Source organism: Pseudomonas sp. NPDC012596 (genome assembly GCF_042902325.1).
Taxonomy (GTDB): Bacteria; Pseudomonadota; Gammaproteobacteria; order Pseudomonadales; family Pseudomonadaceae; genus Aquipseudomonas.
This window is the reverse complement of the sequence record NZ_JBIBEB010000002.1, coordinates 1-56,778: the sequence shown is the minus strand read 5'-3', so window position 1 is coordinate 56,778 and position 56,778 is coordinate 1. Positions and strand designations below refer to the sequence as shown.

Sequence of the window (56,778 nt, the reverse complement as noted above, 5' to 3'; positions counted from 1 at the left end):
CTCCCATTGCCTTTGCTTGCCGTGATCAGCCGCAATGAAAGCGATGCAGTGATCGCCCACGAACTGGCGCACTTCTCGGGCGAGGACACCGAGTACAGCATGCGCTTCATGCCCATCTACCAGGGTGCCGGGCGCAATATCGGCGTTGTCGGCGAACACATGGAGGCGGGTGTTCTCCAGGGCCTGCTGACACTGCCGGCGTATGCATTGGCGGTGCATTTCATGCAACGTTTCGACGGTGCTGTCAGCCACTGGAGCCGTCAACGCGAGCTGCTGGCCGATGCTGCAGGTGCGCGGATCGCCGGCCCTCAGGCCGTGGTGGACTCATTGGTGCGCATCAGCGCGCTGGAGGTGCTGATCGACCAGCACCAGACCGAGCTATGCAGGGTGCCCGAGGCGTGGCCCGAGGACTTGCTCGTCGCCACGCTTGATTACCTCGCTACACAGGCTATCTGCCTGCCAGACGACGAGCTGGCCGACGGGCTAGGCCATCCCACCGACAGCCACCCACCTACCCGCGAGCGCATCGAGGCGTTGGGCTTGTCTGTGCAGGACGTACGCGGCAGTGAGGCCTTGCGCCCCGTCGTTGCGGCGCAAGCACTGGCTTGCCTTGCCGAGCTGCTCCCGGATCTGAAGGCATTGTCGCTGGAGTTGAGCGCGGCGATCGGCAGCCGCTTGCTGGAGCAGCGCAACGAGGTGCATGAGTACCTGAGGGCCCGCGCCGAGGCTGTAACGGGGACTTGCGTGCTACACGAAGGTGCGCAGTGGCGCGGCCGCTTGCTGGTTGTCGTGTGCATTGCCTGCCTGGGTGCGGCGCTGTGGGTGCGTTTCGGGCTGCATGTGCAAAGTGCCAAGCCTGGGCTGGTTTCCTTCCTGAACTACTCTGCACTCGCCATCGCTGCCGTGGGCGTGTGGGTGGGCGTAATGGGCTGGCGCATGGTCCGCCGCGCGGCTACACCGGCGATGGTCCTGACACCGCATTGCGTCCAGTTTGCCAACACCCCCGAACCGATCGCCTTGCATCAGTTCGACCAGTATGGGATCAAAGTGACGCCGCAGCTTTCGGTGATGTTGAAGTTGGCAGACGACGCACCCTTGCCGGTGTTTCACAAGCGACGCTTCTGGGAGCCGGATGCCAGGTTCGATGCCAAAACCCGTTGGGTCAGCCTGGCGCTCGGCCGCTGGAGTATGGAGGGGAAAGGCCTGAAGGCAGGGGAGCTGGCCGAGCTGGTCGAGCGCTACCTAGAGGCAGGGGCCGCGCGGCAGGCGCTGGAGGAATTCGAAGCGGCGCCATCGGATGTGTCAGGCGCAGGGGCTTAATTGCAGCGGCGCCTCAATCGCCGGCAAGCCGGCGATTGAGTGCAGCCTACGGCTTAGAACGCCGGTACGACAGCACCTTTGTACTTCTCGGTGATGAACTGCTTCACCTCAGCCGAGTGCAGCGCAGCTGCCAGCTTCTTCATATCTTCCGAGTCCTTGTTGTCGGGGCGGGCAACCAGGATGTTCACGTAAGGCGAGTCGCTGCCTTCGATGGCCAGCGCGTCCTTCTCAGGGTTCAGCTTGGCTTCCAGCGCGTAGTTGGTGTTGATCAGGGCGGCATCGACCTGGGTCAGCACACGCGGGATGGTGGCTGCTTCCAGCTCACGGAACTTGATGTTCTTCGGGTTCTCGGCAACGTCTTTCACGGTCGACAGGATGTTGCTGTTGTCCTTGAGCTTGATCACGCCTGCCTTGTCCAGCAGCAGCAAGGCACGGCCGCCGTTGGTGGCGTCGTTGGGGATGACCACGGTGGCGCCGGACGGCAGCTCGTCGAGCTTCTTGTACTTGTTCGAGTACACGCCCAGCGGCTCGATGTGCACGCCGGCAACGCTGACCAGCTGGGTGCCCTTGGCCTTGTTGAACTCATCCAGGTACGGCTGGTGCTGGAAGAAGTTGGCGTCCAGGCGCTTTTCGGCCACCTGCACGTTTGGCTGGATGTAGTCGGTGAACTCTTTCACCTTGAGGTTCACACCGTCTTTAGCCAACTGCGGTTTGACGAAGTTGAGAATCTCGGCGTGTGGCACTGGGGTAGCGGCGACAGTCAGGTCACCGGCGTGGGCCGAAAAGGCCGCAATGGCGGCAGCGACAGCAAGCAGCTTCTTCATGAATCACTCCTTGTGAGGGCCGCGACGGCCCCCGAACGGGTCGGCCAGGCCGACCCTATTGGGGTTACTTACGGGAAAAATGCACGACCAGTTTGTCGCCCAGGCTCTGCAGCACTTGAACCAGTACCAGCAGCATCACCACGGTGACGACCATCACGTCGGTCTGGAAACGCTGGTAACCGAAGCGGATCGCCAGGTCGCCCAGGCCGCCTGCGCCGACCACACCTGCCATGGCGGTGTACGACACCAGGGTGATGGCGGTGACGGTAATGGCTGCGAAGATGCCCGGGCGGGCTTCTGGCAGCAGCGCATTGGTGATGATCTGGCGCGTAGTGGCGCCCATCGACTGGGTGGCCTCGATGATGCCGCGGTCCACTTCACGCAGGGCGGTTTCCACCAGGCGCGCGAAGAATGGCGTGGCACCCACCACCAGCGGCGGGATGGCGCCGGCGACGCCCAGCGAGGTGCCGGTGATCAGCACGGTGAACGGGATCATCACGATCAACAGGATGATGAACGGCAACGAGCGCAGGATGTTGACGATCAATGACAGCAGCGCATACACGCCCTTCTGCTCGAACATCTGCCGCGGGCCGCAGAGGAACAGCAGCACGCCCAGCGGCAGGCCCAGCAGCACGGTGAAGAACAGCGAGCCGAACAGCATGATCATGGTGTCGATGGTGGCCAGCCAGATTTCGGCCCAGTCGACGTTGGCGAAGAAATTCAGGGCGTCCATCAACGCAGTACCTCCATATGTACGTCAGCTGCGGTGAAGCGGTCGAAGGCCGCTTCCATGTCGCCGCCGGTGACGGCCAGGGTCAACTGCCCATAGGGGACGTCCTTGATGCGGTCGATGCGCCCGGCAAGGATGCTGTAGTCCACACCGGTTTCGCGGGCCACGGTGCCCAGCAGCGGCGCATAGGTGGCGTCGCCCTGGAAGGTCAGGCGCACGATGCGGCCCGGTACGTGGGCGAAGTCGTCACGTTGCTCGCCTTCGTCGACCTGCTCGTCTTCCTGGACGAAGCGCTTGGTGGTTGGGTGCTGCGGGTGCAGGAACACCTCGGCCACCGAGCCTTGCTCGACGATCTGCCCGGCATCCATCACCGCCACGCGGTCGCAGACCCGGCGGATCACGTCCATTTCGTGGGTGATCAGCACGATGGTCAGCTTCAGCTCACGGTTGATTTCGGCCAGTAGTTGCAGCACCGACGCCGTGGTCTGCGGGTCGAGGGCGCTGGTGGCCTCGTCGCACAGCAGAATTTTAGGGTTAGTGGACAGGGCGCGGGCGATGCCGACGCGCTGCTTCTGGCCACCCGACAGCTGCGCCGGGTACTTCCTGGCGTGGTCTTGCAGGCCGACGCGGGCCAGCAGCTCGGTGACGCGCTTGTCGATTTCGCTGCGCGAAAGCTCGCCGGCCAGGGTCAGCGGCAGGGCGACGTTGTCTGCAACGGTCTTGGAGGCCAGCAGGTTGAAGTGCTGGAAGATCATCCCGACCTGTTGGCGGAAGCCGCGCAGCTGGGTGGCATTGAACGCGGTCACGTCTTCACCGTCGACGATGATCTTGCCGCCGGAAGGCTCTTCCAGGCGGTTGATCAGGCGCAGCATGGTGCTTTTGCCTGCGCCAGAATGGCCGATCAGGCCGAATACCTGGCCGTCTTCGATGGTCAGGCTGGTCGGATTCAGAGCGGGGATTTCCCTACCGGCGACGCGGTAGGTCTTGTGTACATGTTGGAACTCGATCACGTAGCGAACCTTGTGGGGCGCATGGAATTTGGGGTCAGCGGTTTGCTGGGGTGGCGCATTTTAGCCTTTTCCAATAGCTGTTCTTAGCATTTATTTCGTAATGGACCAACCCAACCGGCATAACGCGACAACTGGTAAAGCTTATTGAACGTAGCCAAAGGCGCTCCAGTCACTACTAGAACAATGCCCCAAGGGCAACCTGATGACTGATGAGGAGGCCAAGATGCCTAGCAAGAAGACGGACACGTCCAAGCAAAGCCAGCTCGCGGGTACTGACACACCTGACCGCGCCAATACCAACGCCAAGGTGCAAAGCCTTGAGGATGTGCGTAGCGACGCCACGGGCGAGGCGCTGCGCACCAACCAGGGTGTGCGCATTGCTGATAACCAGAACACGCTGAAGGCAGGTGACCGTGGGCCGTCGCTGCTCGAAGACTTCATCATGCGTGAGAAAATCACCCACTTCGACCACGAGCGCATTCCTGAGCGCATCGTTCATGCCCGCGGCACCGGCGCGCATGGCTTCTTCCAGAGCTATGGCAACCATGCGCAGCTGACCAAAGCCGGTTTCCTTCAGGACCCGGAAAAGATCACCCCGGTATTCGTTCGCTTTTCCACCGTACAGGGCCCACGGGGTTCGGGCGACACTGTGCGCGACGTTCGTGGTTTTGCAGTGAAGTTCTACACGGATGAGGGCAATTTCGACCTCGTTGGCAACAACATGCCGGTGTTCTTCATTCAGGATGCGATCAAGTTTCCAGACTTCGTCCACGCCGTGAAGCCTGAACCGCACAATGAGACCCCTACCGGCGGTTCCGCCCATGACACCTTCTGGGACTTCGTTTCGCTGGTGCCGGAGTCCGCGCACATGGTGATGTGGGCGATGTCCGACCGCGCCATCCCGCGCAGCCTGCGCATGATGGAAGGGTTTGGCGTGCACACCTTCCGCCTCATCAACGCCGAGGGTGTATCCAGTTTCGTCAAGTTCCACTGGAAGCCGGCTCAGGGCGTGCACTCGGTGCTGTGGGACGAAGCGCAGAAACTGGCGGGCAAGGACGCCGACTTCCACCGTCGTGACCTGTGGGAGGCCATCGAAACCGGCGATTACCCGGAATGGGAGCTGGGCGTGCAGATCGTACCGGAGGCCGATGAGCATAAATTCGATTTCGACCTGCTCGACCCGACCAAGATCATCCCTGAAGAAACGGTGCCGGTGACCCCGCTGGGCAAGATGGTACTCAACCGCAACCCGGACAACTTCTTCGCCGAGGTCGAGCAGGTTGCCTTCTGCCCAGGGCATATCGTGCCGGGCATCGACTTCAGTAATGACCCGCTGCTGCAAGGCCGACTGTTCTCGTATACCGATACACAGCTAAGCCGCCTGGGCGGGCCGAACTTCCACGAGATCCCGATCAACCGGCCGGTGGCGCCCAACTACAATAACCAGCGCGATGCACTGCACCGGCACACCATCCACAAGGGGCGCGCGTCCTACGAGCCGAACTCGATCGACGGCGGTTGGCCCAAGGAAACCCCTGCCGGCCCGCAGGACGGCGGTTTCGAGAGTTATCACGAGCGTATCGACGCTTACAAGATCCGCCAGCGCAGCGAGTCGTTCGGCGATCACTTCTCGCAGGCGCGCTTGTTCTTCCAGAGCTTGAGTGCAAACGAGCAGCAGCACGTTATCAAGGCCTACAGCTTTGAGCTCGGCAAGGTCGAGCGTGAGCCTATTCGCGCCCGTGAGGTGAATGAAATCCTTGCCAATATCGACTTGAAGCTGGCAGCTGCGGTGGCGGCCAACCTTGGCCTGCCAGCCCCAAAAGCCGGCACGGTCAAAGTCAAAGGCAGCAAGCTGGCGCAATCGCCCGCCTTGAGCCAGATGAACCATCCTGGCACGGTTGGCGTGAAGGGGCGCAAGATCGCCTTGCTGGTGGCCGATGGCGTAGACGGCGCCAGTGTCGATCGCCTGGTGAAAGCCCTTGAAGCCCATAGCACGCGCATCCTGTTGCTGGGGCCGACTTCGGCGCCGGTGAAGACGGCCGATGGCAAAGCGCTGCCGGTGGATGCATCGATGGAGGGCATGCCGTCGATCATGTTCGACGGGATCGTCGTGCCGGCGGGCAAGGCGTCACTGGATGCCCTGGCCGCCAGCGGCCTGGCCAAGCACTTCTTGTTGGAGGGCTACAAGCACCTCAAGGCGATTACCTTGGCCAGTGAAGGCAAGGGCCTGCTCGGGGCGCTGGGGCTCAAGGAAGACAAGGGCCTGGTGCTGGGGGATGACCAGAAGAGCGTGGATGCTTTTGTCAAAGCGGTCGCGGGGCACCGGGTTTGGGAAAGGGAGGCGGCTGCGGAGGGTGTTCCTGCGTAAAGGGGCTGCGTTGCAGCCCATCGCCGGCAAGCCGGCTCCCACGGATGCTCCACAGTTTTCAAGAGCTGTGGGGTGCCTGTGGGAGAGGGCTTGCCTGCGAAGCACTCAATGCTGATGCGGGACCAAGACTACCTGGGCCGGCAATTTGCGTTGAATTTCATGCTTCTGCTTCAGCGTAAAGCTGCTGTCGAGCTTGTGAACGCGCTTCGCCAGCAGGTTTTTCAACCACGGCGCATCCTCGGTGCGTGGCACCTGGAACACCACTTCACACTGGTAATTCACCACGTCTTTGGCAATTTCATCGAGCTGTCGGCGCATGGCCGCGATATCCGTGGTCTTCAGTGCAATGACTGTGCTCGGCGCTGTCGGGTCTATCACCCGTGCCATGGGTTTGGCTTCGGCCGCTTTCAACGCAGCCTCGGCCTTTTCCAGCTCTGCCTTGCGGGCCTGGCTGACGGCGTCACCGCCCGTCACCGCAGGTGCTTGCGGCATCAGCGCACGCGCGCGGGCCAGCGCGGTGGCGGCAGCGTTCACATCGCCCTTTTGCAGGACGATCTGGCTGCGCTTTAGGTATGCCTCGGCCAACTGCCGCTGGAACGGCTCCAGGCGCGCATCGTCAGGCGATTGCGCCTGCAGTGAGGCCAACTGGTCTTCGGCAGTGGCCAATTCATTGCTGGTGATACTTTGCTGCAGCTGCTGCCAGGCATCGGCTTGGGCAGGTGCACTGGCCTGCTCGACCGGCGCGCTGGAACACGCGGCCAGGAACAGGGAAAACGCGGCAACAAGCAGATAACGGGATGCGAACGGCTTCATTCCTGCGACTCTCTATTTGCGCAAAAAGCGAGCAAGTCTACACCCAGGTGCGCACGCTCGAAAACAAGTCTTACAGACCTTTTACCCGCGGAAAGGTTGCAGGGTGCGCCTTGGCACACCCCGGTTTTCAGCGTTTTGGCAGGGCCAGGCTCAGCAAGAATAGCACCGCCGCGCAGACCACGATCGATGGGCCGGCCGGCGTGTCCTTGAACCAAGACATGGCCAGGCCGCCGCATACCGCGGTTACACCCAGCAGGCTGGCGCCCAGGGCCATCTGCTCCGGCGAGCGTGCGTGGCGTTGTGCCGCAGCCGCCGGGATGATCAGCAGTGAGGTGATCAACAGCACACCGACGATTTTCATGGCTACGGCGATTACCACAGCAATCAGCAGCATCAGCGCCATGCGCAGGCCGGCAACTGGCAAGCCTTCGACCATGGCCAGCTCCTCGTGCACGGTGACCGCCAGCAACGGCCGCCACAGGGCTGCAAGCAGCAGCAACACCAGCGCGCTGCCGCCGAGTATCCAGGCGAGGTCCGTGGTGCTGATGGCCAGCAGGTCACCGAACAGGTAGGCCATCAGGTCGATGCGCACGTCGTGCATGAAGCTCAGCACCACCAAACCTAGAGACAGGGTACTGGGCGCGAGGATGCCCAGCAGCGTGTCGGACGCCAGCGGCTGGCGTTGCTGCAGGGTCACCAGCAGGATCGCCAGCAGCAGGCAGCCGACGGTTACCGCCAGCGCGGGGCTGACATCCAGCACGAAGCCCATGGCCACGCCCAGCAGGGCCGCGTGGGACAACGTGTCGCCGAAATAGGCCATGCGCCGCCACACCACGAATGAGCCCAGTGGGCCAGCCACCAGCGCCAGGGAAAGACCCGCGAGCAGGGCGTAGAGAAGAAAATCAGCCATGCTTGCAGTGGTCTCCGTGAACATGGGTGCCAGGGGCGACCACCGAGCCATGCAGGTCGTGGCTGTGGTCGTGGTGGTGGTGGTAGACGGCAAGGCTCGGGGCGTTCTGGCCGAACAGCTCGACGAAGGCCGGGTCGTTGCTGACTTGCTCGGGGTGGCCTGAGCAGCACACATGGCGGTTCAGGCAGACCACCTGGTCGGTGGCGCTCATCACCAGGTGCAGATCGTGCGAAACCATCAGCACGCCGCAGCCGTGGCGGTCGCGCAGGCGGGTGATGAGGTTGTACAGCTCGGTCTGGCCGACCACGTCGACGCCTTGTACCGGCTCATCCAGCACCAGCAGCTGCGGCTCGCGCAGCAGCGCCCGGGCCAATAGCACACGTTGCATCTCGCCGCCGGAGATGGTCTGGATCGGGCTATCGATAACCTGCTCGGCGCCTACTTCCTGCAGTGCCGACAGGGCTGCCGCGCGGTCTACACCGGGCACCAGGCGCAAAAAGCGCAGTACTGACAATGGCAGCGTGGCGTCCACCTGAATTTTTTGCGGCATGTAGCCGATGCGCAGTTTCGGCTTGCGCCAGACCTTGCCGCGATGCGGCTTGAGCAGCCCTAACACGGCACGCACCAGCGTGGTTTTGCCAGCCCCGTTGGGGCCGATCAGGGTCACGATCTGGCCGGGTGCCACCGAGAGGTCGATGCTGTCGAGCACCGCCTCGCCGCCAAACGTGACGCCGACCTGCTCAAGGCGGATCAGTGCGTCGCTCATGCCGCCCCCCGGCAGTTGCCGCACAGGCCGACGATCTCCACCGTCTGCGTTTCGACGCTGAAGCCCACGCCCTTGGCGCTGTCGATGATCGCATCGCTGATGCTGTCCTGCTCCAGCTCAATGGCCACATGGCACTCGCGGCAGATCAGGAACTGGCCCTGGTGCGCATGTTCCGGGTGGCTGCAGCCGATGAAGGCGTTGAGCGACGCGATACGGTGCACAAGGCCATTCTCCAGAAGGAAATCCAGCGCCCGATAGACGGTCGGCGGCGCTGCGCGGCGGCCGTCTTGTTCGCTGAGCACGGCGAGGATGTCGTAGGCGCCCAGCGGTTTGTGGCTCTGCCACACCAGCTCCAGCACACGGCGGCGCAGCGCGGTCAGGCGCAGGCCCTGGCGGGTGCACAGCACCTCGGCCTCGGCCAAGGCGCTGTGCACGCAATGGGAATGATCGTGGGGACGGTGAGCCAGCGGCGTGATGGACATGGGCAGCGACGGTTCTGGATGGAGACGTTATTATGTTACCTGTTTCTGACGACTCGAGTATTCACCGTGTCCCGATTCCTTGTGCTTTTTGTCGCTTTCCTCGCCTGCTCGGCGCAGGCCGATGTACGTGTGCTGACCAGTATCAAACCGCTGCAGCAGATTGCCGCCGCCGTACAGGACGGTGTTGGCACGCCCGAGGTGCTGCTGCCGCCCGGCGCTTCGCCGCACCATTACGCCCTGCGCCCGTCGGACGTTCGCCGCGTCGGCGATGCCGACCTGCTGTACTGGATTGGCCCGGACATGGAGGGCTTCCTGCCGCGGGTGCTGGGCAGCCGCAGCAAGCCGACGGTGGCTGTGCAGTCGCTGGCGGGCATGTCGCTGCGCCACTTTGGCGAGGACAGCCATTCCCACGAAGGCGATGACCACGACGACCATGACCACGATCACCGCCCAGGCAGCCTGGACGCTCACTTGTGGTTATCGTCGGTGAACGCCCGGGTCATTGCCACGAAGATGGCGGCGGACCTGGCGGCGGCGGACCCAGCCAACGCGGCGCGCTACCAGAGCAACCTCAAAGCCTTCACCGAACGCCTGGATGGCCTGGATGCGCGTATCAAGGCGAGGGTGGCGGGCATTGCCGACAAGCCCTACTTCGTGTTCCACGAAGCGTTCGACTACTTTGAGTCGGCTTATGGCCTTAAGCACACCGGCGTGTTCAGCGTGGCTGCCGAAGTGCAGCCGGGCGCGCAGCATGTGGCGGCCATGCGTAAGCGCTTGCAGGAAGTGGGCAAGACCTGTGTGTTCAGCGAACCGCCGCTGCGGCCGCGGTTGGCGGAGACGCTGACGGCCGGGTTGCCGGTGCGGTTGGCGGAGCTGGATGCGCTGGGTGGGAACGATCCGGTGGATGCCAAAGGTTACGAGCGTTTGCTGGATAAGTTGGGCAATGACTTGGTGGGGTGCCTGGAGCAGCTTTGACAACAGTGCCGGCCTCATCGCGGGCAAGTCCGCTCCTACCGGTTGGTCACTGCCCTTGAGGACGGTGGTGTACCTGTAGGAGCGGGCTTGCCCGCGATGAGGCCGCCGCAGTGCCTAGAGCAGCTCTAAACACTTTCCGGCCTCTCGCGGATGAATCCGCTCCTACAGGTTCACAAAGGCCCTTGTAGGAGCGGATTCATCCGCGAAGGGGTTACAAGGCGAACGGCAGGTGCAATGCCACCTGCTGTCGCTGCGCCAAACGCACTTCGAACTCGCTCGGGTCATGGATCATCACATCCATACCCGCGAACGATTCGGCCGCGATCAAGCGCGACAGCCAGAAGCGCACGCACCCTACCCGCAACATTTCTGGCCACAACTCGGCCTCGGCTGCCGTGAACGGCCGCAGCGCCGCGTAGGCCGCCAGCAACGCCTGGGCGCGGGGCACATCGATTGCGCCGTGCTCGTCCAGGCACCAGTCGTTCACGGTGATGGCGATGTCATACAGCATCGGCCCCGAGCAGGCGTTGTAGAAGTCGATCACGCCGGTCAGGTGAGTGCCTTCGAACATCACGTTGTCGCGGAACAGGTCGGCATGCAGATTGGCCCGGGGCAAGGCCAGGATCTGCGCCTTGTGCGCGATGATTTCGTCCAGCGCGGGCTGCAGCAGCGCTGCCTGTTCGGCGGTCAGGCGCGGCATCAGCTCGGCGCCGGACGCCAGCATCCAGTCCAGCCCGCGGTCGGTCTTGCGCTCGATGACATGGTCGCGGGTGGCCAGATGAATGTGCGCCAGCAGCTCGCCGACCTGGGCGCAATGCTGATTGTTCGGGGCCTTGATGTGCTTGCCGGCCAGCCGCGGTTGCAGAAGCGCCGGCTTGCCGCACAGCTCGCGCAGGCCATTGCCGTCGCGGTCACGGATGGCGTAAGGCACCGGCATGTCGGCAGCGTGCAGGGTGTCGAGCAGTTCGATGAAGAACGGCATGTCCTCGCTGGGCCCGCGCTCGATCAGCGTCAGGACGAACTCCCCCTGTTCGAGGCTGACGAAGAAATTGCTGTTTTCGGTGCCGGCGGCAATGCCCTGGAAGTCGAGCAGACGGCCCAGCTGGTACGGCGCCAGAAAAGTTTCCAGCTCAGGCCGGGTCACGGGGGTGAAGACTGACATGATGAAAAAATGCCCATACGGGCACTTCCGCCGGGAAGTGCCGGGTTGATGTGAACGATACGCGTCAGATTACCACTCGAAGATCTTCCAGGACGGGATCAGCATGTCCGGTTGGTCGGAACGAATGAAATTGCCATCAGAGCCATCGGCGCGTACCAGAAAATAAGGCTTGCCGTTTTTCGGTGTGATCTTGATCGCATACAGGAAGCCGTTCTGCCGGTATTCCTGGATGGTTTTATCGCCTTCCGTGCGAATGGTCACCTCGGGATCTGCCGAGGGGGCGTCGTCCGCCGCCAGGGTGACGACTGGCATGGTTGCCATCAGGCCGAGCAGTAACAGGCGATTGAGTGTACGCATGATAACCTTGTCCCTTTGTCGTCATTGATCCGGCTATTCTAGCTCCGGACCCGCCGAAAAGGTTGATTCTGCTCATGAGCCAAGCGCCCCTCGTCCTGGTGGACGGTTCCTCCTACCTTTACCGCGCCTTCCACGCGCTGCCGCCGCTGACCACCTCCAAAGGCATGCCCACCGGCGCGGTCAAAGGTGTGCTGAACATGCTCAAGAGCCTGCGCAAGCAATACCCCGACAGCCTGTTCGCGGTGGTCTTCGACGCCAAAGGCGGCACTTTCCGCGATGCCATGTTCGCCGAGTACAAGGCCAACCGCCCAAGCATGCCGGATGACCTGCGGGTGCAGGTCGAGCCCCTGCATGCCAGCGTCAAGGCTCTGGGTTACCCGCTGCTGTGCGTCGAAGGCGTTGAGGCCGACGACGTGATCGGCACCTTGGCACGCAGCAGCGCAGCCATGGGCCGGCCGGTGATCATTTCGACCGGTGACAAGGACATGGCCCAGTTGGTGGACGACCACGTCACTCTGGTCAACACCATGACCGGCAGCGTCATGGACGTCGCCGGCGTGCACGAGAAGTTCGGCGTCGGCCCGGAACACATCATCGATTTCCTCGCCCTGATGGGCGACAAGGTCGACAACATCCCGGGCGTTCCTGGTGTTGGCGAAAAGACTGCGGTGGGCTTGCTGACCGGTATCGGCGGTGGCCTCAGCGACCTGTATGCCAACCTCGACAAAGTGCCGACGCTGGCAATCCGCGGCGCCAAGACCTTGCCGGCCAAGCTTGAAGAGCACCGCGACGCGGCGTTCATGTCCTACGAACTGGCGACCATCAAGCTCGACGTGCCGCTCGATATCGAAGTGGATGCGCTGGTGTGTGGCGAGCCGGACCGCGAGGCGCTACTGGCGCTATATACCGAAATGGAGTTCAAGAGCTGGATTGCTGACGTGCAGCGTGACGCCGCCAGGGCCGGTACTGAAATTGCGCCGGCCGAGGCGCCTGTGGAAAAGGTCGAGCCGAAGTACGAAACCATCCTCGACCAGGCCCGCTTTGACGCCTGGCTGGAGAAGCTGCGCCAGGCGCCGCTGTTCGCGTTCGATACCGAAACCACCAGCCTGGATGCGCAACAGGCGCAGCTGGTTGGCCTGTCCTTCGCCGTGCAGGCCCACGAAGCGGCGTACGTGCCGCTGGCCCACGACTACGAAGGGGCTCCGGTTCAGCTGGATCGCGAAGCCGTGTTGCTGGCGTTGAAACCGCTGCTGGAAGACCCGGCCAAGGCCAAGGTCGGGCAGAACGCCAAGTACGACATCAATATCCTCGCCAATGGCTCGCCGGCCATCCAGATGCAGGGGGTGGCCTACGACACCATGCTGGAATCGTACGTGCTGAACTCCACCGCCACCCGTCACGACATGGACAGCCTGGCGCAGAAGTACCTCGACCACGCAACCATCTCGTTCGAGGACATCGCCGGCAAGGGCGCCAAGCAGCTGACCTTCAACCAGATCCACCTGGATAAGGCCGGCCCGTACGCGGCGGAAGATGCCGACATCACCCTGCGCCTGCACCAGGCGCTGCAAGCCCGCCTGGCCCAGACGCCGAGCGTGCAGCCCGTGCTGATGGACATCGAAATGCCGCTGGTGCCGGTGCTGGCCAAGATCGAGCGCCAAGGTGCGTTGGTCGATGCCGCCTTGCTGCAGGTACAGAGCGGTGAGCTGGGTGTGAAGATGGCCGACCTTGAACGGCGCGCCTACGAGCTGGCCGGTGAAGAATTCAACCTGGGCTCGCCCAAGCAGCTTGGCTCGATCCTCTACGACAAGCTGGGCATGCCAGTACTGAGCAAGACCGCCAAGGGCCAGCCGTCCACGGCCGAAGCGGTACTCGACGACCTGGCCGTGCAGGGCTACCCGCTGCCCGAGGTACTGATGCAGTACCGCAGCCTGAGCAAGCTCAAGAGCACCTACACCGACAAGCTGCCGGGGCAGATCAACCCGCGCACCGGGCGAATCCATACCTCCTACCAGCAGGCGGTAGCCGCTACCGGTCGTTTGTCGTCAAGCGACCCGAACCTGCAGAACATCCCCATCCGTACGGCCGAAGGCCGGCGCATTCGCCAGGCCTTCGTCGCAAGCCCCGGCTACAAGCTGCTGGCGGCGGACTATTCGCAGATCGAACTGCGCATCATGGCCCACCTGGCCAAGGATGAAGGCCTGCTGCACGCCTTCCGCAACGACCTCGATGTGCACCGTGCCACGGCGGCAGAGGTATTCGGGGTTGCGCTGGAAGCGGTTACGACCGATCAGCGGCGCAGCGCCAAAGCGATCAACTTCGGCCTGATCTACGGCATGAGTGCCTTCGGCCTGGCCAAGCAGATCGGCGTGGACCGTAAGCAGTCGCAGGACTATATCGACCGCTATTTCGCCCGCTACCCCGGCGTACTGGCTTACATGGAGCGCACCCGCGCCCAGGCGGCGGAACAAGGTTTCGTCGAGACCCTGTTCGGGCGTCGCCTGTACCTGCCGGACATCAATGCCAAGAACCCGGCCCTGCGCAAAGGCGCGGAACGCACCGCGATCAACGCCCCGATGCAGGGCACTGCCGCCGATATCATCAAGCGGGCAATGGTCAATGTGGATAACTGGCTGAGCGAAAGCGGGCTGGACGCGCGCGTGATCCTGCAGGTGCACGACGAATTGGTGCTGGAAGTGCGCGAAGACCTGCTGGAGCAGGTGAAGGATGAAATTCGCGGGCACATGAGCCGCGCCGCACAACTGGATGTGCCGCTGCTGGTAGAAGTAGGTGTTGGCTCGAATTGGGATGAAGCTCACTGATTGAGCCGGGAAACCTGTGTAGGATCTGCGTTGTAGCGACGCGGATCCTGGCATGGCTCGATGCCATTAGTTCTACGGTTTCATGAAACTATCGCAAATAGTTTTGCGAGCTTCGGAACTAAACCGGTGAAGCGGAACTCAGAGTAACTGAATGGCTGGTGAAGCCCTTCGATGCTCCTATGTTGTGTTAAGTGTTGGCAGATACCTGGACCCCGCCCTAGCGGTCCAGACTTGAACCCCGAACTTCCCCCTCCCCATACGAAGTCCGGGGTTTTTTTTGCCCGCAATTCCTGGTTTTCGCGGCCCCTTGTGGGAGCGGCCTTGCCGCGATGGGCCGCAAAGCGGCCCCAGCATTCCATTGTCGTCTGTTGCAGGCCTCAGGCTACCGGCTTGTCTTCCAGCTCCATCCAACCCGCCAGCACCCGGTAGGCCTCTTCCAGCCCCAGGCGCTTTGGTGCCGAGAACAGCTGGATGGTCACCCCATCCCCCCAGCCCTTGCGGATTTCCGACTGGACTTTGAGCAGGGTGTTCTTGCCCGCGCCGTGGGTCAGCTTGTCGGCCTTGGTCAGCAGGATGTGCATCGGCATGCCGCTGGCGCGGGCCCAATCGAGCATCATCTTGTCGAAGTCGGTCATCGGGTGGCGCACATCCATCATCAGGATCACGCCGCGCAGGCATTCGCGGCCGCCCAGGTAGGCTTCCAGGTGGCGCTGCCAGTGTTGCTTGAGCGGGATCGGGACTTTTGCATATCCGTAGCCCGGCAGGTCGACCAATCGCCGTTCATCGTCCAGACTGAAGAAATTCAACAGCTGGGTGCGCCCTGGGGTCTTCGAGGTACGCGCCAAGCTGGCATGAGTCAGGGTATTGAGGGCGCTGGATTTGCCGGCGTTGGAACGGCCGGCGAAAGCCACCTCGTAACCCTGGTCGTCCGGGCATTGTTCGACCTTGGCAGCGCTGAGGGCGAATGTGGCTTTCTGGCAGAGGCCGAGGATGGGGTTCTTGACTTGCATGGGATATCCGATGTGGGTGTTGCCAAAGCCTAGGCCGGCAAGCGGTGTCGTTTCCGTTTGGATGGCGGAAGTATATAATGCCCCAGTTTTTGTGTGCTCATTATCCCGGCGAAGGAGAATGGGCATGGGGTGTCGAACAATAGCTCGCGCATCAGAACGCAGCGCGTCCCCCAACCCTGTCAGGTCGTTTCGCTTGGCGAAATGGCTGCTAGCTGTCGGTATGTTCCTGCCGTTTTTCAGCGCACAGGCTACACAGGATCCCGAGGCGTTGTACAACCGCACGTGTGCGGCCTGTCACGCCGGGCAGTTGCCACAGGCGCCCAGGAAGGGTGACCGGGCAGCCTGGGAGCCAAGGCTGGCGCAAGGCATGGAGGTACTCATGACGCATGTTTTTCAGGGTTTCAAGGCTATGCCGCCGCGTGGATTGTGCATGGACTGCAGTGCCGAGGACTACCGTTTGGTCATCCTTTGGATGAGCGGCAGTCCCGATACATAACATTTCACCCTTAGCCGTGTTGGATTAGCTGATGAACAAACTAGTCGTGAGTCTGCTGTTGACCATGGGTGTCGCAGGTGCGGCCACTGCTGCGCAACCTATAAAAGGCGATGCCGCCGCCGGCCAGGCCAAGACGGCCATCTGTGGTGCCTGCCACAACCCGGACGGCAATAGCCTGGCGCCGAACTTCCCGAAACTGGCCGGCCAGGGCCAGCGTTACCTCGAAAAACAACTGCACGAGATCAAGTCCGGCAAGCGTACGGTGCTGGAAATGACCGGCATGCTGACGAATTTCAATGACCAGGACCTGGCCGACATCGCCGCCTACTTCGCCAGCCAGAAAGGCAGCGTCGGCGCCGCCGATCCCAAGCTGGTCGACCGCGGCCGTGAGCTGTTCAACGGCGGCGACCTGGAAAAAGGCCTGCCCGCCTGTACCGGCTGCCACTCGCCCAACGGCGCAGGCATCGCCTTGGCCGGCTTCCCGCACCTCAGCGGCCAGCATACCCAGTACATCACCAAGCAGCTCACCGACTTCCGCGAAGGCAACCGCACCAATGACGGCGACGCGATGACCATGCGCACCATTGCCGGCAAGCTGAGCAACCATGATATCGAAGCGTTGGCCAGCTACATCCAGGGCCTGCATTAACGTTCGGTTAATGCTGTAACGCTAAAGATGAAAGGGCGGCGCGGATCGCCCTTTTTTCAGTCCGCAGCCGTTACACTACAGAACTCGGGCCCTTCCCGACCTGTCTCAACACAGGTCGCGTCGAGGCGACCAATGACTGCTCAGGAGTAAAGCATGCGTAAACTGATTCTCAGCGCTGCGCTGGTCGCCGCCAGCGTATTCGGTATGGCCGCCGTCCAGGCCGCCGAGCCTGCCACGGCCGGCAAGGAATACCTCGAGCTGAGCAACCCTGTCCCGGTATCCGTCCCTGGCAAGATCGAAGTGGTCGAGCTGTTCTGGTACGGCTGCCCTCACTGCTACCACTTCGAGCCGGTAATCAACCCTTGGGTTGAAAAACTGCCCAAGGACGTCAACTTCAAGCGCGTGCCTGCCATGTTCGGCGGCCCCTGGGATGCCCACGGCCAGATGTTCCTGACCCTCGAAGCCATGGGCGTGGAGCACAAAGTACACGCGGCGGTGTTCGATGCCATCCAGAACAAGCGCATGCACCTGACCAAGCCTGACGAAATGGCCGATTTCCTCGCCACCCAGGGCGTCGACAAGGACAAGTTCCTCGCCACCTTCAACTCGTTCGCCATCAAAGGCCAGGTCAACCAGGCCAAGGAGCTTGCGAAGAAGTACGAAATCACCGGTGTACCGAGCATGGTGGTCAACGGCAAGTACCGCTTCGACCTCGGCACCGCTCAAGGCCCGGAAGGCGTGCTGAACGTTGCCGACCAGCTGATCGAGAAGGAGCGCGCCGCTAAGTAAGCGGCGAACCCCATGCGCCGCTTCAGAACCGCGCGTGGCATTGGCCTGCATGAGCCGCAGGTCAACGAGCATCATCTGCAGGCCAACGGCCTGCCGGAAGATGGTCGCCTGCGGCTACTCAGCTTCAATATTCAGGTGGGCATCAGTACCGAGCGCTATCGCCATTACCTGACCCGCAGCTGGCAGCATTTGCTGCCGCATACCGGGCGTGCCAGCAACCTGCAGAAGATCGGCGACCTGCTCAACGACTTCGACTTGGTGGCCCTGCAGGAGGCCGACGGTGGTAGCCTGCGTTCGGGTTACGTCAACCAGGTGGAGCACCTGGCCCACCTGGGGGGCTTCCCCTACTGGTACCAGCAGCTCAACCGCAACCTCGGGCGCTTCGCCCAGCACAGCAACGGCGTGCTCAGCCGCCTCAAACCCCAACTCCTTGAAGACCACCCGCTGCCCGGCCCTGCTGGCCGCGGTGCAATCCTGGTGCGCTTCGGCGAGGGCGAAAACGCGCTGATCGTAGTCATGATGCACTTGGCGCTTGGCGCCAAGACCCGCGCTCGCCAGTTGGCCTACATTCGTGAGCTGATCGGCGGCTACCGCCATCAGGTGCTGATGGGCGACATGAACACCCACGCGAACGACCTGCTCGACCACTCACCCCTGCGCGATCTTGGCCTGATCGCCCCTCAGGTCGAAGCCACCTTCCCCAGTTGGCGTCCGCAGCGTTGCCTGGACCATATCCTGCTCAGCCCAACCCTGACCCTGGAGCGGGTCGAGGTGTTGGCGCAGCCAATTTCCGACCATCTTCCGGTTGCCGTGGAGATCCGATTGCCTGATGCATTGACTGTGGATACGCTGCCGGTCTTGAGTTAGATCAGCATGCGCGTACTTGGGCCCTCAAGTGTTCGGGCCGCGCGCCGACAGCGTGTAACTACAGCCCAATAGATGCATCACCCGTCGCGGATCCAGGCATGACCGAAGAAGCCGAGCGCTGGAAAGAAAAATACCTTCAAAGCATCGAACAGCAGGAAAAACTCGAGCGGCGCTGGGAAGCGCGTCTCGACTTGCTGCGCCGAGGCCTGGTGCGCAGTACCCTGGCCGCCGAAGGCAGTGACAAGGTGGTCGACCAGTGCATGAAGGAGATGCGCGAGGTCATCCGCAGTGACAACATGGACGCAGGCCTCGCCGGGCTGATCCCACGCCTTGAAAAGGCCGTGCTGGACTCCGAGCAGCGCCGCGAAACCCGTATGAACCAGGTCAGCGACGCGCTGACCGCGCTGGTCGCACAGCTTCAGGGCTTACCGCTGCCTGGGGATGTCTCGCGGCCGCTGAAGAAACTGGCGAAGAAGCTCGACGGCGGCGTCAGCCAGTCGCGCGAATTGCCGCCGTTGCTGGGCGAGCTGAGCGGGTTGCAGGGGCGCGCGCTTTCAGCATTGGGCAAGCCGGCTGAAGAAGCCAGGCCAGGGTTGTTGCAGCGATTGTTCGGCCACCGTGACGGTGAGCCGCAGGCTGATGTACCTGCCGACCCGGGGCCTGCGCCGGCAACTGCGCATTCCGAACCGCAGCCGGTGGCGGATGGCCCCGTCCTGGTAGACCTGCCGCCAGCGGATATGGACGAACTACGCCCGGTGCAGGCGCCTGTCGAGGAGCCGCAACAGGCCGCTATCGTCGAGCAGCAAGCTGCAGCCGAACCCGGACCGCAAGCACTGGAGCCCGAGCAGGCCGACGATGCCGAGGTTGCACCGGCACGTGCGCAAGCGCCGCTGCCTGATGCACCCGAACCCGCCGAGCAGGCGAAACAGCCTGACGAGCCGGCAGCCGAACCCGCAGCGCTGCCCCTCGAGGAAACCTTCGGTGAGGACGGCCCCTATTCGCTGCCCGACGCGGTCGAGCCACCCTATAGCCAAGTGGCCGCGCACATCGAACAAACGCTGCTCGGCCTGCTCGACGACCTTAGCCTGCCGGAGCGCCACAAGGCGCAGGCCTTGGAGATGCGCGAGCGGGTGGCGCGTGGGCTGAACTGGTATGAGCTGATTCCGGTGCTCGATGACCTCGCCGTGCTCATGCTGGCGATCACCGACAGCGGGCAACACGAGTTCGAGACTTACCTGCAGCAGCTCAACGAGCGCCTTGAAAGCTTCCAGAGCCATTTGCACGAAGCCAGCACCGGCCATGCCGACAACAGTGAGGCCGCCCGTGAGCTGGACAGCCAGTTGCGCGAACAGGTCGATGGCCTGCAGAGCAGTGTCCAGGGTGCGGCCGACGTGGACAGCCTCAAACACATTCTGGAAAACCGCCTGGAAGGGCTGCTGGGCACGATGGACGAGCATCAGCACGCACGTGATCGCCGCGAACAAGAGCTCGCCGGGCGCCTGCAGGGGCTGGCTGAGCGTGTGGCGAGCATGGAGCAGGAGGCCCTCGGCTATCGCGAGCATCTGGAGGAACAGCGGCAGAAGGCCCTGATCGATCCGCTAACCGGCCTGCCCAATCGCGCCGCTTGGACCGAGCAGGTCGAGCGCGAAATACTCGACTGGCAGGAGAACGGCGGCCACTTGGCGATGGCGATACTCGACCTGGACCATTTCAAGCGTATCAATGACAGCTACGGCCACCTGGCCGGGGACAAAGTGCTGAAGATCGTCGCCGATCAGTTGCACAAGCGCCTGCGCGGGCGTGACTTCATCGCGCGTTTTGGTGGGGAAGAGTTCGTGCTGTTGCTGCCGCAGACTTCACCGGCTGCAGGTGCGCAGGTCGCCGAAGTGCTGCGCGCCGCGATCGAAGCCTGCCCGTTCCACTTCAAGGGTGAGCGGGTGGTGATCACCGCGTCCATCGGCCTGAGCACCTTCCGCTCCGGTGAGCGCGGCGACCAGGTGCTCAAGCGTGCCGATGCAGCCTTGTATCGCGCCAAGGACCTGGGCCGCAATCGAGTGGAGCAAAGCTGAGCAGGTGGGCTGTGTGCGCATACGTTATGCTAATGCGCTACTGGCAATCAGGCTTTTCCCATGAGAGCGTTGTTTTTTGTACTTTTGCTGGGCGTGCTGGCCGGTTGTTCGACCGGCCTGCGCATCGACCGCAGCCACCCTTCGGCCAACCAGGATAACCGTATCCAGTTCGTGGTCCTGCATTACACCAACGCCTCGCTGGAGCGCTCGCTTGCCCTGCTTACCCATGGCGAGGTCAGTGCCCATTACCTGATCGGCGATGGCCCGGCCACCGTTTACCAGTTGGTCGACGAAAACCGCCGGGCCTGGCATGCCGGCGACAGTCAATGGGATGGGCGTACCTGGCTGAACTCGAGCTCGATCGGCATCGAGATCGTCAACCCAGGCTTCGACACCACCCCCAATGGCCGTGTCTGGTACCCCTACAGCGAGGCGCAGATCCAGTCGTTGATCGCCTTGCTCAAGGACATCGTCAAACGCAACAACATCAACCCGCGCTACATCATCGGCCACAGCGACATCGCGCCTTTGCGCAAGCTCGACCCGGGGCCGCTGTTCCCGTGGAAGCGCCTGGCCGATGCGGGGCTGGGGGTGTGGCCAGAGGCCAATGCCGTGGCGCGTCAGCAGGCTTACTTCAACGCCAACCCGCCGACAATCGGCTGGTATCAACAGGAGCTTGCACGCTTCGGCTACGCTATCGAGCAGACTGGCCAGCTGGATGTCGCTACCCGTCATGTCATTGCGGCCTTCCAGATGCGTTTCCGGCCACAGCGCTTCGACGGCACGCCAGATGCGCAGACGGCTGCCATGTTGCAGGTAGTCAACCGGATGCGCTGACGCCCATCACACACTCGCCCTCCGCCAAACGGCCAAGCTAATCCGGCATTCCGTTGCTATACCTTGTATATCAACTGGATGCTGCCCATGTCGGCTCTGATAACTGCTCTGCGCCAATTTTTTTACCGCCCCTGGATGCTGGCCTCCTTGGCAGCAATGGCCAGCGCTGCGGTATTGCTGACGGCCAGCATCGCCATTGCCCTGCATCAGATGAAGCAGAGCGAGAGTGCGCAGATGAATGCTCAGGGCGAGCGCTTCCTCGACCGCCTTGAGCAGGTATTCGGCCAGTTGCGTGAGGGCGTCGATGATCTGCAGGCGCAGCCGCTGCGTGGCTGCAGCCCTGCGATGCTGGCGCAACTGCAGCAGGTCGGCCTTGGCTCACGCTTCATCTATGAGGCGGCCTATGTAGACGCCAGCGTCGCCTGCTCGAACCGTGGAGGGGCCAGGGCGTTCGTGCCCACCCGGGCTCCGGACATCCAAGGGCCAACCTACAGTTACTGGCTGAACACCACGACCGAACCCAACGAAAACCTGGCCGCGCTGATGCTTGCGCGTGGCAACTTCCTGGTCTCCACATCGCGCGGGCACCTGACCGATGTGGTCGACCTGCCTCCTGGTGGCAGCCTGTTGGTGGTGCTCGACAACGGCACCCGGGCGATTCCGGTGCTGGGGCCGCCGCAAACCTGGCCACCCTCCAACAAATGGTCGCCCTCAAGCACCACCTCTTTGTTCGAACTGCATGATCGGCTTGTCTATCGCATGCCGACCAAGTCGCCGGATTACCAGCTCGTCTTGATTGCCCCAAGGGCGAGCCTGCCGTTGCGTATGAACGGCATGCTCTGGTTGTTGTTCCCAGGCAGCGTTCTGGCGGCTTGCTGCATTGGCTGGCTGGTGCTGCAGTTGATCCTCCAGCGCCGCTCGATGAGCTCGGAGCTGCAGAATGCGCTGCGCCGCGGTGAGCTGCAGGTGCTGTACCAGCCCATCATGGAACTGGACAGCCGGCGCTGCGTGGGCGCTGAGGCGCTGGTGCGCTGGCGACGCCCGGACGGCACGCTGACCAGCCCGGACTTGTTCATTCCGCTGGCGGAAAACACCGGGCAGATCCGCCAGATCACCGACTTCGTCCTGCAGCGTGTGCTGGAGCAACTGGGCCAGTTACTGCGTTCGCACCGTAACCTGTATATCTCGGTGAACCTTGCGGCCTGCGATGTGATGGTGCCGCGAATTGGCCGGGTAGCGGCGCGGTTGTTAGCGCTGCACCGCGTGGCGGCCAGCCAGATAGCCTTTGAAGTCACCGAGCGCGGGCTGATCGATGTGGTGGTGGCCCGGGACAATCTGCAAGCCCTGCGTTCGGTGGGGCATCAGGTACTGATCGATGATTTTGGTACCGGCTATTGCAGCCTGGCCTATCTGCAGACCCTGCCGGTGGACTGCTTGAAGATCGACAAGGCTTTTATCGACGCGCTTGGCCATGACGCTGCCAGCAGTGGCGTGGCACCGCACATCATTCGCATGGCCCACGACCTTCATCTGCGGGTAATTGCCGAGGGTATCGAATGCGAAGCCCAGGCGGTGCTGCTGAACAGCGAGGGCGTCAATTACGGGCAGGGCTGGTTGTTCGCCCACCCGCTCAATGCCCGACAGTTCGTCGAGCTGGTAACCCGTGGGCGGCAGGTGCGCAGGCAACGGATCGATGATGAGCCTTGAGTGTGAGGCTCATGCATCCCCTGTGCGTCATCGTCAAACCGGCAGCGCCATGTAGAACTGCGTCCCCTGCCCTGGCCGGGAAAACACGCCCATGCGCCCGCCGTGCAACTGCACGATCTCTTTGCAGAGCGCCAACCCCAGCCCGGCCCCGCCTTTCTTGCGCCCAACCTGCACAAAGGGCTCGAAGATGCGCCCTTGCTGCCCATAGGCGATACCCTCGCCGTTATCCTCGACACTGACGATCACCCGTTCCCCGTGGCGCCTAGCGTGCAGGCGAATTCGCCCACCGCTGGGGGTGTGGCGAACGGCGTTGTGCAGCAGGTTGTCGAGCACGCGGTCGAGTTGCGCGACATCCGCCTGGATGCGCGGCAGCGGCGGCTCCAGCGCCTTGATCAGTTCAATCTGCTTGCTGGCCGCGTGTTCGCCAAAGCGTATCTGGGCGCGCTCAAGCAAATCATCTATGGCGCAGGGTGCAAGTTCGAGTTTTTGCAGCCCGCTCTGGTAACGCGAGAAGTTGAGCAGGTCGTTGATTAGCTGAGTCAGGCGCTGCATTTCTTCGCCGATGGTATCCAGCAAGTCATTCTCGCGGGCCTCTGGCGGGAACTTCACCCGCTCGCGCAACAGCCCGAATGCCATGTGCATGCCGGTGACCGGGGTACGCAGTTCGTGCGAGGCGCGTAGCACGAACTCGCTGCGCACACGTTCGAACGCGCGCTGCTCGGTAACATCGTGCAGCACCATGACAGCGCCGAGAATCGGCCCTTGCGGGTGGCTGACCGGGGTCAGGCTGTAGGTCAGCAAGCGTGACTCTTCATCGACCTCGATACTCAGGTCGTCGGGTGGGCGATCCAGGCTGCCGCCCCGCAGTACCTGGCGCAGCTGTTGCTCCAGCTCAGGGCGTTGCAGAGCCTCGGCAAGGCCGCTGCCCACCCGGCTGTTGCTCCAGCCGAGCTGGCGCTGGGCAACCGGGTTGAGATGCTCGAGCTGCCCTTGGCGGTCGATGATCAGCAAACCATCGTCGATGCTGTCGAGCACGGCCTGCAGGCGTTGCTGGCCGGCCAGCAGTTCATCCACATTGGTAGCCTGGTGCTTGCGCAGCGCATCGGCCATCATCCCGAAGCGCCGGGTCAGCTGATTCAGCTCGACCGCCTGCGTCACTGGCAGGGTCACATCGAAGTCGCCTCGGCCCAGTTGATCTGCGGCTTTGGCCAGGGCTTCGATGGGTTGGCCAAAGCGGCGGGCAATGTTGTGGGCTGTGATGAAACCCAGCACCAGCACCACCAGGCCCATCAGGCCGAGCACGCCGCTGACCAGCAAGGCCCGGTCGCGGGTTTGCTCTTCGCTGCGGGTGATGTGGTCGAGGGCCTGCTTGTGGGAGTCGATCAGGTCGGTACGCACCTGATTGAAAGCAGCCCCCAAAGGCTGATCGATGCCCATGCTGCGGGCCGGCGACGGGCTGTCGCGGTAGGCTTGCAGGAATGTTTGGTAGTTGCTGCTGGCCTTGCTGAAACCGGTGCGCTCGCCGCCGTTTTCCAGGCCCTGATTGAGCTGCGCCTGGAAGTTGTCCTGCAGCGCACGCAGGCTATCAGGCGCGGTGTCATCGTCGAGCATCAGGGTCAGCTGCTCGCCCAGGTTCTGGCGCAGTTTCAGGCCGATTTCCAGCGCGTGGGTGGTGTCGCGCACGGATTGTTGTTGCACGGTGGCCATCTGCAGCACGCTGATCAGGCCCAGCATCAGGCCTAGCAAGGCGACTGTCACCAGTGCCGAAATGCTCAGAAAAAGCCGCGTGCGCAGCTTCATTTGCAATCTCATAGGTTGTACTGCTTACGCTTGCGATACAGGGTCGAGGCATCGATGCCTAGGGTCTTGGCAGCCTGGTCGAGGGTGTCGCTGGCAGCCAGTACCGCTCCGATGTGGGCGCGCTCCAGTTCATCCAGGCTCAGCGCTGCGCCAACTCGAGGTGCATTGCCGGCCGGTTGCTCGCCCATGCCCAGGTGGCTGATTTCTACGCGTTCCTGTGGGCAGATGATGCTGGCACGTTCGACCACGTTGCGCAGCTCACGGATATTGCCCGGCCAGCGGTAATTGAGCAGCGCGGCGCGGGCTTCTTCGCTGAACCCTCGGGCCGGCCGGGAGTACTCCTTGACGAAGCGGGCCAGGAAGCGGTCGGCCAAGGTCAGGATGTCTTCACTGCGCTCGCGCAGTGGCGGCAGGTGCAAGGTGATGACGTTGAGGCGGTACAGCAGGTCTTCCCGGAAGCGGCTTTCGCGGACCATCTCTTCGAGGTTGAGGTTGGTCGCGGCGAGGATGCGCACATCGGCGCGGCGGGTCACCGGGTCGCCTACCCGCTCATACTCCTTATCCTGGATGAAGCGCAGCAACTTGGGTTGCAGGGCCAGGGGGAAATCGCCGATTTCGTCGAGGAACAGCGTGCCGCCGTCGGCCTGGCTGACGCGGCCCAGCGTGCTTTCGCTGGCACCGGTAAAGGCGCCGCGCGTGTGGCCGAACAGTTCGCTCTCCATCAGTTCGGCATTCAGCGATGGGCAGTTGATGGTCACGCAGGCCTTGCGCGCGCGCTTGCTCCAGCTGTGGATGGCGCGGGCCAGTTCGCCTTTACCGGTACCCGACTCGCCGAGGATGAGGATGTTGGCGTCGGTGGTCGCCACCTGGCGCGCGGTTTCCAGCACGACCATCATCGCCGGGCTGTGAGAGTCGAGGCCGTCCTTGGGCTTGCGTACTTCACCCTCCAGGGCCTCGAGGCGTGCCGACAGCTGGCGCACCTCCAGCTGTTTGGCGGTGGCCAGGCGAAGCTGGTCGGGGCTGCAGGGCTTGACCAGGTAGTCGGCGGCGCCGGCCTGGATGGCATCGACCGCAGTATCGATCGCCGAGTGGGCGGTGACAATCACCACCCGCATCCACGGCGCCTGGATACGCATCTGCGCCAAGACGTCCAGGCCATTGTCCTCGCCCAGGCGCAGGTCTAGGAAGCACAGGTCGAACACCTGGCGCTGCAGCAAGGCCTCGGCCTGCGCGGCGCTGTTGGCCGTGGCTACGCTGTAGCCTTCGTCCTCGAGGCAATAACGGAAGGTGCGCAGGATCGCGGACTCGTCATCCACCAGCAGAATGCGGCCTTGATTGTCCTGGGCTGATTCCATTTGCTGCGCTCCTTTAGGAAAGATCTTCATTTAGTGTGGGAAAAATCGGGCAAGTTGCATGGTCAATTCTGAAGGATTCTGTCCTTTGCATGCTAGCCAATGGCCAAATACCGCCGTGAACCCGTGATATCTCGATGATTTTGTTAGAGCGATGGGGTGGCACATTGGTTGCGAGGATTTTCAGATTTTGCCTACAAAAGGAGTGCAGTCATGCCCTTTTTCACCCGAACGGCTGTATTGACGGCCAGCCTGCTGTCCATTTGCGCACCCGCTTTCGCCGACCCGGTCCAGGACGCCCGCCTGGAAGGCTCCCTGCAAACAGCGCTGTCCCTCAACCGCATGCTCAACCCCTTTCGTATCGAAGTGCAGGTGGATGGGCCGCGGGCCCGCCTGACGGGCGAGGTCGAGAATGAAGTCGAGCGCCAGTTGGCCGAGCATGTAGCTCAAGCTACCCGGGGCATCGAGCAGGTTGACAACCAGTTGCGGGTCAATGCGGGGCTGGTCGAGCGCCCGCTTGAGCTTCGTGCATACGCCCAGCGGCTGGAGGACGCGACCCTGGCTGCCGTTATCCGCGCACGGTTGCTGTGGAGCCGTATCACCGAAAAGGCGGCCATCGAGGTACAGAGCAGTGAAGGTGTGGTGACCTTGCGCGGCAAGGTCGACAGCCCCGAAGCCAAGGAGCTTGCGGGCGTGGTGGCGCGTACCACCGATGGCGTGCACCTGGTCAACAACCTTGTCAGCCTGGACACCGCGGCCATGGCCAAGGCGCGGGAAAACCCGGTCGGTGCGCCAACGGGGCCGCAGCCGAGTGACAGCTGGGTTGTCGACAAGATCCAGAACAGCTTCCGCTTCAGCCGCAATCTCGATGGCCTGAATATCAAGGTGGCCAGCGCCGACGGCATGGTCCGGCTATCGGGCGAGGTGGTCAGTAGCGAGCAGAAAACCATTGCGACGGAGATCGCTCGGCAGATCATTGGCGTACGGGGTGTAGACGCCGATCTGCTCAAGGTTGCGACCAAGGTGGAAGGCTGAGTCGTGCAATTCGCACGACGCCAGGGAGGGCATCGTGCAGGATACGTCCTCCGGTGCCATCTACTCATTACGTAAGTCCCTGATATATAAGGATTTTATTGAATATCAAAGGCTGGCACGCAGGCTGCAATTACCTGTTCAGGTTTGAATAGAAAAATTACAGCAGGAGAAGCCGGCATGAACCGCCAATCCGTCAACCGTTCGCAGATCGCCGCACTGCCCCTGCGCCAGTTCCTCTTGATTGGAATGGCGTTGCTGCTGACTTTGGCCGCAGGCCTCTTTTATTACAGCTGGCAGACCGCGCGACTGGCTGATCAGGTTGCAGCGCAGACCGCGCTGCTGACGCAGATCCAGGCGACCCGTGCCAATACATTGGTGAAAGCAGCCCAACCGCTGCCTTCGGCCAACACCTCGCCGGCCACCGTTGAAAACGTCGTGCCTCAGCAACGCTGGGTGTTCTAAGACGCTGTGACCGGATCTATTTCAAAAAAGAAAGGAGAAGCATCATGCTGAGTTGGGCTATCACTTTCCTCATCATCGCCATTGTCGCCGCCGTTCTGGGCTTCGGTGGTATCGCTGGCGCCGCTACGGGTATCGCGAAGATCCTGTTCATTGTCTTCCTGGTCCTGTTCGTAGCCTCCTTCTTCTTTGGACGTGGTCGAGGTTGAAGATGAGCAGGAAGCTTTGCAAAGCCGTGGCTGCCGCCCTGCTGTTGGGTGGTAGCGCAGCGGCGATGGCGGCCAATGACGGCCAGGTTCGGGTCGACCAGTTGCTCGGCTCGGACCCGGAGTACCGGGAAACATGGCAGGACGCGATCAAAGGCGAGGAACGCCTGCCCGACTGGGTGATCAATCTGACTGGCAGTGCCCAGGAGCAGATGTCGGCAGTGACCGAGGATGGCGACAAGTATCTGGTAGGTCCGCTGTGCGAGGCCCAGGACAAGTGCACATACAAACGCCTTATCGTGGCGTTCAGTTGGGACAAGGATGATGCGTACGGGATGCTCGTTGAAGTACCCGAAGGCCTGCCGAGTGACAAGTCGCCAACCCGCCACGCGCAATACCGTTGGCTGGGTGAACCAGACGATGGCATGAAGGCCATGTTGCAGGAGCAACTCAAGCGCGACCCGAAGTGGTACTGACCTTCAAGGACGAACGGTCGCGCACTGTCACGTAATAGAAGCGGAACCTTTCTATATTTCTCGCTTCTATGATGCGCCGCCTCGAGGAGGGGTGGCACATGACCAAGGGGTCGGGCTGTTCTGATTGTTACAGGATCGGAGTGGCCTAGGGGTACAGGGAGTGCCTCCAGCATTGGGCCGGGTCAGGAAAGGCAAAATCGGAAGTTTCAGGTCAGGCGTAAGTTTTCTTACGTAACCGGGCCTGGCTTCCGAGGTGCCATCTCGCATTACCATCCCATCTTTCATGTTTTTCCTCTTGAGACACATTTTGTCTCGACCGTACATCAAATTTTTTTCGGCCAATCCGGCTATCGCGCAAGCGGCATTTCAGCCATTCGGATTGTCGAACAAGCCATCCCGAGACCCTTTCGAGCACCGCCAAATCTGCCTGAAAATGGCGCTTTGGTCTTGTTCGGGATTCCGAACGTTATAAATCAATGACTTGCGGCTGCCTCATTTTGACGCAGATCAGTATGCGTAATCGGTATGGGGTATACGCTTCCGGCATTAGATTTCATCCTTTGCCATCGCAATAGTTGCCGCCTTTTCGCTGGCCCGAGCGCCTTGTCGCTCGCTCGCGGTGTCCTTACATGAGGTCTCCGGACGGAAGCTCCTAGCTGCCCGCGGCGTTGCCAACGGCTCTGCCATGCGTTTTTCCGGTCGGTGCCCGTGACCACTAGAACAAAGGGTAAAGACATGAAGAAGGCAAAACTGAGCCTCGCCTGGCAGATCGTAATCGGTCTGGTCCTGGGCGTTGCAATCGGCGCGCTGCTGAACCACTTCAGTGCGGAAAAGGCCTGGTGGATCAGTAACGTCCTCCAACCCGCCGGTGACATCTTCATTCGCCTGATCAAGATGATCGTCGTCCCGATTGTGATTTCGTCGCTGATCGTGGGCATCGCCGGGGTTGGCGACGCGAAGAAACTGGGCAGCATCGGCCTGAAGACCATCCTCTACTTCGAGGTGGTGACCACCATTGCCATCGTCGTCGGCCTGGTGTTGGCCAACCTGTTCCACCCAGGCGCCGGCATCGACATGAGCACCCTGGGCACCGTCGACATCTCCAAGTACCAGGCGACTGCCGCCGAAGTGCAGCATGAGCATGCGTTCATCGAGACCCTGCTCAACCTGATCCCGTCGAACATCTTCGCGGCGTTGATGCGTGGCGAAATGCTGCCGATCATCTTCTTCTCGGTACTGTTCGGCCTGGGCCTGTCGAGCCTGCAGGCAGACCTGCGCGAGCCGCTGGTGCGTACCTTCCAGGGCGTGTCGGAGACCATGTTCAAGGTCACCCACATGATCATGAACTACGCCCCGATCGGCGTGTTCGCCCTGATTGCGGTAACCGTTGCCAACTTCGGCTTCAGCTCGCTGCTGCCGTTGGCCAAGCTGGTGCTGCTGGTGTACTTCGCCATCGCCTTCTTCGCCTTCATGGTGCTGGGCCTGGTGGCGCGCCTGTTCGGCTTCTCGGTGATCAAGATCATGCGCATCATGAAAGATGAGCTGATCCTCGCCTACTCCACCTCCAGCTCCGAGACCGTGCTGCCGCGCGTGATCGAGAAGATGGAGAAGTATGGTGCGCCGAAGTCGATCTGCTCGTTCGTGGTACCGACCGGTTACTCGTTCAACCTCGACGGCTCGACGCTGTACCAGAGCATCGCGGCGATCTTCATCGCCCAGCTGTATGGCATCGACCTGTCCTGGAGCCAGCAACTGCTGCTGGTGCTGACCCTGATGGTGACCTCCAAGGGGATCGCCGGTGTGCCGGGCGTATCGTTCGTGGTCCTGCTGGCGACCCTGGGCAGCGTAGGCATCCCGCTGGAAGGCCTGGCGTTCATCGCCGGTGTCGACCGTATCATGGACATGGCGCGTACCGCGCTGAACGTGATCGGCAATGCCCTGGCAGCGCTGGTAATCGCTCGTTGGGAAGGCATGTACGACGCCGCCAAGGGCGAGCAGTACTACGCCTCGCTGATGGCGGACAAGAAGGAAGCAGCCGTGGTAGGCGAAACCGCCAAGCGCTGAGCCTGACCTGCTGAACACAAAAAGCCCCGACCTGTCGGGGCTTTTTGTTGTCTGAGTTGGCCTCATCGCCGGCAACCCGTCTGGCCTGCGCTCTGAAGGCCGGTGGAGAACCTGTGGGAGCCGGCTTGCCGGCGATGAGGCCAGTACAGGCTAAAACAGCCGCTGGTGCGTTATCATTCAGCCACTTTTCAGGGGGAACAATCGGATGCTCAACGGCCTTTGGCTCGGCTTTTTCCTGGTGGCGGCTGTCTCCGCCCTGGCTCAATGGCTGTTGGGTGGCAACGCTGGCATCTTCGCCGCGATGGTCGAGAGTATCTTCGCCATGGCCAAGCTCTCGGTAGAGGTCATGGTCCTGCTGTTCGGTACCCTGACGCTGTGGCTGGGCTTTCTCAAGATCGCCGAGAAGGCCGGCATCGTCGAATGGCTGGCCAAAGCCCTGGGCCCCCTGTTCGCCCGGCTGATGCCAGAAGTGCCGCCCGGCCACCCGGCGCTGGGCCTGATCACCATGAACTTCGCTGCCAATGGCCTGGGCCTGGACAACGCCGCCACGCCGATCGGCCTCAAGGCGATGCGGGCGCTGCAGGAGCTCAACCCCAGCAGCACCACCGCCAGCAATGCGCAGATTCTCTTCCTGGTACTCAATGCCTCATCGCTGACCCTGCTGCCGGTGACCATTTTCATGTACCGCGCCCAGCAAGGCGCCACCGACCCGACGCTGGTGTTCCTGCCGATTCTGCTGGCCACCAGCGTTTCGACCCTGGTCGGCCTGCTGTCGGTGGCGGTGATGCAGCGCCTGCGCCTGTGGGACCCGGTGGTGTTGGCCTACATGATCCCTGGCGCCCTGCTGCTGGGCGGCTTCATGGCCTTCCTGGGAACCCTGTCGGCCGCGGCGCTGGCCAGCCTGTCGTCGATCCTGGGCAACCTCACGTTGTTCGGGGTGATCATCCTGTTCCTGGTGATCGGCGCGCTGAAACGGGTGAAGGTGTATGAAGCCTTTGTCGAGGGGGCCAAGGAAGGCTTTGACGTAGCCAAGAGCCTGTTGCCCTACCTGGTGGCGATGCTGGTGGCGGTCGGCGTACTGCGTGCCTCCGGCGCCCTTGAGCTGGCGCTGGACGGTATTCGCCACGCGGTCAACTGGATGGGCATGGACACCCGTTTCGTCGAGGGCTTGCCCACCGCGTTGGTCAAGCCGTTCTCTGGCAGCGCCGCCCGGGCGATGTTGATCGAGACCATGCAGACCCACGGGGTGGACAGCTTCCCGGCGCTGGTGGCAGCGACCATTCAGGGCAGCACCGAAACCACCTTCTACGTGCTGGCCGTGTACTTCGGTGCTGTCGGCATCCAGCGCGTGCGCCACGCGGTAGGCTGTGCGCTGCTGGCCGAATTGTCCGGGGTGATCGCGGCGATCTTCGTCTGTTACTGGTTCTTCGCCTGAGCCTGAACGCTCTGCGCCACGGTCCAGTTCACCACCTCCCCGGCCAGTTGATCGCTGGCCGCGCCAAAGCCGGCTACCACGGCTGACACCTGGGTATCGGCCAACGGCTGGCGCACCTCGAAGCGTTTGCTGGCAAGGATGCGCTGGCTCCGGCCCTGGACCAGCCGCGCGTCATAGCGGATCACCACTTCTACCGCGCCGCCGGCTCGGTACTCACTCTGGAACGCCTGCAGCTCGCCGGCCAGCTCATAGTCGGCCTGCAGGTTGCTGTCGTCGGCGCTCAGCCGCTGTACGCGGCCGTCACGCTGGAAACCATCGAGCAGGCGGTTGCGCACCAGCAGTGGCACCGGGTCGCTCCAGCGCGCGCCTTTGTAGCTGCTGAGCACATCGCCCTGGGGGATCACCGCAATGCGCGGCCCAGCCAGCGTTTCGCTGGCCAGGGGCTTGTTCAAGCGCAGCGACCAGTCTACAGGGGTGGCGCTGTGGCTGGCCTGCTTGACCGGCAGGCGATAGATATCCACAGGCTCGCTTTGCGGCAGGATCGAGCAGGCACTGGTCAGGCTCAGCGCGGCCGCCAAGGCCAGCAGGCGCAGCGACAGGTTCATGGCTGGAACTCCTTGTTGTTGTCACGGCCGAGCAGGTAGCCGCTCGGGTCAGCCTCCAGGCGCCGGGAAATGCCTTTGAGCGAATTGAGCGTTTCGCGCAGCTCGCGGATTGCCGGTGTCAGCTGATTGAGGCCTTGCGCGCCATCGTCGATGGACTGGCGGTTATCGTTGAGCAGGCTGTTGATGGTTGCGGTGCTGGCCGCCAGCGATTGCATGGCCTGTTCGGCGCTGCCGATGGCCTGCTTGCCCTGGGTACCAAGCAAGCCGTTGGCGTTGCGCATCAGTGCCTGGGTTTCGGCCAGCGTGGCGTTGGCCTGCTTCCCGACCAGGCCCAGCTGCTCGATAGCCTCGGAAATACCGCCCTTCTGGTTGGCGAAGGCACCGGTGGTTTGCTCGAGGTTGGCCAGGGTGTTGCTCAACCGGTCGATATTGCTCTCCGAGAACATCTGGTTGGCGTTGTGCAGCAGCAGGTTGATGTTGGTGACCAGGTCGCTGCTGTCGTTGAGCAGGCGCGAGATCGGTGACGGCGAAGCGACGATTACCGGTAGCTTGCCGTCTTTGCCCTTGAGCTCGGGGCTTTGTGGCGTGCCACCGCTGAGCTGGATGAACGAGTTGCCGGTCACCCCGGCCAAGGTCAGCTTGGCCTGGGTGTCTTCCTTGACCGGTGTGTCGCCGCTCAGGCGCACCCGGGCCAGCACCCGGCGCGGGTCCTTGGGGTCCAGGCGCAGAGTGGAGACGTCGCCCACCTTGATACCGTTGTATTGCACCGGGCTGCCACGGGACAGGCCCGAGACGGCTTCGTTGAAGACCACTTCGTAATCCTTGAAGGCATCGTCGACGCTGGACTTGGCCAGCCACAGGCCGAACAGCATGGCGCCAACCACCACCAGTACGGTGACCAGGCCGATAAGTACGTGATGAGCTCGGGTTTCCATTGTTCAGCGCTCCTGCCTGGCACTGGCGGCGGCGTGTTCGGCTGCGCGCCCGCGTGGGCCGTGAAAGTATTCGTGAATCCACGGGTCGTTGGTCTGTTCGACCTCGGCCAGGGGGCCGGCCACCAGCACCTTCTTCTGCGACAGCACCGCAATGCGATCGGTGATGGTGTACAGGGTGTCCAGGTCGTGGGTGATGAGGAACACGCTCAGGCCCAAGGCATCGCGCAAGGTGAGAATCAGTTGGTCAAAGGCCGCAGCACCGATCGGGTCGAGGCCGGCGGTGGGTTCGTCCAGGAACAGGATGTCCGGGTCCAGGGCCAGCGCCCGGGCCAACGCAGCGCGCTTGATCATGCCGCCGGACAACGACGAAGGGTATTTGTCGGCGGCGGAAATCGGCAGGCCGGCCAGGGCCAGTTTTACCCCGGCCAGGTGTTCTGCATCGGCGCGCGACAGGCCGGCATGCTCGATCAGCGGCAGTGCCACGTTTTCGGTAACGGTCAGCGAGGAGAACAACGCGCCCTTCTGGAACAGCACGCCAAAACGCCGCTCGACCAGCGAACGCTGTTCCTCGCGCAGGCCGGCCAGGTCTTCGCCGAACACCTTGATCTGCCCTTCATTCGGCCGACGCAGGCCGATGATGCTGCGCAGCAGCACTGATTTGCCGCTGCCCGAGCCGCCGACCACAGCGAGGATTTCGCCACGGTACAGGTCCAGGTCGAGGTTCTCGTGCACGCTCTGGCTACCGAAACGGTTGCAAATGCCTCGCGCCTCGATCACTGCTTCCCGGCCATTCACCAGCCCATCTCCATGCAGAACAGCGCAGCCACCGCATCCAGCACGATGACCACGAAAATCGACTGGACCACGCTGGATGTGGTGTGCGCGCCGACCGATTCGGCGCTGCCGCTGACCTTGAACCCCTCAAGGCAGCCGATGGAGGCGATCAGAAAGGCGAAGAACGGTGCTTTGGCCAGGCCGACGATGAAGTGCTGCACGCCGATGTCGCTTTGCAGCAGCGACAGGAACATCGCCGGCGAGATATCCAGTGTCAGCGCGCAGACCACCGCGCCGCCGACGATGCCGCAGATCATCGCGACAAAGGTCAGCAGCGGCAGGGAAATCAGCAGTGCCAACACCCGCGGTACCACCAGCAGTTCGATCGGGTTCAGGCCCAGGGTGCGGATGGCGTCGATTTCCTCGTTGGCCTTCATCGAGCCTATCTGCGCCGTGAAGGCGCTGGCCGTACGGCCGGCCATGAGGATGGCCGTCAGCAATACGGCGAATTCACGCAAAAACGAAAACGCCACCAGGTCGACGGTGAATACGGTCGCGCCGAAGTCCGCCAAGACCGTGGCGCCGAGGAAGGCAACCACAGCGCCCACCAGAAACGTCAGCAACGCCACGATCGGCGCGGCATCCAGGCCCGTCTGTTCGATATGCGAGACGACTGGCGTCAGCCGCCAACGGTGTGGCTGCAGGGCGCGGCGCAGCAGGGTTTCGAGGATCAGACCGACGAAGCCGAGCAGCTGCAGGGTGTCTTGCCACAGGGTGTTGACGGCGCGGCCGATACGTTCGAGCAGCAGAAGCAGCACATGCCTCTCTGGCTGTTTGACCGGGATGCAGTAGTCCTGCACCGAGCAGTAGACGTTTTTGAGCAAGGCGCGGCTGGCGTCGGGCAAATCGTTGGTGCAGTGCGACAGCCGTTCGGAGCCGAGCAGTTCAGCCAGCAGCGAGGCGCCGGCAGTGTCCAGGCGGCCCAGCTGGCTGAGGTCGGCGACGGTGTCGGCGCCATATTGTGTGCGCAGGCGTTCGCTGTCGCGCTTGAGGCTGGCGTAATGGGCTAGCGTCCAGTCACCGGCAATGCGCAGGCAGGCCGGTTGGCTGCTGGTGTCCAGGGTGGCGCTGGGGGTGGTCATAGGCTCCATGCATCTGACTGCGCGCGTTGGCGTAGAGGCTGATCATAGCGCAGCAGGCATGGCGGGGTTTGTTGAAAATGTGCTGAATCATCGGGGCCGCCTTGCGGCCCCTTTTACATCACTTGGCCGCTGCGTCGTCGATCACCTTGAAGCGCAGCACGCCGATTACCTGGCCGTCCTCGGTCAGTACCCGCACCTGCCATTTACCCACAGGGTTGGGCGGGAAGTTCTGTTTGTGGGTCCAGGCCCGGTACCCCTCTTTGCGCCCGCCGTGGATATCCAGGGCGATACGGTCGACTTCCTGGCCGTCCTTCTGCCACACGTGGTAAATGCGCTCGTTGAGGCCACGCGGTGCGTTGATGGCGGTGTAGGCATAGAGGCCGCTGCTGCGGATACGGCTGGCGGCAATTTCGTCCAGTGACTCGCCGGGTTGGCGGTTCAACACCTCGGTACTCACCGCCACCTCGGTCATCCACAACGTGGCCGGTGGTACCCATGAGCGCATCAGCCAACCGCCTCCGCCGACTGCCAGGGTCACCAGTACCAGCGCCACGCCGCGGCGCCAGGTGTTGATCGGGAAGCTGCTGGCCAGGCTTGGGAACGACAGCGCCATGGCGGCAATCAATGCCAGCTTGAAGCTTTGCGCTGTGGTCAGGTGCAGAATGATGGGCAGTGCGGTGAGCAGTGCGGCGAATAGCGTCAGGGTATGCAGCGCAAGGAACAGCCAGCGTCGTGGGGCCAGCCATTTGTAGTACAGCGGGTCGACGATCGAAACCAGCCCGGCGGCAGCCAGCAGACCTGTGAACACCAGTTGCCCACTGTTCCAGGTGGTGGTGATGAAAAAGAATGGCAGGACGAAGAACAGACTCTCCTGGTGGATCATCTGTGTTGCGTAGCGCAGTAGCGGCTGGGGGATCTCGCGTTTGAAGGTGCGGGCGAACAGGCCGGTGAGCGTGTTCTCCAGCATCAGCCAGATCCAGCTGACCAGCATGAGAATGGCGACCCAACTGGCCAGGCTAGCCTGGCGGTCGACCAGGATGAAGCTGCCGATACCGGAAAGGAAACCACCGAGCGCGATAACGCCGGGGTAGCGTTTGAGCAGCTCGATGACGCGCTGGACGAAATGGGGGATTGGGGGCATGGGTCTGCAACAGGCTAAAGAGGTGGCTGTGCCGGCCCCTTCGCGGGCAAGCCCGCTCCCACAGGCACTGCACTGCTCTGAAGGCTGGTGCAGTACCTGTGGGAGCGGGCTTGCCCGCGAAAGGGCCGGTACCGGCGAAAGGATACCGCTGAATCACCGCTCCCGTGTAGCACCGCTCGGTGGTTGGGGAGTATGGCGCCGCCGACCCAACAGCCCGGCAGCCAGGATCACACCCACAACCAGGGCAATCAGCCCATACAGCTCGTCGTACCCCAGCAAGGGTTTCTCGATGCGCAGATACCCTTCATCCTTGAGCAATTCCTTCAAGGCATCGTTGGCCTGCTCCAGGCTGACCTGGCGCAGTTGCCGCGCGGGGTCGGTAAAGCGGCCGTTGCTGTAGTTGTTGAGCGCCCCCCAGTAATAGTCGGCCAGCGCGCTGTTGCCCTGGGTGCCCCAGCTTTCCTTGGCGGCGGCGGCTTCCTTGATGCGGGCGAAGGTATCCGCATCGAGGCCTTCCTTGCGCAAGTGGTCGAACAGCTGCTGCATCACCTTGACCGCCGCGTCGATATCGTCGCGCTCAAGGTCGGCATTGAGGCTGAGCATGCCGCTGTCGCCGAAGCTCTCGCGCTGCACCGACGGCCCATAGGACAGCCCGTTGCGCAGCCGCAGCTGGTCGTACAGGGCCCAGTCCAGGTAGCGCGACAGCAGGTCGAGGGTCGGTTGGTGGTCGTTGTCCAGTACCGGTTCGATGAACAGCCAGTGCAGTTTGACGCTGTCACCCAGCACGCCGCGGGTCAGGTCGCGACGCTGCTCGGCCTGCTGGCTGATGCTTTCGAGGTTGCGGCGCTCCTCCGGCTCGGTGGCGGGCAGCTCGCCGAAGGTGCGGTCGAGGTAGGCCGGCAGCAGGCGATCAAGGCCGCCGACCATGATCAGGGTCATGTTGTTGGCGGCGTACCAGCGATCACGCAGCGTTTGCACCTGTTCCAGGGTCATGTCGTCGAGGTTGGAGCGTTCCGGGCATTTCAAGCCCAGCTCGGTGGCCAGCTGGTCGCTGGCGGGGTGGCCGATGTCCTGGCGGTCCAGCCAACGCTGCAGGTGGCCGTAGTGACCGCCGTCCTCGCGCTCGATGATGCGCTTGGCCGTGGCCAGCGACTTGGCGTCGATGCGGGTGTCGCGGATCACTGCCAGCAGCAGGTCGAGCACCTTGCGCTGGTTACGCGCCGGGGCTTCGATGACGAATGTGGTGTCGGCGCTGCTGGTATAGGCATTCCACTCGCCGCCCAGGGCTTGCAGGCGTTCTTCCAGGCCGCCCTCGCCCGTCTCGTCGATGCCACTGAACAGCAGGTGTTCGAGCAGGTGCGGCAGCTCTTTCTGTTCGCACCCGAAGTCGTCCAGGCCCACGCCGACTACCAGGCGGATCGCCACATGGTCCCGTTCGTAGCCGGATTTGAGGATGACCTGCAGGCCATTGGGCAACAGGTAGCCTTCGACCCGCGAGCGATCGAGGGCATGTGAGGGCAGGCTGCAGATCAGTAGGCAAACGAATATCAGGCAACGCATGGGCGAGCTTGGGTCTCCAGGTGTGCGAGATCAGGGCTGGCGAGCTTCATCCGGTGCAGTGTCGAGCATCAGCCCACCGGTGTCAGACCCGCCTAGTACCACATAGGCACTGCTGCAGAACAAAGAGTTCAACCGCTTCATGTCGGCGATCAGCCCCAAGTGTAGCGAACTCGTCTCGATACTTTGCACTACCTTGCGCTGCAGACGGCTGACGTGGGCGTGGGCCAGGCGCCTTTCCTGCGCACGGAAACGGCGTTTTTCACGCAGAAGCAAGTGAGCGCTCTGCGGGTCGGCACTGAGGAATACCGACAGGCCCAGGCGCAAATTGGACAGCAGCTGCTCTTGCAGGCCAGTGAGTTCTTCCAGGCCGACCTGGGAAAACTCCCGGCGCTGGCTGGTCTTCTGCTGCTGCACCTTGCGCAGCATGCGCTCGATCAGGTCGCAGGCGAGCTTCAGGTTGATAGCCAGTTCGATGATTTCGGCCCAGCGCCGGTTGTCCTGGTCACTGAGGTCTTCCCGTGGCATCTGCGCCAGGTACAGTTTGATTGCGCTGTACAGGGCTTCGGCGTCCTCGCCCAGTGCGCGCACCTGCTGAGGCAGCGCCGTCTGGGTGCCACGCAGGGCACTGAGCATGGCTTCGAGCAGGCTGTCGACGATATCGCCCAGGCGCAGGGTTTCGCGCGCGGCGTTGGCCAGGGCCAGGCTGGGCGTGGTCAGCGCCGAGGCATCGAGGTGGCGGGGCCGTACCTGGCCGTTACCGTTCTCGCGCTCGGGCAGCAATGTGTTGCACAGGCGGCCCATGGGTTTGACCGTGGGCAGCATGATCAGGCAGCGCAGCGTGTTGTAAAGCAGGTGGAAGCCGATCACCAGTTCCTGTGGGCTGAAACTCAGCGAGTCCATCCAGTTCACCAACGGGTGCAGCACCGGGATGATCAGCAGCAGGCCGATCAGCTTGTACAGCAGGCTGCCCAGCGCCACACGCCGGCCTGCGGCGTTCTGCATGCTGGTGCTGATGAAGGCCAGCAGCCCGCTACCGATGTTGGCGCCGACCACCAGGCCGATGGCCACGGGCAGGCTGATCACTTCGGCACCGGCCAGGGTCGCGGTCAGCAGCACCGCTGCCAGGCTGGAATACGAGACCATGGCGAACAGCGCGCCGACCAGCGCATCGAGCAGAATGTCCCCGGTGAGCGAGGCGAACAGCACTTTCACGCCTTGGGCATGGGTGATCGGTGTGGCGGCCTGCACGATCAGCTGCAGCGCCAGGATGATCAGGCCCAGGCCGATGCCCACCCGGCCCAGTTGACCCGCGCGCGTCTGCTTGCGCGACAGGAAGAAAATAACGCCCAGGAATACCAGCAGGGGCGACAGCCAGGACAGGTCGAGGGTCAGCACCCTGGCCATCAGCGCGGTACCCACATCGGCGCCCAGCATGATCGCCAAGGCCGGGGTCATGGCCATCAGCCCCTGGCCGACGAATGAGGTGACCAGCATGGCGGTGGCGTTGCTGCTCTGCACCACGGCGGTGACCACGATACCGGCGATGAAAGCCAGTGGCCGGCGGTCCATGTTCTGGCTCAGCACCCGACGCAGGTCGGAGCCGAACACCCGCAGGATGCCGGTACGAACAATGTGCGTGCCCCACACCAGCAAGGCGACCGCGGAGAGCAGGTTGAGCAGTGTCAGCATGGTGTAGCCCCCCTTTCTGATTCGGGCTTCAGAAGCGAAGCCAATGGGTGGAGCGGTAAGCCTGGCCCGGGGGTGGGTGGTTTTAATCCAGTGCTTACTCAAGCTGTAGTTGTTTTGCGCAGCTCACGCCAGCTTGGCATGCCCGGCAAGCATTTGAAACATATCTGTCATGAAACCCTGGACATGAAAAAGGGCCCCGAAGGGCCCTTTCGCTGCGCTCCAGGTGCTTATTGACCCGGAATGTCCTTGCGCAGTTTCACGGCGTCCTGGTCCTTGCCGCGTTTGCGCGCCATGGCGGTGCGCATACGGATATTGATGGCTTCCACCCCCAGCGAGAACGCCATGGCGAAGTAGACGTAGCCCTTCGGCACATGCACGTCGAAAGATTCGGCGATCAACACCGTACCCACGACGATCAGGAACGAAAGCGCTAGCATCTTCAGCGAAGGATGCTTGTCGATGAAGTTGCTGATGGCACCGGCGCACAGCATCATCACCAGCACTGCAACGACGATCGCGGCAATCATCACCGGCACGTGCGAGACCATGCCCACTGCGGTGATCACCGAGTCCAGGGAGAACACGATGTCGATGATGGCGATCTGGATGATGGTGTAGAGGAACTTGCCGCCCGCACCTTTCGGCTCGTCCGCGCTTTCGTCTTCGCCCTCCAGGCCGTGGTAGATCTCCTGCGAGCTTTTCCACAGCAGGAACAGGCCACCGAAGAACAGGATCAGGTCGCGGCCCGAAATGCCTTGGCCGAATACCACGAACAGGTCGGCGGTCAGGCGCATGACCCAGGTGATCGACAGCAGCAGCATGATGCGGGTGACCATGGCCAGGGCCAGGCCGAAGATCCGGGTGCGCGGCTGCATGTGCTTGGGCATGCGGCTGACCAGAATCGAGATCATGATGATGTTGTCGATACCGAGAACGATCTCAAGCGCAGTGAGGGTGAAAAAGGCAACCCAGATTTCCGGGCTGGTCAGCCATTCCATGTTTATTCCTTCGAACGATAAAGGCGAAACGCCCAGTCAAGGGCGTATCGCGGTTAAGTAATGCGGTTGTATTAAAGACTACTGAACAGCGGGAAAATGCCCATCAGCAATGCGGCGAGCATTATGCACATGCACACCAGTACTGCCCACTTGAGGGTGAAGCGCTGGTGGTCGCCGAATTCGATGCCGGCCAGTGCCACCAGCAGGTACGTCGAGGGTACCAGCGGGCTCAGCAGGTGTACCGGTTGCCCGACGATCGACGCACGTGCCATCTCCACCGGGCTGATGCCGTAGTGGCTGGCCGCTTCCGAAAGCACGGGCAACACGCCGTAGTAGAAGGCGTCGTTGGACATGAAGAAGGTGAACGGCATGCTCACGATCGCGGTGATCACTGCCAGGTATGGGCCCAGCGCTTCAGGGATGACCGCCAGCAGGCTCTTGGACATGGCGTCGACCATGCCGGTGCCCGACAGGATGCCGGTGAAGATACCGGCGGCGAAGATCAGCCCGGTCACGGCCAGCACGCTACCGGCGTGAGCGGCGATGCGGTCCTTCTGCTGCTGCAGGCATGGGTAGTTGACGATCATGGCGATACTGAAGGCAATCATGAACAGCACCGGCAGTGGCAGCAGGCCGGCGATCAGCGCGACCATGAGTACTGCAGTCAGCGCGCCGTTGAACCACAGCAGCTTCGGCCGGCGGGCGTCGGGGAACTGCGAGACGGTGATGTCGCTGTGGTCGATGTCGTCGGTAGGCAGGTGCAGTTCACCCAGGCGGGCGCGTTCACGCTTGCCGTACATATAGGCGATGGCAAGGATCGCCAGCACACCGAAGGCCATGGCTGGGATCATCGGCACGAAAATGTCGGACGGGTCGACGTGCAATGCGCTGGCGGCCCGGGCAGTCGGGCCACCCCAAGGCGTCATGTTCATGACCCCGCCGGCGAGAATGATCAGGCCGGCCATGATCCGCGGGCTCATGCCCAGGCGGCTGTACAACGGTAGCATGGCGGCGCAGCAGATCATGTAGGTGGTGGCGCCGTCGCCGTCGAGCGAGACCACCAGGGCCAATACGGCAGTGCCGACCGAGACTTTCAGCGGGTCACCCTTGACCAACTTGAGGATCTTGCGCACGGCCGGGTCGAACAGGCCAGAGTCGATCATCAAGGCGAAGTAGAGGATGGCGAACATCAACATTACGCCGGTGGGCGCGAGCTTGCTGATGCCTTCGAGCATCATTGGGCCGATCTTGGCGGAAAAACCACCGAACAGGGCGAAAAGGATCGGTATCAGGATCAATGCAATCAAGGCCGACAGGCGCTTGGTCATGATCAGGTACATGAAGGTGATGACCATGGCAAAGCCAAGGAAGGTCAGCATGGCAATACTCCAGGCGTGGCGCGGCGAAAGGAAAGTCGATTCGGGCGGATCAGCGCGTAAGGCGCTGCGCGGGGAGCAAGCGGAGGGGCACTGCGAAAGGGCGGGCACAGGAATACATCAGAATCACCATTGTTGTTGTTGATTGGGCCAGGCGCGGAATAACCGGGTGCCCTGGCTGACCGGTCTTGTGCCGGTAGTGGGGGCTATCCTAGGGGCGTAAGCTTTCAGCCAGCTTTCGCCGGAAAAAGGGCGACAGGAGGTAGGTGATGCCAGCTGTAACCGAAGGAGGCTGCCATTGCGGCGCCTTGCGCTATCGCTTGAAGGGCGAACTCACGGATGTCGCCCATTGCCACTGCTCGATCTGCCGGCGGGTCAGTGGCGGCCTGGTGGTGACGTGGCTCACCCTGCCCCGCGCAGGCTTTCAGTGGTTGGCGGGCAGGCCGCAGTGCTATGTGGCGCCGGCCAGCTGCAAGCGCTACTTCTGCGGGGAATGCGGAGCGCATGTGGCATTGGTGACCGAACACAGCCCGGGGAGTATCGATGTGACCGTGGCGACGCTGGACCACCCGGAGCGGGTGCGGGCGCAGCGGCATATATGGACAGGGAGCCGCTTGCCTTGGCTGCACCTGGATGAGCATTTGCCTGGGGAAGCAGAGGAAAGCCTTTGAGCCGCTGGTGTCTTCACCGGCCATTTCGCGGGTGAACCCGCTCTTACAAGGGCTCTGCAAACCTTGCGGGAGCAACTGTCTTGCTCAACCTTGCGTGATCGGTGTGTGAGCGGGCTTGCCCGCTCACACATCGATCACGCTGCCTTTTCGACCTGCGTCGTACCTGCCGGCTGAGGCAAGATCAAATCTCGCCATGGCGTACCCGTTTTGATCATCGCATTGAGCCGTACGATAAAGGTCCTCATGCATGCCACGAGGGCAACTTTGGCCAATTTTCCCCGTCCACGCAGCGCCTCATAACGAGCCTTGAGTGCTGGGTTGTATTTCACAGCCACAAGAAGCGCCATGTACAACGTCCGCCTGACCTCAAACCGGCCTCCTGTGATAGAGCGCTTGCCCAGAGATTTTCCGCTGTCGTGGTTAAAGGGCGCTACACCGACCAGGGATGCTATTTCTCTGGATTCAACGCGACCTATCTCCGGCAGCAGGGCTACAAGTTTGCCCGCCGTCACCATCCCGATGCCCTTGACCTGAGTCAGACGGGCAATTCGCTCATCGTTTAATTTAGCGGCCTGCTGGTTGATCTCTTGCTCGACCAACCTGATCTGCGATCGGAAGTGCTGGAGGTTGGCTTTCAGGAAATTGGCCACGACGAGTGACTGGGCTTGTTTCAGGCGCCGCCGGTCATCGTCTCGTTGCTGAACCAAGCGATCACGTTGCATCAGGAGCTCTCGCAGCAGCGCCCTGTCAGGGCTGATCTGCAAGGTAGGCTGGTCCGGAATGACCTCGGCGTAATGGGCCAGCACCTCAGCGTCGATAGCATCAGTCTTGGCTTTGACGCCCATAGAGTCAGCGAATTTCCTGGCTCGCGCGGGATTGACGCGTATGACCTTGTAACCAGCGTCCTGCAGAAAGCGCAGGACATCACGCTCGTAGCCACCTGTAGCTTCTAGCAAGATGCGCTTGATACTGAACTTGCGCAGAGTCCTTTCCAGCTCCTCAAATCCAGCAGGATTATTGCTCACAGCGATTCTAACGGCCTGCGGCCGCACCCAGCCATCCAGAGAACGACTGGAAACATCGATACCCAAGAAGGAAGCCATCACCAAAACCTCCTAAACTCAACAGAGTGAGAGGACTTTGGCTTGGCCCACGCTTGTGATTCGAGATCAGAGCCGCATCCAACTGTTCGGGCTCTCGCCAAAGTGGAACGGTGAATGGCAGCTTGTGCTCCCACTCGTGCTCATGGCACCTGCGGCATTCAGCTTGCCATTCACCGCTCTCACTCCAGATTCTAATCCCACCTCAAGACACAAGCGGCTTTACCCGCGAACTGGCCAGTGAAGCGTTCAGGGCAACTGCAGGCCCCCTGCCGCTTTGTGCAGCGCCCGCAGATGTACGCCAATCTGCTTCACGTTGGCTTCCACCGCGGCAATTTCCTTGGCCCGCGACGGCTCAAGCAGCGCCCTCACCTCTTTGTCCAGGTCTGTGCTCAACCGCAGCAGCTGTGCCTGCCGCTCACTGCTGACCTTCTCCAGGTGCTTGCGCTCATCGGGCTGTGGCAGGCCATAGCCCTTGGCTTCCAGCAGCTCGGCCGGGCGGCTGAGGAAGCCACTGTTGGCAAGCATCTGCTTCAGGGTCTGGTCGGCCTTGCTGATGCTGCCATCTTTCAGCGCAGCGGCATTCAGGTAGCGCTGCTTCACTTCGTCCTGGGCCAGCAGCAACTGCCGGCGCAGGCTGGCCTGTTCGAGCAGCAGCAAGGCGGCACTGGTGCGTAAGTCGGCTTGCGAGAACCAGCCGCGACGTTGCTCGGCATCCAGGGCCAGCCAGTCCTCGACCTTGTCCTGTTTGACGGGCAGTTGCTTCCTCAGCACATCGAACATGGCCTGATAGCGGTCACGGTAGGAGTCGAAACGGTAACCCAGGCGCAAGGCTTCACGCGGGTCATCAAGCACGCTGGTATCGGCCAGCCCCCTGCCCTTGAGCACCGCGAGCAAGCCGTTGGGCATGATGCTGTCGAGGTCATTCAAACGCGGGTTGGCGGTGCCACTGCGCAGCAGTTTCAGCGACTCAACGGCACAATTATTGGATAGGAACCAGTAGTTACCGTCATAGGTCCAGTGCATCTCGGCAGCCTGGCGCACCAGGTTTTCGGTTTCTTCACGGTTGAGCTTCAGCGGTACCGAAGCCAGGCTGCGCAATTCGGTCTTGGTGTACTCGTCGATCACCTGGGCAAGTGGCAGCACGAACAGCCGCGACGGATAGGCGCCCACCAGGCCATCCCAGCTGGACAGCTGAACGTCGTTGACGAAGGCGCGGTATGACAGCACCAGATGCTGATCGAGGTCCAGGCGGCAGTCTGGCCCGCGGGGGCGACCCGGTTTGCAGATCACCAGGCGCAGCATGCTGTGGCCCCATCGGCTGACCAGGTTCTGGTTGGCCTCGGCCAGCAGGAAGTCCACCTGGTAAACCCGCTCCGGGTCGATTTCACCCAACGGCTGGCGAGCGAAGTCGCTGCCGGCGTTGAGGAATGGCAAACCTTTGGCACACCGGTCTTGCTGCGGTGCCCAGCCGAAGTGCTCTGTCAGGTATTGATTGAGGGCGGGTCGCCGGCAACCGTAGCTCGGGTCGAGGAGAAAGTACTCCATGTTGACCGCGATGTATTCCTTGGGGCTGCTCAGCTCATAGCTGTCGGGGCTGCGGAGGAACTGGCCGTTATGCTGTTCGCGTTCGCCGCGGCGGCCGACGTATTGCGGCCAACCGGCAAGGTCAAGCAGGCGTGGGTCGTCGCTGAGGGTGAAGCGGCGCTCTGGCTGGCTGCGGCATTCCTCGGGCAGGCCGATCTTGCCCAGTGTGCCTTCCTGACGCTTGCAACGAGCGATCAGCGCGCGTTCGGCGCTGGGCCAGAGCCGGGCGCGGTCGTATATGTGGGTGAGCTCGTGCAGGACTGTGGCCAGCAGTTCTTCACGCACCGTGCCATGCGGGCGATTGGTGCGCTCAAGCGCGGCGCTGCCGTCGGTGAGGCTGGGCAGCAGGCGACGGTTGAGCTCAAGGGTCGAGACCAACGATGCCTGGCCGTAGGCATCGGCTGGCATCTTGTCGCTCCAGCTGACCAGTACGCGTCGGTTGAGCTGTTGCTTGAAGCGCGGGGGAAGCTTGCCCAGCGCCTCATCCAGCAGTGCTTGAGTCGCCTGCACCTGTTGCGGGGGGAGGCCGTGCGCCTGCAAGTCGAGTTGCAGGTCAGCCATGGCGGGCGTGCCCAGCAGCGTCATGGCGCAGCCGAGCAGCCAGGCATGCACGCGGTTCACAGCGCCAGAATGGCTTCGGCCAATACCTGATCGCTCGCGCCGCGCGCTTCGGGTACCCGATCACGCAGGGTATTGAAGGCTGCTTCCAGCTGGGCGCCACGGATATCACCGTTGCTGGCCACGAAGCTGGCGGCATCGTCATGGGCTTCGCGCACAACTTTGGAGTCGCGGATGGAAGTAGTGGTGTCAGAGGTGAAATCGATCGAGCGGCCAAAGGCGCGCACGATGATATTGCTGGTTGCCACCAGAGTTTGTGCGTGGGCCAGGTCGGCCAGCAGCAGCATGCCGAGGGTAGCGGCGATCAGCGGTTTACGCATGGAGCATCTCCGGGAATACAGGGAGTCAGATGTTGTCATTGGACGAGAATTGCTTCTGCCAGTTCACGGTCGCCGACAGAGTGATGAGCACAGTTGTGGCGCAGCACGTTTAGCGCTGCTTCCAGGCGTGCGCCGCGAATCGTACCGTCACTGGCGACAAAGGCCGCGGCATCGTCGCGGGCTTGCCTGACCAGCTTGCGGTCGAAGGGTGCGGTCGTAACCTGGCTGGTGACATAGCCAGTGATGACCAGGCCTTGCGTGGTGGTGTCCATGGCACGGGCAGTGCCCACGGCAACTACGGAGAACAGCAACGGCAACAGATAACGCATGGGCTTTCTTACTGCAGGTACAGGGACGGCGAAGGCGGGCGAGCAAGCGCCGGCCGGTGGGGCTGGCGCTTGCGTTCTACAGCCTGTGAATCAGAGCGCCAGAATGGCCTGGGCCAGCTGTGCATCGCTGGCCTGCAGGGCCGGCGAGGTCGAGCGGATGTGCAGGAACGCGCTTTCCAGCTGGGCACCGCGAATCGCGCCCTCGCTGCCCACGTAGCTGGCGGCGTCGTCGCGGGCGGCCTGAACGATCTTGTCGTCGCGGAACGACGAGGACAGGTCGGATGTGGCGTCGGTGGTGGCAGCCACGGCACGCACTACGGCGTCGGTCGTGACGACGAAACTGCTGGCGTTCGCGGCGCCGGCCAGGCCTAGCAGCAGGGCTGCGCCAATCAGGTGTTTACGGGACATGGTCGGGACTCCTGGAAAAGGATCGGTGCTTATCGGACGCTCACGGGGTTCGTCACGGTACCTTTGAAAATCTGGTTTCTACCAGACTGTAGAGTCAAGCGTATCACGCGGCGGTATTTCCGGATGTTAATGAACAGTGCGCAAGCAAACTGTTTTGGTTAAATTTGATTTCTATCAAACTGTACCTGTCATTGCCGGGATGGCTCTGCCATGGGGCCTGGGCAATAAAAAACCCGCTGCAGTCTCCTGCAGCGGGTTTTGGGAATTCGCGGTGCCGGGCAAAGCCGGCGAACCGGTGCTTAGCGCCAGAAAGGCTTGCTCAGCTCTTCGTAACGTTGCGACTCGCTGATACCGGCGTCGGCGAGCAGGCGGGCATCCAGGCGAGCCAGTTGACGGCGGCTGGCCATGCGACGCTGCCAGAGCAGCAGGGTGGAGAGCGCGCGCAACGGCAGCGAGGCGTTGGATTGCTGGGCGTTGTTTTCGAAGACCAGACCGGAACTGAGGGTACGTTCCATGATGTTTCATCCTTCCGCTTATGGCGGGATTAGGTAGTGATTTAACTGATGCCAATGATCCTCCTCTGTTGTCCATAACAGTAGATACAGTTGATTGGTAATGCGATGGCCCAGTTAACTGTTTATAGCGACTGTTGCACCCGAAACGGACGTAACTGTACCGGTCCGCACTAAGCTGGTGCATTTTCGGTTAAGGCCAGGGCTTGAGCAGCCACATTGAAGGCTTTTGACCAGTACAATAGTACAGTTTCTTTGGTCTAGAGGCGGGGTGTACAACCAGGGAAGGGGGTCGAACTGTTATGGCCTGACCGCAGGCAGGCCTGCGATCAGGTGTGAACAGCCCTTACTGAGGGCCGTTCCGACCGACATTGCATCAGCTGGCGAGCATGCGCCCGCATTCTTCGAGGTTTTCGTGCCAGCTCAGTGCCTCACGCAGAATGTGCGGGGTATGGCCGCCACGCTGGCAAGCGCGTTCGAAGTAATCGTTCAGCGCTGCGCGGTAGTCAGGGTGCACGCAGTTGTCGATGATCGCCCGTGCCCGCTCGCGCGGTGCCAGGCCACGCAGGTCGGCCAGACCTTGCTCGGTTACCAGAATGTCCACGTCGTGCTCGGTGTGGTCGACATGGCTGACCATCGGCACCACGCTGGAAATCGCACCGCCTTTGGCGATCGACTTGGTCACGAACACGGCCAGGTGCGCGTTGCGGGCGAAATCGCCGGAACCACCGATACCGTTCATCATGCGGGTGCCGCAGACGTGCGTGGAGTTGACGTTGCCGTAAATGTCGAACTCCAGTGCCGTGTTGATGCCGATGATGCCAAGGCGGCGCACGACCTCAGGGTGGTTGGAGATCTCCTGCGGGCGCAGCACCAGTTTGTCCTTGTACCGCTCCAGGTTGCCGAACACGTCGGCGTTGCGGCGGCTGGACAGGGTGATCGAGCTACCGGAGGCAAAGCTCAGCTTGCCAGCGTCGATCAGGTCGAAGGTCGAGTCCTGCAGCACTTCGGAGTACATGGTCAGGTCTTCGAACGGCGACTCGATCAGGCCACACATCACCGCGTTGGCGATGCTGCCGATGCCGGCCTGCAGCGGGCCGAGCTTGTTGGTCATGCGGCCAGCGGCCACTTCGTTCTTGAGGAAGTTGATCAGGTGGTCGGCGATACCCTGGGTCTCGTCATCCGGCGGCAGCACGGTGGAGGGCGAGTCTGGCTGGTCGCTGATGACGATGCCAACGATCTTGGCCGGGTCGATCGGGATCGCGGTGCTGCCGATGCGATCATCGACCTTGACCAGCGGGATCGGTGTGCGGGTCGGGCGGTAGGTCGGGATATAAATGTCGTGCAGGCCTTCAAGGTTGGCGTTGTGCGACAGGTTGATCTCGACGATCACTTGCTTGGCAAAGATGGCGAAGCTGGCCGAGTTGCCGACCGATGTGGTCGGCACAATGTGGCCTTCCTCGGTGATGGCCACGGCTTCGATCACGGCGATGTCAGGCAGTTTGAGCTGCTGGTTGCGCAGTTGCTCGACGGTTTCCGACAGATGCTGGTCGATGAACATGACCTGGCCATCGTTGATGGCCTTGCGCAGGGTGCTGTCGACCTGGAATGGCATGCGGCGGGCCAGCACGCCGGCCTCGGTCAGCTGCTTGTCGAGGTCATTGCCCAGGCTGGCACCGGTCATCAGGCTGATTTTCAGTGGCGACTGCTTGGCGCGTTCGGCCAGGGCATGCGGCACGGCCTTGGCTTCGCCGGCACGGGTGAAACCGCTCATGCCGACGGTCATGCCGTCCTCGATCAGGCCAGCGGCGTCAGCCGCACTCATTACCTTGCTGTGCAGGGAGGACAAGCGGATACGATCACGGTACATGGATTGTTATCTCAGGCTACTGAAGCTACTGCAGCGCAGTCTAGAGATTTACCCCGGCCCCGTCCCGCGACCATGGTCGTATGAGAAGCCCGGAAATAGAGCCGTTGATCTGGATCAGCAAAACGCAAAAGCCCCGGGAGATATCTCGCCGGGGCCTTCTTTATATGCACAGTTTGTTGCGCAAAAGTTTACTCCACGGCTTTGACCATGTCCTCGATGACCTTCTTCGCATCACCGAACACCATCATGGTCTTGTCCAGGTAGAACAGTTCGTTGTCCAGGCCGGCATAGCCGCTGGCCATGGAGCGTTTGTTGACGATGATGGTCTTGGCCTTGTATGCCTCGAGGATCGGCATGCCGGCGATCGGCGACTTCGGATCATTCTTCGCCGCCGGGTTGACCACGTCGTTGGCGCCCAGCACCAATACCACGTCAGCCTGGCCGAACTCGGCGTTGATGTCTTCCATCTCGAACACTTGGTCATACGGCACTTCGGCTTCGGCCAGCAGCACGTTCATGTGCCCGGGCATGCGGCCCGCAACGGGGTGGATCGCGTACTTCACGGTCACACCGTTGTGGGTCAGCTTCTCGGTCAGTTCCTTGAGCGCGTGCTGGGCACGGGCCACCGCCAGGCCGTAGCCCGGGACGATGATCACGCTGTCGGCGTTGCTCAGCAGGAAGGTTGCGTCGTCGGCCGAGCCGGATTTCACCGGGCGCTGCTCTTTGGAGCCTTGCGCCGCGCCCGCGTCGGTGTCACCACCGAAGCCACCGAGGATGACGTTGAAGAACGAGCGGTTCATCGCCTTGCACATGATGTACGAGAGGATTGCACCACTGGACCCCACCAGCGAGCCGGCGATGATCAGCATCGAGTTGTTCAGCGAGAAGCCGATACCGGCCGCAGCCCAGCCCGAGTAGCTGTTGAGCATCGACACCACTACCGGCATGTCGGCACCACCGATCGGGATAATGATCAGCACGCCCATGATGAAGGCCAGTACCAGCATCAGGGTGAAGGCGCTGTAGTGGCCGGTAAAGGTGAACAGCAGCCCCAGAGCGATGGTGGTCAGGCCCAGGATCAGGTTCAGCTTGTGCTGGCCGGCGAACTGTACCGGTGCGCCTTGGAACAGGCGGAACTTGTACTTGCCGGAAAGCTTGCCGAAGGCGATCACCGAGCCGGAGAAGGTGACTGCCCCGATGGCCGCGCCGAGGAACAGTTCCAGGCGGTTACCGGTGGGGATCGGGTCGCTGATGCTGGCGACGATGCCCATCGATTGCGGCTCGAGCACCGCCGCGATGGCGATGAACACTGCGGCCAGGCCGATCATGCTGTGCATGAAGGCGACCAGTTCCGGCATCTTGGTCATCTCGACGCGTTTGGCCATGACCGAACCGGCGGTGCCGCCGACCAGCAGGCCGACGATCACGTAGCCGATACCGGCAGTCGCGATCTCGGCGCCCAGCTTGTAAATGAGGCCAACCGTCGTGAGGATCGCGATCCCCATGCCGATCATGCCGTACAGGTTGCCGCGCCTCGACGTGGTCGGGTGCGACAAGCCCTTGAGCGCCTGGATGAAGCAGACCGAGGCGACGAGGTAGAGGAGCGTTACCAGATTCATGCTCATGCTTACTTCTGCGCCTCGTTCTTGGTTTTCTTCTTGAACATTTCAAGCATGCGACGGGTGACCAGGAAGCCACCGAACACGTTGACGGCTGCCAGGGCCACCGCCAGGGTGCCCATCACCTTGCCGGCTGGGGTCACGGTCAGCGCAGCTGCCAGCATGGCGCCGACGATGACAATGGCCGAGATGGCGTTGGTGACCGCCATCAGCGGCGTGTGCAGTGCCGGGGTGACGTTCCAGACCACGTGGTAACCCACATAGATGGCCAGCACGAAGATGATCAGGTTGTAGATGCCATGGGAAATCAGCATGTCTTCCATTGTCGTGCTCCTTAGCCGTTCTTGCGCACGACCTGGCCGTCGCGGCACATCAGGCACGCGGCGACGATGTCGTCTTCGAGGTTGATGACCAGCGCGCCGTCTTTGTCGAACAGCAGCTTCATGAAGTCCAGCAGGTTGCGTGCGTACAGTGCCGAGGCATCGGCACCGACCTGAGCCGGCAGGTTGGTCGGGCCGACGATGGTCACGCCGTTCTCCATCACCACCTGATCGGCGACGGTCAGCGGGCAGTTGCCGCCTTGGGCCGCAGCCAAGTCGATGACCACCGAGCCGGGCTTCATCTGCGCGACGGTTTCGGCGCTGAGCAGGGTGGGCGCTTTACGCCCTGGGATCAGCGCCGTGGTGATGACGATGTCCGCCTGCTTGGCGCGCTCGTGCACCGCTTGAGCCTGGCGCTGCATCCAGCTGGCCGGCATCGGGCGTGCATAGCCGCCGACACCTTCGGCGCACTCGCGCTCCTCATCAGTCTCGTAAGGCACATCAATGAACTTGGCGCCGAGCGATTCGATCTGCTCCTTCACTGCGGGGCGTACGTCCGAAGCCTCGATCACCGCGCCCAGGCGTTTGGCCGTTGCGATGGCCTGCAGGCCGGCAACACCAGCCCCCAGAATCAGCACGCGCGCGGCTTTGACGGTACCGGCAGCGGTCATCAGCATGGGCATGAAGCGCGGGTAATGGTGGGCTGCCAGCAGCACGGCCTTGTAGCCTGCGATGTTGGCCTGGGACGACAGCACGTCCAGGCTCTGGGCCCGCGATGTGCGCGGCGCGGCTTCCAGGGCGAAGGCGGTGATGCCGCGTTCGGCCATCTTGCCGATCAGCTCACTGTTGAAGGGGTTGAGCATACCGACCAGTAGGCTGCCACTGTTGAGCTGGGCAAGCTCCTGATCGTTGGGGCCGACCACCTTGAGAACCAGCTGGGCACCGAAGGCATCGGCTGCGCTCCCCATGGAAGCACCCACGGCCTCATAGGCACTGTCCGGGATGCTGGCATTGAGCCCTGCCCCCCTTTGGACGGTGACCTGATGGCCCTGGCCAATCAGTTTCTTGATGGTTTCCGGGGTAGCAGCGACCCTTGTCTCACCGGTCTGCGTCTCGAGAGGAACACCAATGTGCACGACAATTTCTCCTGCGGTGACCTTTTTGTCTTTATAGAAGCCCGCGTACTTCGGGTGGTGCGCGGGTTTGGCTGTTAGGCGCCAGTCCGCCGAATCCTGGGCGGGCGGAGCATTTTGCAGATGAACCGAAAGGCCTACAACCGGTTCTGGAGCGAAACGAAGTCAAAACTACAAGTCACCCTGTGACCGTATGTCGCAAGTGTTCGGCTGCAGCCCGTCAAACATGGGCTATTCGCAGATTAGGGCAAATTTTGAATTATTTTGCGATGTTTTCGCGTATGGACTCATGAAGGTCGTAAATACCCCTGAAGTCCGCGTGGTTGATGGCTTTGATCGGGTTTTTCGACCGACCCTTACAGTTTTCGTTTAAGCGACAAATAGATATATCTGTAGGTGTTCAAAATAATTGACTACAGAGTCAGGAAGAGACCTCTTCCGCATGCGAGGCGATATAGCGCTGTGCCTGTTCCAGCAGCCAGTCGCGAAAGGCCCTGAGCGACGCGGACTCAACCTTGCGCTCGGGAATCATCAGATAGTAGGCCTTGTCGCTGGTTAGCGCGTATCTGTTAGCGACCACCAGTCGGCCCTCCTGTAACTCGCGTTGGATCAGAAAAGGCGGGATCAGCGCGACGCCCATCTCATGCATGGCGGCTTGGGCGAGCATGGAGAATAGTTCGTAGCGTGGGCCTGTCATGTCGCCAGCGATATTCATGCTTAGGCCATTGAACCACTGGCGCCAGGCGTACGGCCGGGTGGTCTGCTGCAACAATGGCAGGCTGGCGATGTGCTGCGCGTCGAGCATGCCCTGCCCGTCCAGCAGCGCTGGGCTGCACACAGGTAGCGGGTTTTCACCCATCAGGCGGTGGGACTGTGTGCCGGACCAGTCGGCATCGCCGAAATAGATCGCGGCGTCGAACGCCGTGTCGGCGAACAGGAAAGGCCGAGTGCGGTTGGTTAGGTTGACGGTTACCTCGGGGTGGCGCTGCTGGAAATCCTTCAAGCGCGGTAGCAGCCATTGAGTGCCGAAGGTTGGCACCACGGCGAGTTCGATCACGTTGGCGCCCTGCTGGCGCATCACCGAAAGCGTGTCCCGCTCCACAGCGTCCAGTTGGGCAGCGACCTGTCGACTATATGACAGGCCTGCCTCGGTCAGCTTAACGCCGCGGCGTGAGCGCCTGAACAGTTCAACGTTGAGAAACGCTTCAAGGCCACCGATCTGTCGACAGACGGCGCCTTGCGTAAGTGCCAGTTCCTGCGCGGCTTTGGTGAAGCTCTCGTGACGCGCTGCCGCTTCAAAGCAGACCAGGGCGGTGGTGCTGGGGATCTTGCGGCGCATGTACGGCAACCTCACTCATAGGGTCGGCAAAATGGGCTTTCTGTTGGTTACAGAGTGATAAATTATCACTAATACGTGCGCAATCCTCGTTTGTCCCCGCCGCAGATCAGGCCTAGGATCAATGGCACAAGAACCAGCTCCCTATTTCGAGGATTTCGCTCATGGCCGGTAAAGCAAGCTTCAACTGGATCGACCCGCTGCTGCTGGATCAGCAGCTCACTGAAGAAGAGCGCATGGTGCGTGACAGCGCTTATCAGTTCGCCCAGGACAAGCTCGCGCCGCGCGTGCTGGAAGCCTTCCGCCATGAGCAGACCGACCCGGCGATCTTCCGCGAGATGGGCGAAGTCGGCCTGCTGGGCGCGACCATTCCCGAGCAGTACGGTGGCAGCGGGTTGAACTACGTGTGCTACGGCCTGATTGCCCGTGAAGTAGAGCGTATCGACTCCGGCTACCGCTCGATGATGAGTGTGCAGTCGTCGCTGGTGATGGTGCCGATCAACGAGTTTGGTACCGAAGCGCAGAAGCAGAAGTACCTGCCCAAGCTTGCCAGTGGCGAGTGGATCGGTTGCTTCGGCCTGACCGAGCCGAACCACGGCTCCGATCCGGGCTCGATGATTACCCGCGCCAGGAAGGTTGACGGTGGCTATCGACTGAGCGGCAGCAAGATGTGGATCACCAACAGCCCGATCGCTGATGTGTTCGTGGTTTGGGCCAAGGACGACGCCGGTGATATCCGAGGCTTCGTCCTGGAAAAAGGCTGGCAGGGCCTCAGCGCCCCGGCGATCCATGGCAAGGTCGGGCTGCGTGCTTCGATCACTGGCGAGATCGTCATGGACAATGTGTTCGTGCCGGAAGAAAACATCTTCCCGGATGTGCGCGGCCTCAAGGGCCCGTTCACCTGCCTTAACTCCGCTCGCTATGGCATCTCCTGGGGTGCGCTGGGTGCAGCCGAGGCTTGCTGGCACACCGCTCGCCAGTACACCTTGGACCGCCAGCAGTTCGGCCGCCCGCTGGCCGCCAACCAGTTGATCCAGAAGAAGCTGGCCGACATGCAGACCGAAATCACCCTGGCCCTGCAAGGTTGCCTGCGTTTGGGCCGTATGAAGGATGAAGGCACCGCTGCGGTGGAAATCACCTCGATCATGAAGCGCAACTCTTGCGGCAAGGCCCTCGATATCGCGCGCATGGCTCGAGACATGCTCGGCGGCAACGGGATCTCCGATGAGTTTGGCGTGGCGCGTCACTTGGTCAACCTTGAGGTGGTGAATACCTATGAAGGTACCCATGACGTCCACGCGCTGATTCTGGGGCGTGCGCAAACCGGCATCCAGGCTTTCTATTAATAAGGAGCCCGCTCATGGGTGCGCTATCTCATCTGCGGGTGCTGGACCTTTCCCGCGTGCTGGCGGGTCCGTGGTCTGGCCAGATCCTGGCTGACCTTGGGGCCGATGTGATCAAGGTCGAGCGCCCAGGCAGTGGCGACGATACCCGTGCCTGGGGGCCACCCTTCCTCAAGGATGCGCAAGGCGAGAACACCAGCGAGGCGGCTTATTATTTGTCGGCCAACCGTAACAAGCGTTCGGTGACCATCGACTTAACTCAGCCGGAGGGCCAGCGCCTGGTGCGTGAGCTCGCGGCCAAGTCAGATGTCGTCATCGAAAACTTCAAGGTTGGTGGGCTGGCGGCCTATGGCTTGGACTATCCAAGCCTCAAGGCTGTCAACCCCAAGCTTGTCTATTGCTCTATTACCGGTTTCGGGCAGACCGGGCCGTACGCCAAGCGCGCTGGCTACGACTTCATGATTCAGGGCCTGGGTGGGCTAATGAGCCTGACTGGGCGCCCTGACGGTGAAGAGGGTGCAGGCCCGGTAAAAGTAGGGGTTGCCCTTACCGACATCTTGACTGGGCTGTACTCGACCGTCGCCATCCTGGCCGCCCTCGCCCATCGCGATCAAGCCGGCGTTGGTCAGCATATCGATATGGCCCTGCTTGACGTTCAAGTGGCTTGCCTAGCCAACCAGGCGATGAATTACCTGACTACGGGCAACCCGCCCCGGCGTTTGGGTAATGCGCACCCTAATATCGTGCCATATCAGGACTTTCCCACGGCGGATGGCGATTTCATCCTTACCGTGGGTAATGATGGCCAATTCCGTAAGTTCGCCGAAGTGGCCGGTCAGCCGCAATGGGCGAATGACCCGCGCTTCGCCACCAACAAGCTGCGAGTGGCCAATAGGGCTGAGTTGATTCCACTTATCCGCCAGGCCACGGTATTCAAGACCACCGCTGAATGGGTGAGCCAACTGGAGGCTGCAGGCGTGCCCTGCGGGCCGATCAATGACCTGGCGCAGATGTTTCAGGACCCACAGGTGCTCGCGCGAGGCCTGGCGGTGAGTATGCCGCACGCCTTGGCCGGGGCTGTGCCGCAGGTGGCTAGCCCGATTCGGTTGTCGGAGACGCCGGTGGAGTATCGGCGTGCGCCGCCACTGCTGGGTGAGCATACCGAGGCGGTGCTGGGTGATGTATTGGGGCTGGGTGCGGATGAGCTGGAGCGCCTGCGCAGTTCAGGGGTGCTCTAACGTTATCTATATATAGGCGTAGAAAGCGGGGAGGCCGAAAGGCCTCCCCGCTTTGCTTTTCAGCGATGTGACGGTTTATTGTATTTAAGGGTTGACGGGGATTTGAATCCCCTTATAATGCGCCCCACTTCCAGCGACATCGGAACGACAAACTCCTTGAGATTCAAGGAGTTAAGTAGTTAAGGTGGTGCTGAAAGGGCTACGATCGAATGATCGCAAGCGGTTGAGATGGTGGTTGACAGCGCTTCTAAACGCTGTATTATTCGCCTCCCGCTACGAGAGATCGCAGCGAGTTAAGTGTTTGAAGCTAAACGAGTTTCTCGGTAAAAACTTCAAAATAAACGCTTGACAGGCTCTGAGG

The 56,778-nt window shown here is 62.1% G+C and carries 51 protein-coding genes and 1 pseudogene (1 of these 52 only partly in view); 20 read left to right on the top strand and 32 right to left on the bottom strand.

The genetic code is table 11. From position 1 onward, the window contains the following. Positions 1–1,320, top strand: partial view of a M48 family metalloprotease gene (locus tag ACFY68_RS02745; protein WP_387523103.1) — the 3' portion only. Its footprint begins 852 nt before the window's first position; only the last 1,320 of its 2,172 coding nucleotides appear in the window; its start codon lies beyond the left edge, outside the window; its stop codon occupies positions 1,318–1,320. 53 nt (positions 1,321–1,373) lie between these two features. Here ACFY68_RS02745 and ACFY68_RS02740 read toward each other — a convergent pair whose 3' ends face one another. From ACFY68_RS02740 to ACFY68_RS02730, 3 genes are all read right to left on the bottom strand, one after another. Continuing rightward, the gene (locus ACFY68_RS02740; protein WP_387523102.1) at positions 1,374–2,144 is read right to left on the bottom strand and encodes a MetQ/NlpA family ABC transporter substrate-binding protein; all 771 of its coding nucleotides are present in this window, start codon (positions 2,142–2,144) and stop codon (positions 1,374–1,376) included. A 64-nt stretch (positions 2,145–2,208) separates the two neighbouring features. Further along, on the bottom strand, positions 2,209–2,880 hold the full coding sequence (locus ACFY68_RS02735) for a methionine ABC transporter permease (RefSeq protein ID WP_346612809.1): 672 nt from the start codon (positions 2,878–2,880) through the stop codon (positions 2,209–2,211). Continuing rightward, positions 2,880–3,887: a methionine ABC transporter ATP-binding protein gene (locus tag ACFY68_RS02730; protein WP_346612810.1), complete on the bottom strand. Its 1,008-nt coding sequence runs from the start codon at positions 3,885–3,887 to the stop codon at positions 2,880–2,882. Before ACFY68_RS02730 ends, ACFY68_RS02735 begins: the two co-directional genes overlap by 1 nt. Positions 3,888–4,089: 202 nt before the next feature. On the opposite strand from ACFY68_RS02730, the gene katE reads away from it, so the two are divergent. Next, positions 4,090–6,255, top strand: coding sequence for a catalase HPII (gene katE / locus ACFY68_RS02725; RefSeq protein ID WP_387523099.1), 2,166 nt, complete (start codon positions 4,090–4,092; stop codon positions 6,253–6,255). A gap of 105 nt (positions 6,256–6,360) precedes the next feature. On the opposite strand, the gene ACFY68_RS02720 is transcribed toward katE, so the two are convergent. The 4 genes from ACFY68_RS02720 to zur all read right to left on the bottom strand — a co-directional run bounded on the left by ACFY68_RS02720 (position 6,361) and on the right by zur (position 9,226). Then, the gene (locus ACFY68_RS02720) at positions 6,361–7,068 is read right to left on the bottom strand and encodes a PA5502 family lipoprotein (RefSeq protein WP_387523097.1); all 708 of its coding nucleotides are present in this window, start codon (positions 7,066–7,068) and stop codon (positions 6,361–6,363) included. A gap of 127 nt (positions 7,069–7,195) precedes the next feature. Beyond that, a complete protein-coding gene (gene znuB, locus ACFY68_RS02715; protein ID WP_387523096.1) occupies positions 7,196–7,978 on the bottom strand; it encodes a zinc ABC transporter permease subunit ZnuB in 783 nt (260 codons plus the stop codon). Then, positions 7,971–8,744: a zinc ABC transporter ATP-binding protein ZnuC gene (znuC, locus tag ACFY68_RS02710; protein WP_387523094.1), complete on the bottom strand. Its 774-nt coding sequence runs from the start codon at positions 8,742–8,744 to the stop codon at positions 7,971–7,973. The genes znuB and znuC overlap by 8 nt, the downstream gene beginning before the upstream one ends. Beyond that, complete coding sequence (gene zur, locus ACFY68_RS02705) at positions 8,741–9,226, bottom strand: zinc uptake transcriptional repressor Zur (protein ID WP_387523093.1); 486 nt, start codon at positions 9,224–9,226, stop codon at positions 8,741–8,743. Before zur ends, znuC begins: the two co-directional genes overlap by 4 nt. A gap of 18 nt (positions 9,227–9,244) precedes the next feature. Here zur and ACFY68_RS02700 point away from each other — a divergent pair, with 18 nt between their 5' ends. Further along, positions 9,245–10,201, top strand: coding sequence for a zinc ABC transporter substrate-binding protein (locus ACFY68_RS02700; protein WP_387523091.1), 957 nt, complete (start codon positions 9,245–9,247; stop codon positions 10,199–10,201). Positions 10,202–10,412: 211 nt separating this feature from the next. Here ACFY68_RS02700 and ACFY68_RS02695 read toward each other — a convergent pair whose 3' ends face one another. Both ACFY68_RS02695 and ACFY68_RS02690 read right to left on the bottom strand, forming a co-directional pair. Further along, positions 10,413–11,363 (bottom strand): homoserine kinase, encoded by a 951-nt coding sequence (locus ACFY68_RS02695; protein ID WP_387523089.1) that lies wholly within the window; start codon positions 11,361–11,363, stop codon positions 10,413–10,415. A 69-nt stretch (positions 11,364–11,432) separates the two neighbouring features. Next, positions 11,433–11,720, bottom strand: a complete 288-nt coding sequence (locus ACFY68_RS02690; protein ID WP_346612818.1) for a DUF2782 domain-containing protein — start codon at positions 11,718–11,720, stop codon at positions 11,433–11,435. A 74-nt stretch (positions 11,721–11,794) separates the two neighbouring features. On the opposite strand from ACFY68_RS02690, the gene polA reads away from it, so the two are divergent. Then, a complete protein-coding gene (gene polA, locus ACFY68_RS02685) occupies positions 11,795–14,542 on the top strand; it encodes a DNA polymerase I (protein ID WP_387523087.1) in 2,748 nt (915 codons plus the stop codon). A gap of 377 nt (positions 14,543–14,919) precedes the next feature. Here polA and yihA read toward each other — a convergent pair whose 3' ends face one another. Beyond that, complete coding sequence (yihA, locus tag ACFY68_RS02680; RefSeq protein ID WP_346612820.1) at positions 14,920–15,552, bottom strand: ribosome biogenesis GTP-binding protein YihA/YsxC; 633 nt, start codon at positions 15,550–15,552, stop codon at positions 14,920–14,922. A 193-nt stretch (positions 15,553–15,745) separates the two neighbouring features. On the opposite strand from yihA, the gene ACFY68_RS02675 reads away from it, so the two are divergent. From ACFY68_RS02675 to ACFY68_RS02645, 7 genes and pseudogenes are all read left to right on the top strand, one after another. Next, positions 15,746–16,048, top strand: coding sequence for a c-type cytochrome (locus ACFY68_RS02675; RefSeq protein WP_346612821.1), 303 nt, complete (start codon positions 15,746–15,748; stop codon positions 16,046–16,048). 31 nt (positions 16,049–16,079) lie between these two features. Next, on the top strand, positions 16,080–16,697 hold the full coding sequence (locus ACFY68_RS02670) for a c-type cytochrome (RefSeq protein WP_387523085.1): 618 nt from the start codon (positions 16,080–16,082) through the stop codon (positions 16,695–16,697). A 153-nt stretch (positions 16,698–16,850) separates the two neighbouring features. Next, positions 16,851–17,486, top strand: coding sequence for a thiol:disulfide interchange protein DsbA (gene dsbA / locus ACFY68_RS02665; protein WP_346612823.1), 636 nt, complete (start codon positions 16,851–16,853; stop codon positions 17,484–17,486). Positions 17,487–17,520: 34 nt separating this feature from the next. Next, positions 17,521–18,353, top strand: a pseudogene (locus ACFY68_RS02660) (endonuclease/exonuclease/phosphatase family protein). Between the two features lie 98 nt (positions 18,354–18,451). Beyond that, positions 18,452–20,422 carry a diguanylate cyclase gene (locus ACFY68_RS02655; protein WP_387523082.1) on the top strand — a complete coding sequence of 657 codons (1,971 nt, stop codon included), beginning with the start codon at positions 18,452–18,454 and terminating at the stop codon, positions 20,420–20,422. A 60-nt stretch (positions 20,423–20,482) separates the two neighbouring features. Continuing rightward, complete coding sequence (locus tag ACFY68_RS02650) at positions 20,483–21,259, top strand: N-acetylmuramoyl-L-alanine amidase (protein WP_387523080.1); 777 nt, start codon at positions 20,483–20,485, stop codon at positions 21,257–21,259. Between the two features lie 87 nt (positions 21,260–21,346). Next, positions 21,347–22,966, top strand: coding sequence for an EAL domain-containing protein (locus ACFY68_RS02645; protein ID WP_387523078.1), 1,620 nt, complete (start codon positions 21,347–21,349; stop codon positions 22,964–22,966). Between the two features lie 33 nt (positions 22,967–22,999). On the opposite strand, the gene ACFY68_RS02640 is transcribed toward ACFY68_RS02645, so the two are convergent. Next, on the bottom strand, positions 23,000–24,766 hold the full coding sequence (locus ACFY68_RS02640) for a KinB sensor domain-containing domain (protein WP_387523076.1): 1,767 nt from the start codon (positions 24,764–24,766) through the stop codon (positions 23,000–23,002). Positions 24,767–24,774: 8 nt separating this feature from the next. Further along, positions 24,775–26,121 (bottom strand): sigma-54-dependent response regulator transcription factor AlgB, encoded by a 1,347-nt coding sequence (gene algB, locus ACFY68_RS02635; protein WP_346612829.1) that lies wholly within the window; start codon positions 26,119–26,121, stop codon positions 24,775–24,777. Positions 26,122–26,331: 210 nt separating this feature from the next. Between algB and ACFY68_RS02630 the strand changes: the two genes are divergently transcribed. The 6 genes from ACFY68_RS02630 (at position 26,332) to ACFY68_RS02605 (ending at position 31,793) form a co-directional block, all read left to right on the top strand. After that, positions 26,332–27,153 (top strand): BON domain-containing protein, encoded by an 822-nt coding sequence (locus ACFY68_RS02630; protein WP_387523074.1) that lies wholly within the window; start codon positions 26,332–26,334, stop codon positions 27,151–27,153. Between the two features lie 177 nt (positions 27,154–27,330). Continuing rightward, on the top strand, positions 27,331–27,615 hold the full coding sequence (locus tag ACFY68_RS02625; protein ID WP_346612831.1) for a hypothetical protein: 285 nt from the start codon (positions 27,331–27,333) through the stop codon (positions 27,613–27,615). Between the two features lie 44 nt (positions 27,616–27,659). Beyond that, positions 27,660–27,821 carry a DUF1328 domain-containing protein gene (locus tag ACFY68_RS02620; protein ID WP_003252966.1) on the top strand — a complete coding sequence of 54 codons (162 nt, stop codon included), beginning with the start codon at positions 27,660–27,662 and terminating at the stop codon, positions 27,819–27,821. 2 nt (positions 27,822–27,823) lie between these two features. Then, the gene (locus tag ACFY68_RS02615; protein WP_346612832.1) at positions 27,824–28,294 is read left to right on the top strand and encodes an inhibitor of vertebrate lysozyme family protein; all 471 of its coding nucleotides are present in this window, start codon (positions 27,824–27,826) and stop codon (positions 28,292–28,294) included. A gap of 735 nt (positions 28,295–29,029) precedes the next feature. After that, positions 29,030–30,358, top strand: coding sequence for a glutamate/aspartate:proton symporter GltP (gene gltP, locus ACFY68_RS02610; protein WP_346612833.1), 1,329 nt, complete (start codon positions 29,030–29,032; stop codon positions 30,356–30,358). 205 nt (positions 30,359–30,563) lie between these two features. After that, a complete protein-coding gene (locus ACFY68_RS02605; protein WP_387523070.1) occupies positions 30,564–31,793 on the top strand; it encodes a nucleoside recognition domain-containing protein in 1,230 nt (409 codons plus the stop codon). Here the strand turns inward: ACFY68_RS02605 and ACFY68_RS02600 are convergent. The 9 genes from ACFY68_RS02600 to ACFY68_RS02560 all read right to left on the bottom strand — a co-directional run bounded on the left by ACFY68_RS02600 (position 31,775) and on the right by ACFY68_RS02560 (position 42,016). Further along, positions 31,775–32,398 carry an ABC-type transport auxiliary lipoprotein family protein gene (locus ACFY68_RS02600; protein WP_387523068.1) on the bottom strand — a complete coding sequence of 208 codons (624 nt, stop codon included), beginning with the start codon at positions 32,396–32,398 and terminating at the stop codon, positions 31,775–31,777. The two genes, ACFY68_RS02605 and ACFY68_RS02600, sit on opposite strands and share 19 nt — an antisense overlap. Further along, positions 32,395–33,333 (bottom strand): MlaD family protein, encoded by a 939-nt coding sequence (locus ACFY68_RS02595; RefSeq protein WP_346612836.1) that lies wholly within the window; start codon positions 33,331–33,333, stop codon positions 32,395–32,397. Before ACFY68_RS02595 ends, ACFY68_RS02600 begins: the two co-directional genes overlap by 4 nt. A 3-nt stretch (positions 33,334–33,336) precedes the next feature. After that, a complete protein-coding gene (locus ACFY68_RS02590) occupies positions 33,337–34,128 on the bottom strand; it encodes an ATP-binding cassette domain-containing protein (RefSeq protein ID WP_346612837.1) in 792 nt (263 codons plus the stop codon). Beyond that, a complete protein-coding gene (locus ACFY68_RS02585) occupies positions 34,125–35,258 on the bottom strand; it encodes an ABC transporter permease (RefSeq protein ID WP_387523066.1) in 1,134 nt (377 codons plus the stop codon). The genes ACFY68_RS02590 and ACFY68_RS02585 overlap by 4 nt, the downstream gene beginning before the upstream one ends. 109 nt (positions 35,259–35,367) lie before the next feature. Next, positions 35,368–36,390: a DUF5924 family protein gene (locus ACFY68_RS02580; RefSeq protein ID WP_346612839.1), complete on the bottom strand. Its 1,023-nt coding sequence runs from the start codon at positions 36,388–36,390 to the stop codon at positions 35,368–35,370. 153 nt (positions 36,391–36,543) lie between these two features. After that, complete coding sequence (locus tag ACFY68_RS02575; protein WP_387523064.1) at positions 36,544–37,950, bottom strand: M16 family metallopeptidase; 1,407 nt, start codon at positions 37,948–37,950, stop codon at positions 36,544–36,546. A 30-nt stretch (positions 37,951–37,980) separates the two neighbouring features. After that, positions 37,981–39,639, bottom strand: a complete 1,659-nt coding sequence (locus ACFY68_RS02570; RefSeq protein ID WP_387523062.1) for a Na/Pi cotransporter family protein — start codon at positions 39,637–39,639, stop codon at positions 37,981–37,983. A gap of 227 nt (positions 39,640–39,866) precedes the next feature. Then, on the bottom strand, positions 39,867–40,637 hold the full coding sequence (locus tag ACFY68_RS02565; RefSeq protein ID WP_346612842.1) for a TerC family protein: 771 nt from the start codon (positions 40,635–40,637) through the stop codon (positions 39,867–39,869). A gap of 71 nt (positions 40,638–40,708) precedes the next feature. Then, on the bottom strand, positions 40,709–42,016 hold the full coding sequence (locus ACFY68_RS02560; RefSeq protein ID WP_346612843.1) for a CitMHS family transporter: 1,308 nt from the start codon (positions 42,014–42,016) through the stop codon (positions 40,709–40,711). Positions 42,017–42,282: 266 nt separating this feature from the next. Here ACFY68_RS02560 and ACFY68_RS02555 point away from each other — a divergent pair, with 266 nt between their 5' ends. Further along, on the top strand, positions 42,283–42,684 hold the full coding sequence (locus ACFY68_RS02555; RefSeq protein WP_346612844.1) for a GFA family protein: 402 nt from the start codon (positions 42,283–42,285) through the stop codon (positions 42,682–42,684). A gap of 134 nt (positions 42,685–42,818) precedes the next feature. Here ACFY68_RS02555 and ACFY68_RS02550 read toward each other — a convergent pair whose 3' ends face one another. The 11 genes from ACFY68_RS02550 to ACFY68_RS02500 all read right to left on the bottom strand — a co-directional run bounded on the left by ACFY68_RS02550 (position 42,819) and on the right by ACFY68_RS02500 (position 53,839). Continuing rightward, positions 42,819–43,787, bottom strand: coding sequence for an IS110 family transposase (locus ACFY68_RS02550; RefSeq protein WP_387523060.1), 969 nt, complete (start codon positions 43,785–43,787; stop codon positions 42,819–42,821). A 246-nt stretch (positions 43,788–44,033) separates the two neighbouring features. Then, positions 44,034–45,992 carry a DUF4105 domain-containing protein gene (locus ACFY68_RS02545; protein ID WP_387523058.1) on the bottom strand — a complete coding sequence of 653 codons (1,959 nt, stop codon included), beginning with the start codon at positions 45,990–45,992 and terminating at the stop codon, positions 44,034–44,036. Beyond that, positions 45,989–46,309, bottom strand: coding sequence for a DUF2388 domain-containing protein (locus tag ACFY68_RS02540; RefSeq protein WP_346612846.1), 321 nt, complete (start codon positions 46,307–46,309; stop codon positions 45,989–45,991). Before ACFY68_RS02540 ends, ACFY68_RS02545 begins: the two co-directional genes overlap by 4 nt. Positions 46,310–46,344: 35 nt before the next feature. Beyond that, positions 46,345–46,638 carry a DUF2388 domain-containing protein gene (locus tag ACFY68_RS02535; RefSeq protein WP_387523056.1) on the bottom strand — a complete coding sequence of 98 codons (294 nt, stop codon included), beginning with the start codon at positions 46,636–46,638 and terminating at the stop codon, positions 46,345–46,347. 90 nt (positions 46,639–46,728) lie between these two features. Further along, positions 46,729–47,046, bottom strand: coding sequence for a DUF2388 domain-containing protein (locus tag ACFY68_RS02530; RefSeq protein WP_387523054.1), 318 nt, complete (start codon positions 47,044–47,046; stop codon positions 46,729–46,731). A 299-nt stretch (positions 47,047–47,345) separates the two neighbouring features. Then, complete coding sequence (locus ACFY68_RS02525) at positions 47,346–47,561, bottom strand: DUF1127 domain-containing protein (RefSeq protein WP_023378057.1); 216 nt, start codon at positions 47,559–47,561, stop codon at positions 47,346–47,348. Between the two features lie 373 nt (positions 47,562–47,934). Beyond that, positions 47,935–49,428, bottom strand: coding sequence for an acetyl-CoA hydrolase/transferase family protein (locus ACFY68_RS02520; RefSeq protein WP_346612849.1), 1,494 nt, complete (start codon positions 49,426–49,428; stop codon positions 47,935–47,937). A 188-nt stretch (positions 49,429–49,616) separates the two neighbouring features. Next, the gene (locus ACFY68_RS02515) at positions 49,617–51,053 is read right to left on the bottom strand and encodes an NAD(P)(+) transhydrogenase (Re/Si-specific) subunit beta (protein WP_387523052.1); all 1,437 of its coding nucleotides are present in this window, start codon (positions 51,051–51,053) and stop codon (positions 49,617–49,619) included. Positions 51,054–51,055: 2 nt separating this feature from the next. Further along, entirely contained in the window at positions 51,056–51,370 is a 315-nt protein-coding gene (locus ACFY68_RS02510; RefSeq protein WP_008097413.1) for an NAD(P) transhydrogenase subunit alpha, read from the bottom strand. A gap of 11 nt (positions 51,371–51,381) precedes the next feature. Further along, on the bottom strand, positions 51,382–52,503 hold the full coding sequence (locus tag ACFY68_RS02505) for a Re/Si-specific NAD(P)(+) transhydrogenase subunit alpha (RefSeq protein ID WP_387523050.1): 1,122 nt from the start codon (positions 52,501–52,503) through the stop codon (positions 51,382–51,384). 418 nt (positions 52,504–52,921) lie between these two features. Further along, positions 52,922–53,839, bottom strand: a complete 918-nt coding sequence (locus tag ACFY68_RS02500) for a LysR family transcriptional regulator (protein ID WP_387523048.1) — start codon at positions 53,837–53,839, stop codon at positions 52,922–52,924. Positions 53,840–54,000: 161 nt separating this feature from the next. Here ACFY68_RS02500 and ACFY68_RS02495 point away from each other — a divergent pair, with 161 nt between their 5' ends. Next, the gene (locus ACFY68_RS02495; RefSeq protein ID WP_085676655.1) at positions 54,001–55,182 is read left to right on the top strand and encodes an acyl-CoA dehydrogenase; all 1,182 of its coding nucleotides are present in this window, start codon (positions 54,001–54,003) and stop codon (positions 55,180–55,182) included. 14 nt (positions 55,183–55,196) lie between these two features. Then, positions 55,197–56,417: a CaiB/BaiF CoA transferase family protein gene (locus tag ACFY68_RS02490; RefSeq protein WP_387523046.1), complete on the top strand. Its 1,221-nt coding sequence runs from the start codon at positions 55,197–55,199 to the stop codon at positions 56,415–56,417. The last annotated feature ends 361 nt before the right edge of the window (positions 56,418–56,778 follow it).

Excerpts from the sequence above, each read along its gene's own strand:
- ACFY68_RS02580 (WP_346612839.1), bottom strand. The coding sequence starts at position 36,390 with ATGCCCCCAATCCCCCATTTCGTCCAGCGCGTCATCGAGCTGCTCAAA.
- algB (WP_346612829.1), bottom strand. The coding sequence starts at position 26,121 with ATGGAATCAGCCCAGGACAATCAAGGCCGCATTCTGCTGGTGGATGAC.
- ACFY68_RS02645 (WP_387523078.1), top strand. The coding sequence starts at position 21,347 with ATGTCGGCTCTGATAACTGCTCTGCGCCAATTTTTTTACCGCCCCTGG.
- ACFY68_RS02630 (WP_387523074.1), top strand. The coding sequence starts at position 26,332 with ATGCCCTTTTTCACCCGAACGGCTGTATTGACGGCCAGCCTGCTGTCC.
- ACFY68_RS02560 (WP_346612843.1), bottom strand. The coding sequence starts at position 42,016 with ATGCTGACCTTCCTTGGCTTTGCCATGGTCATCACCTTCATGTACCTG.
- ACFY68_RS02740 (WP_387523102.1), bottom strand. The coding sequence starts at position 2,144 with ATGAAGAAGCTGCTTGCTGTCGCTGCCGCCATTGCGGCCTTTTCGGCC.
- dsbA (WP_346612823.1), top strand. The coding sequence starts at position 16,851 with ATGCGTAAACTGATTCTCAGCGCTGCGCTGGTCGCCGCCAGCGTATTC.
- ACFY68_RS02595 (WP_346612836.1), bottom strand. The coding sequence starts at position 33,333 with ATGGAAACCCGAGCTCATCACGTACTTATCGGCCTGGTCACCGTACTG.
- ACFY68_RS02720 (WP_387523097.1), bottom strand. The coding sequence starts at position 7,068 with ATGAAGCCGTTCGCATCCCGTTATCTGCTTGTTGCCGCGTTTTCCCTG.
- gltP (WP_346612833.1), top strand. The coding sequence starts at position 29,030 with ATGAAGAAGGCAAAACTGAGCCTCGCCTGGCAGATCGTAATCGGTCTG.
- ACFY68_RS02690 (WP_346612818.1), bottom strand. The coding sequence starts at position 11,720 with ATGCGTACACTCAATCGCCTGTTACTGCTCGGCCTGATGGCAACCATG.
- ACFY68_RS02735 (WP_346612809.1), bottom strand. The coding sequence starts at position 2,880 with ATGGACGCCCTGAATTTCTTCGCCAACGTCGACTGGGCCGAAATCTGG.
- yihA (WP_346612820.1), bottom strand. The coding sequence starts at position 15,552 with ATGCAAGTCAAGAACCCCATCCTCGGCCTCTGCCAGAAAGCCACATTC.
- ACFY68_RS02495 (WP_085676655.1), top strand. The coding sequence starts at position 54,001 with ATGGCCGGTAAAGCAAGCTTCAACTGGATCGACCCGCTGCTGCTGGAT.
- ACFY68_RS02555 (WP_346612844.1), top strand. The coding sequence starts at position 42,283 with ATGCCAGCTGTAACCGAAGGAGGCTGCCATTGCGGCGCCTTGCGCTAT.
- ACFY68_RS02565 (WP_346612842.1), bottom strand. The coding sequence starts at position 40,637 with ATGGAATGGCTGACCAGCCCGGAAATCTGGGTTGCCTTTTTCACCCTC.
- ACFY68_RS02650 (WP_387523080.1), top strand. The coding sequence starts at position 20,483 with ATGAGAGCGTTGTTTTTTGTACTTTTGCTGGGCGTGCTGGCCGGTTGT.
- ACFY68_RS02510 (WP_008097413.1), bottom strand. The coding sequence starts at position 51,370 with ATGGAAGACATGCTGATTTCCCATGGCATCTACAACCTGATCATCTTC.
- ACFY68_RS02620 (WP_003252966.1), top strand. The coding sequence starts at position 27,660 with ATGCTGAGTTGGGCTATCACTTTCCTCATCATCGCCATTGTCGCCGCC.
- ACFY68_RS02670 (WP_387523085.1), top strand. The coding sequence starts at position 16,080 with ATGAACAAACTAGTCGTGAGTCTGCTGTTGACCATGGGTGTCGCAGGT.
- zur (WP_387523093.1), bottom strand. The coding sequence starts at position 9,226 with ATGTCCATCACGCCGCTGGCTCACCGTCCCCACGATCATTCCCATTGC.
- ACFY68_RS02615 (WP_346612832.1), top strand. The coding sequence starts at position 27,824 with ATGAGCAGGAAGCTTTGCAAAGCCGTGGCTGCCGCCCTGCTGTTGGGT.
- ACFY68_RS02500 (WP_387523048.1), bottom strand. The coding sequence starts at position 53,839 with ATGCGCCGCAAGATCCCCAGCACCACCGCCCTGGTCTGCTTTGAAGCG.
- ACFY68_RS02520 (WP_346612849.1), bottom strand. The coding sequence starts at position 49,428 with ATGTACCGTGATCGTATCCGCTTGTCCTCCCTGCACAGCAAGGTAATG.
- ACFY68_RS02585 (WP_387523066.1), bottom strand. The coding sequence starts at position 35,258 with ATGGAGCCTATGACCACCCCCAGCGCCACCCTGGACACCAGCAGCCAA.
- ACFY68_RS02640 (WP_387523076.1), bottom strand. The coding sequence starts at position 24,766 with ATGAAGCTGCGCACGCGGCTTTTTCTGAGCATTTCGGCACTGGTGACA.
- znuB (WP_387523096.1), bottom strand. The coding sequence starts at position 7,978 with ATGGCTGATTTTCTTCTCTACGCCCTGCTCGCGGGTCTTTCCCTGGCG.
- ACFY68_RS02570 (WP_387523062.1), bottom strand. The coding sequence starts at position 39,639 with ATGCTGACACTGCTCAACCTGCTCTCCGCGGTCGCCTTGCTGGTGTGG.
- ACFY68_RS02625 (WP_346612831.1), top strand. The coding sequence starts at position 27,331 with ATGAACCGCCAATCCGTCAACCGTTCGCAGATCGCCGCACTGCCCCTG.
- ACFY68_RS02550 (WP_387523060.1), bottom strand. The coding sequence starts at position 43,787 with ATGGCTTCCTTCTTGGGTATCGATGTTTCCAGTCGTTCTCTGGATGGC.
- polA (WP_387523087.1), top strand. The coding sequence starts at position 11,795 with ATGAGCCAAGCGCCCCTCGTCCTGGTGGACGGTTCCTCCTACCTTTAC.
- katE (WP_387523099.1), top strand. The coding sequence starts at position 4,090 with ATGACTGATGAGGAGGCCAAGATGCCTAGCAAGAAGACGGACACGTCC.
- ACFY68_RS02655 (WP_387523082.1), top strand. The coding sequence starts at position 18,452 with ATGACCGAAGAAGCCGAGCGCTGGAAAGAAAAATACCTTCAAAGCATC.
- ACFY68_RS02695 (WP_387523089.1), bottom strand. The coding sequence starts at position 11,363 with ATGTCAGTCTTCACCCCCGTGACCCGGCCTGAGCTGGAAACTTTTCTG.
- ACFY68_RS02535 (WP_387523056.1), bottom strand. The coding sequence starts at position 46,638 with ATGCGTTATCTGTTGCCGTTGCTGTTCTCCGTAGTTGCCGTGGGCACT.
- ACFY68_RS02540 (WP_346612846.1), bottom strand. The coding sequence starts at position 46,309 with ATGCGTAAACCGCTGATCGCCGCTACCCTCGGCATGCTGCTGCTGGCC.
- znuC (WP_387523094.1), bottom strand. The coding sequence starts at position 8,744 with ATGAGCGACGCACTGATCCGCCTTGAGCAGGTCGGCGTCACGTTTGGC.
- ACFY68_RS02605 (WP_387523070.1), top strand. The coding sequence starts at position 30,564 with ATGCTCAACGGCCTTTGGCTCGGCTTTTTCCTGGTGGCGGCTGTCTCC.
- ACFY68_RS02525 (WP_023378057.1), bottom strand. The coding sequence starts at position 47,561 with ATGGAACGTACCCTCAGTTCCGGTCTGGTCTTCGAAAACAACGCCCAG.
- ACFY68_RS02530 (WP_387523054.1), bottom strand. The coding sequence starts at position 47,046 with ATGTCCCGTAAACACCTGATTGGCGCAGCCCTGCTGCTAGGCCTGGCC.
- ACFY68_RS02600 (WP_387523068.1), bottom strand. The coding sequence starts at position 32,398 with ATGAACCTGTCGCTGCGCCTGCTGGCCTTGGCGGCCGCGCTGAGCCTG.
- ACFY68_RS02515 (WP_387523052.1), bottom strand. The coding sequence starts at position 51,053 with ATGAGCATGAATCTGGTAACGCTCCTCTACCTCGTCGCCTCGGTCTGC.
- ACFY68_RS02575 (WP_387523064.1), bottom strand. The coding sequence starts at position 37,950 with ATGCGTTGCCTGATATTCGTTTGCCTACTGATCTGCAGCCTGCCCTCA.
- ACFY68_RS02490 (WP_387523046.1), top strand. The coding sequence starts at position 55,197 with ATGGGTGCGCTATCTCATCTGCGGGTGCTGGACCTTTCCCGCGTGCTG.
- ACFY68_RS02700 (WP_387523091.1), top strand. The coding sequence starts at position 9,245 with ATGGAGACGTTATTATGTTACCTGTTTCTGACGACTCGAGTATTCACC.